Annotated in this window: 60 protein-coding genes, 1 pseudogene, 1 riboswitch and 2 other annotated features (2 of these 64 only partly in view); of the genes and pseudogenes, 56 read left to right on the top strand and 5 right to left on the bottom strand. The window is 43.5% G+C overall.

Annotated elements, in window-relative coordinates; translation table 11 throughout:
* The 9 genes from dnaI to B9L23_RS15920 form a co-directional block, all read left to right on the top strand.
* A protein-coding gene (dnaI, locus tag B9L23_RS15960) for a primosomal protein DnaI (RefSeq protein ID WP_169712579.1) crosses the window boundary here: on the top strand, positions 1-695 show its 3' portion. 241 nt of this gene lie to the left of the window's left edge; only the last 695 of its 936 coding nucleotides appear in the window; the start codon falls outside the window, past its left edge; it ends in the stop codon at positions 693-695.
* A gap of 98 nt (positions 696-793) precedes the next feature.
* Positions 794-1,666, top strand: a complete 873-nt coding sequence (ytxC, locus tag B9L23_RS15955; RefSeq protein ID WP_081188835.1) for a putative sporulation protein YtxC — start codon at positions 794-796, stop codon at positions 1,664-1,666.
* A gap of 349 nt (positions 1,667-2,015) precedes the next feature.
* The gene (gene thrS / locus B9L23_RS15950) at positions 2,016-3,950 is read left to right on the top strand and encodes a threonine--tRNA ligase (RefSeq protein ID WP_062679219.1); all 1,935 of its coding nucleotides are present in this window, start codon (positions 2,016-2,018) and stop codon (positions 3,948-3,950) included.
* A 167-nt stretch (positions 3,951-4,117) separates the two neighbouring features.
* Positions 4,118-4,251: a sequence feature (ribosomal protein L20 leader region), on the top strand.
* A 43-nt stretch (positions 4,252-4,294) separates the two neighbouring features.
* The gene (infC, locus tag B9L23_RS15945) at positions 4,295-4,867 is read left to right on the top strand and encodes a translation initiation factor IF-3 (protein WP_073967889.1); all 573 of its coding nucleotides are present in this window, start codon (positions 4,295-4,297) and stop codon (positions 4,865-4,867) included.
* Between the two features lie 21 nt (positions 4,868-4,888).
* Entirely contained in the window at positions 4,889-5,089 is a 201-nt protein-coding gene (gene rpmI, locus B9L23_RS15940) for a 50S ribosomal protein L35 (protein WP_003248690.1), read from the top strand.
* A 25-nt stretch (positions 5,090-5,114) separates the two neighbouring features.
* Positions 5,115-5,471, top strand: a complete 357-nt coding sequence (gene rplT, locus B9L23_RS15935; RefSeq protein WP_062679218.1) for a 50S ribosomal protein L20 — start codon at positions 5,115-5,117, stop codon at positions 5,469-5,471.
* A 65-nt stretch (positions 5,472-5,536) separates the two neighbouring features.
* Positions 5,537-5,788, top strand: coding sequence for a DUF1294 domain-containing protein (locus tag B9L23_RS15930; protein WP_062753164.1), 252 nt, complete (start codon positions 5,537-5,539; stop codon positions 5,786-5,788).
* A 12-nt stretch (positions 5,789-5,800) separates the two neighbouring features.
* The gene (locus B9L23_RS15925) at positions 5,801-6,286 is read left to right on the top strand and encodes a dUTP diphosphatase (protein ID WP_089098007.1); all 486 of its coding nucleotides are present in this window, start codon (positions 5,801-5,803) and stop codon (positions 6,284-6,286) included.
* Positions 6,287-6,352: 66 nt separating this feature from the next.
* On the top strand, positions 6,353-7,438 hold the full coding sequence (locus B9L23_RS15920; RefSeq protein WP_089098006.1) for a M42 family metallopeptidase: 1,086 nt from the start codon (positions 6,353-6,355) through the stop codon (positions 7,436-7,438).
* A 226-nt stretch (positions 7,439-7,664) separates the two neighbouring features.
* Here B9L23_RS15920 and B9L23_RS20165 read toward each other — a convergent pair.
* Both B9L23_RS20165 and sspI read right to left on the bottom strand, forming a co-directional pair.
* Positions 7,665-7,817 (bottom strand): annotated as a pseudogene (locus B9L23_RS20165) (RNA-guided endonuclease TnpB family protein); the annotation flags it as partial.
* A 340-nt stretch (positions 7,818-8,157) separates the two neighbouring features.
* Positions 8,158-8,373 carry a small acid-soluble spore protein SspI gene (gene sspI / locus B9L23_RS15915; RefSeq protein ID WP_015864757.1) on the bottom strand — a complete coding sequence of 72 codons (216 nt, stop codon included), beginning with the start codon at positions 8,371-8,373 and terminating at the stop codon, positions 8,158-8,160.
* Positions 8,374-8,553: 180 nt separating this feature from the next.
* Here sspI and msrA point away from each other — a divergent pair, with 180 nt between their 5' ends.
* The 14 genes from msrA (at position 8,554) to B9L23_RS15840 (ending at position 22,673) form a co-directional block, all read left to right on the top strand.
* The gene (msrA, locus tag B9L23_RS15910; RefSeq protein WP_015864756.1) at positions 8,554-9,081 is read left to right on the top strand and encodes a peptide-methionine (S)-S-oxide reductase MsrA; all 528 of its coding nucleotides are present in this window, start codon (positions 8,554-8,556) and stop codon (positions 9,079-9,081) included.
* Between the two features lie 3 nt (positions 9,082-9,084).
* Positions 9,085-9,849, top strand: a complete 765-nt coding sequence (locus B9L23_RS15905) for a TrmH family RNA methyltransferase (RefSeq protein WP_089098005.1) — start codon at positions 9,085-9,087, stop codon at positions 9,847-9,849.
* A gap of 119 nt (positions 9,850-9,968) precedes the next feature.
* Positions 9,969-10,205: a binding site (T-box leader), on the top strand.
* Between the two features lie 142 nt (positions 10,206-10,347).
* Positions 10,348-11,382: a phenylalanine--tRNA ligase subunit alpha gene (gene pheS, locus B9L23_RS15895; protein ID WP_089098004.1), complete on the top strand. Its 1,035-nt coding sequence runs from the start codon at positions 10,348-10,350 to the stop codon at positions 11,380-11,382.
* Positions 11,383-11,398: 16 nt separating this feature from the next.
* Positions 11,399-13,813 carry a phenylalanine--tRNA ligase subunit beta gene (pheT, locus tag B9L23_RS15890; protein WP_089098003.1) on the top strand — a complete coding sequence of 805 codons (2,415 nt, stop codon included), beginning with the start codon at positions 11,399-11,401 and terminating at the stop codon, positions 13,811-13,813.
* Positions 13,814-14,047: 234 nt separating this feature from the next.
* Positions 14,048-14,830 (top strand): hypothetical protein, encoded by a 783-nt coding sequence (locus B9L23_RS15885; RefSeq protein WP_089098002.1) that lies wholly within the window; start codon positions 14,048-14,050, stop codon positions 14,828-14,830.
* A 5-nt stretch (positions 14,831-14,835) separates the two neighbouring features.
* A complete protein-coding gene (locus B9L23_RS15880; protein WP_015864750.1) occupies positions 14,836-15,213 on the top strand; it encodes a GntR family transcriptional regulator in 378 nt (125 codons plus the stop codon).
* Positions 15,200-15,898 carry an ABC transporter ATP-binding protein gene (locus tag B9L23_RS15875; protein WP_015864749.1) on the top strand — a complete coding sequence of 233 codons (699 nt, stop codon included), beginning with the start codon at positions 15,200-15,202 and terminating at the stop codon, positions 15,896-15,898. Before B9L23_RS15880 ends, B9L23_RS15875 begins: the two co-directional genes overlap by 14 nt.
* Before the next feature lie 2 nt (positions 15,899-15,900).
* Positions 15,901-16,815 (top strand): ABC transporter ATP-binding protein, encoded by a 915-nt coding sequence (locus tag B9L23_RS15870; protein WP_015864748.1) that lies wholly within the window; start codon positions 15,901-15,903, stop codon positions 16,813-16,815.
* A complete protein-coding gene (locus tag B9L23_RS15865; RefSeq protein WP_015864747.1) occupies positions 16,808-17,185 on the top strand; it encodes a hypothetical protein in 378 nt (125 codons plus the stop codon). Before B9L23_RS15870 ends, B9L23_RS15865 begins: the two co-directional genes overlap by 8 nt.
* A gap of 72 nt (positions 17,186-17,257) precedes the next feature.
* A complete protein-coding gene (locus tag B9L23_RS15860) occupies positions 17,258-17,491 on the top strand; it encodes a hypothetical protein (RefSeq protein ID WP_015864746.1) in 234 nt (77 codons plus the stop codon).
* On the top strand, positions 17,478-18,047 hold the full coding sequence (locus B9L23_RS15855) for a DUF6036 family nucleotidyltransferase (protein ID WP_015864745.1): 570 nt from the start codon (positions 17,478-17,480) through the stop codon (positions 18,045-18,047). Before B9L23_RS15860 ends, B9L23_RS15855 begins: the two co-directional genes overlap by 14 nt.
* A 279-nt stretch (positions 18,048-18,326) precedes the next feature.
* A complete protein-coding gene (locus B9L23_RS15850) occupies positions 18,327-18,779 on the top strand; it encodes a MarR family winged helix-turn-helix transcriptional regulator (protein WP_089098001.1) in 453 nt (150 codons plus the stop codon).
* Complete coding sequence (locus B9L23_RS15845) at positions 18,776-21,898, top strand: MMPL family transporter (RefSeq protein WP_089098000.1); 3,123 nt, start codon at positions 18,776-18,778, stop codon at positions 21,896-21,898. Before B9L23_RS15850 ends, B9L23_RS15845 begins: the two co-directional genes overlap by 4 nt.
* 109 nt (positions 21,899-22,007) lie before the next feature.
* Positions 22,008-22,673, top strand: a complete 666-nt coding sequence (locus tag B9L23_RS15840; RefSeq protein ID WP_015864742.1) for a type 1 glutamine amidotransferase domain-containing protein — start codon at positions 22,008-22,010, stop codon at positions 22,671-22,673.
* 101 nt (positions 22,674-22,774) lie between these two features.
* On the opposite strand, the gene rnhC is transcribed toward B9L23_RS15840, so the two are convergent.
* Entirely contained in the window at positions 22,775-23,680 is a 906-nt protein-coding gene (rnhC, locus tag B9L23_RS15835; protein ID WP_089097999.1) for a ribonuclease HIII, read from the bottom strand.
* A 121-nt stretch (positions 23,681-23,801) separates the two neighbouring features.
* Here rnhC and zapA point away from each other — a divergent pair, with 121 nt between their 5' ends.
* From zapA to B9L23_RS15730, 22 genes are all read left to right on the top strand, one after another.
* Positions 23,802-24,065, top strand: coding sequence for a cell division protein ZapA (gene zapA / locus B9L23_RS15830; protein WP_015864740.1), 264 nt, complete (start codon positions 23,802-23,804; stop codon positions 24,063-24,065).
* A gap of 4 nt (positions 24,066-24,069) precedes the next feature.
* Positions 24,070-24,609, top strand: a complete 540-nt coding sequence (locus B9L23_RS15825; RefSeq protein WP_062677853.1) for a CvpA family protein — start codon at positions 24,070-24,072, stop codon at positions 24,607-24,609.
* A gap of 96 nt (positions 24,610-24,705) precedes the next feature.
* Positions 24,706-26,424: a DNA polymerase/3'-5' exonuclease PolX gene (polX, locus tag B9L23_RS15820; RefSeq protein WP_089097998.1), complete on the top strand. Its 1,719-nt coding sequence runs from the start codon at positions 24,706-24,708 to the stop codon at positions 26,422-26,424.
* A 52-nt stretch (positions 26,425-26,476) separates the two neighbouring features.
* On the top strand, positions 26,477-28,831 hold the full coding sequence (locus B9L23_RS15815) for an endonuclease MutS2 (protein ID WP_015864737.1): 2,355 nt from the start codon (positions 26,477-26,479) through the stop codon (positions 28,829-28,831).
* A gap of 15 nt (positions 28,832-28,846) precedes the next feature.
* Positions 28,847-29,254, top strand: a complete 408-nt coding sequence (locus B9L23_RS15810) for a DUF350 domain-containing protein (RefSeq protein ID WP_089097997.1) — start codon at positions 28,847-28,849, stop codon at positions 29,252-29,254.
* A 13-nt stretch (positions 29,255-29,267) separates the two neighbouring features.
* Positions 29,268-29,432: a hypothetical protein gene (locus B9L23_RS20600; protein WP_167317814.1), complete on the top strand. Its 165-nt coding sequence runs from the start codon at positions 29,268-29,270 to the stop codon at positions 29,430-29,432.
* A 99-nt stretch (positions 29,433-29,531) separates the two neighbouring features.
* The gene (locus B9L23_RS15805) at positions 29,532-31,205 is read left to right on the top strand and encodes a long-chain-fatty-acid--CoA ligase (RefSeq protein WP_089097996.1); all 1,674 of its coding nucleotides are present in this window, start codon (positions 29,532-29,534) and stop codon (positions 31,203-31,205) included.
* Between the two features lie 110 nt (positions 31,206-31,315).
* Positions 31,316-31,900 (top strand): fatty acid metabolism transcriptional regulator FadR, encoded by a 585-nt coding sequence (locus B9L23_RS15800; RefSeq protein ID WP_089098346.1) that lies wholly within the window; start codon positions 31,316-31,318, stop codon positions 31,898-31,900.
* A gap of 34 nt (positions 31,901-31,934) precedes the next feature.
* Positions 31,935-32,708 (top strand): enoyl-CoA hydratase, encoded by a 774-nt coding sequence (locus tag B9L23_RS15795; RefSeq protein WP_081188821.1) that lies wholly within the window; start codon positions 31,935-31,937, stop codon positions 32,706-32,708.
* Between the two features lie 64 nt (positions 32,709-32,772).
* Complete coding sequence (locus tag B9L23_RS15790; protein ID WP_015864731.1) at positions 32,773-33,546, top strand: electron transfer flavoprotein subunit beta/FixA family protein; 774 nt, start codon at positions 32,773-32,775, stop codon at positions 33,544-33,546.
* Between the two features lie 25 nt (positions 33,547-33,571).
* Positions 33,572-34,549 carry an electron transfer flavoprotein subunit alpha/FixB family protein gene (locus B9L23_RS15785; RefSeq protein ID WP_015864730.1) on the top strand — a complete coding sequence of 326 codons (978 nt, stop codon included), beginning with the start codon at positions 33,572-33,574 and terminating at the stop codon, positions 34,547-34,549.
* Positions 34,550-34,720: 171 nt separating this feature from the next.
* Positions 34,721-35,035, top strand: coding sequence for a thioredoxin (gene trxA, locus B9L23_RS15780; protein WP_081188820.1), 315 nt, complete (start codon positions 34,721-34,723; stop codon positions 35,033-35,035).
* Positions 35,036-35,379: 344 nt separating this feature from the next.
* Positions 35,380-36,570 (top strand): hypothetical protein, encoded by a 1,191-nt coding sequence (locus tag B9L23_RS15775; protein ID WP_062753128.1) that lies wholly within the window; start codon positions 35,380-35,382, stop codon positions 36,568-36,570.
* Between the two features lie 107 nt (positions 36,571-36,677).
* Positions 36,678-37,619, top strand: a complete 942-nt coding sequence (locus B9L23_RS15770; protein WP_081188819.1) for an NAD-dependent epimerase/dehydratase family protein — start codon at positions 36,678-36,680, stop codon at positions 37,617-37,619.
* Positions 37,609-38,553 (top strand): lysylphosphatidylglycerol synthase transmembrane domain-containing protein, encoded by a 945-nt coding sequence (locus B9L23_RS15765; protein WP_089097995.1) that lies wholly within the window; start codon positions 37,609-37,611, stop codon positions 38,551-38,553. Before B9L23_RS15770 ends, B9L23_RS15765 begins: the two co-directional genes overlap by 11 nt.
* On the top strand, positions 38,550-40,049 hold the full coding sequence (locus B9L23_RS15760) for an alkaline phosphatase family protein (RefSeq protein WP_089097994.1): 1,500 nt from the start codon (positions 38,550-38,552) through the stop codon (positions 40,047-40,049). The genes B9L23_RS15765 and B9L23_RS15760 overlap by 4 nt, the downstream gene beginning before the upstream one ends.
* Positions 40,009-40,770, top strand: coding sequence for a glycosyltransferase family 2 protein (locus tag B9L23_RS15755; protein ID WP_062753121.1), 762 nt, complete (start codon positions 40,009-40,011; stop codon positions 40,768-40,770). The genes B9L23_RS15760 and B9L23_RS15755 overlap by 41 nt, the downstream gene beginning before the upstream one ends.
* Positions 40,771-40,870: 100 nt before the next feature.
* Positions 40,871-41,629 carry a hypothetical protein gene (locus B9L23_RS15750; protein ID WP_081188815.1) on the top strand — a complete coding sequence of 253 codons (759 nt, stop codon included), beginning with the start codon at positions 40,871-40,873 and terminating at the stop codon, positions 41,627-41,629.
* 28 nt (positions 41,630-41,657) lie between these two features.
* Positions 41,658-42,584, top strand: coding sequence for an FTR1 family iron permease (locus tag B9L23_RS15745; protein ID WP_015864717.1), 927 nt, complete (start codon positions 41,658-41,660; stop codon positions 42,582-42,584).
* 77 nt (positions 42,585-42,661) lie between these two features.
* The gene (locus B9L23_RS15740; protein WP_089098345.1) at positions 42,662-44,101 is read left to right on the top strand and encodes a nucleoporin-interacting protein; all 1,440 of its coding nucleotides are present in this window, start codon (positions 42,662-42,664) and stop codon (positions 44,099-44,101) included.
* An 18-nt stretch (positions 44,102-44,119) separates the two neighbouring features.
* A complete protein-coding gene (gene uvrC / locus B9L23_RS15735) occupies positions 44,120-45,892 on the top strand; it encodes an excinuclease ABC subunit UvrC (protein WP_089097993.1) in 1,773 nt (590 codons plus the stop codon).
* A gap of 69 nt (positions 45,893-45,961) precedes the next feature.
* Positions 45,962-46,142, top strand: a riboswitch (Lysine riboswitch).
* A gap of 113 nt (positions 46,143-46,255) precedes the next feature.
* Entirely contained in the window at positions 46,256-47,479 is a 1,224-nt protein-coding gene (locus B9L23_RS15730) for an aspartate kinase (RefSeq protein WP_089097992.1), read from the top strand.
* A gap of 29 nt (positions 47,480-47,508) precedes the next feature.
* Here the strand turns inward: B9L23_RS15730 and B9L23_RS15725 are convergent, their stop codons facing one another.
* Entirely contained in the window at positions 47,509-47,964 is a 456-nt protein-coding gene (locus tag B9L23_RS15725) for a YslB family protein (RefSeq protein ID WP_089097991.1), read from the bottom strand.
* Positions 47,965-48,238: 274 nt separating this feature from the next.
* Here B9L23_RS15725 and B9L23_RS15720 point away from each other — a divergent pair, with 274 nt between their 5' ends.
* The 4 genes from B9L23_RS15720 (at position 48,239) to B9L23_RS15705 (ending at position 51,877) form a co-directional block, all read left to right on the top strand.
* Positions 48,239-48,847 carry a succinate dehydrogenase cytochrome b558 subunit gene (locus tag B9L23_RS15720; RefSeq protein ID WP_062753111.1) on the top strand — a complete coding sequence of 203 codons (609 nt, stop codon included), beginning with the start codon at positions 48,239-48,241 and terminating at the stop codon, positions 48,845-48,847.
* Positions 48,848-48,882: 35 nt separating this feature from the next.
* Positions 48,883-50,640: a succinate dehydrogenase flavoprotein subunit gene (gene sdhA / locus B9L23_RS15715; RefSeq protein WP_015864711.1), complete on the top strand. Its 1,758-nt coding sequence runs from the start codon at positions 48,883-48,885 to the stop codon at positions 50,638-50,640.
* 3 nt (positions 50,641-50,643) lie between these two features.
* Positions 50,644-51,405, top strand: coding sequence for a succinate dehydrogenase iron-sulfur subunit (gene sdhB, locus B9L23_RS15710; RefSeq protein WP_015864710.1), 762 nt, complete (start codon positions 50,644-50,646; stop codon positions 51,403-51,405).
* A 316-nt stretch (positions 51,406-51,721) separates the two neighbouring features.
* Positions 51,722-51,877 (top strand): helix-turn-helix domain-containing protein, encoded by a 156-nt coding sequence (locus B9L23_RS15705; RefSeq protein ID WP_089097990.1) that lies wholly within the window; start codon positions 51,722-51,724, stop codon positions 51,875-51,877.
* Between the two features lie 424 nt (positions 51,878-52,301).
* On the opposite strand, the gene B9L23_RS15700 is transcribed toward B9L23_RS15705, so the two are convergent.
* Positions 52,302-52,790, bottom strand: coding sequence for a hypothetical protein (locus B9L23_RS15700; protein WP_141103874.1), 489 nt, complete (start codon positions 52,788-52,790; stop codon positions 52,302-52,304).
* 112 nt (positions 52,791-52,902) lie between these two features.
* Here B9L23_RS15700 and B9L23_RS20595 point away from each other — a divergent pair, with 112 nt between their 5' ends.
* From B9L23_RS20595 to B9L23_RS15680, 7 genes are all read left to right on the top strand, one after another.
* Positions 52,903-53,070 (top strand): hypothetical protein, encoded by a 168-nt coding sequence (locus tag B9L23_RS20595; protein WP_169712578.1) that lies wholly within the window; start codon positions 52,903-52,905, stop codon positions 53,068-53,070.
* Between the two features lie 180 nt (positions 53,071-53,250).
* Positions 53,251-53,640 carry a hypothetical protein gene (locus B9L23_RS15695; protein ID WP_089097988.1) on the top strand — a complete coding sequence of 130 codons (390 nt, stop codon included), beginning with the start codon at positions 53,251-53,253 and terminating at the stop codon, positions 53,638-53,640.
* A gap of 617 nt (positions 53,641-54,257) precedes the next feature.
* Complete coding sequence (locus tag B9L23_RS15690) at positions 54,258-54,707, top strand: ribbon-helix-helix domain-containing protein (RefSeq protein WP_089097987.1); 450 nt, start codon at positions 54,258-54,260, stop codon at positions 54,705-54,707.
* A gap of 32 nt (positions 54,708-54,739) precedes the next feature.
* Positions 54,740-56,416 (top strand): hypothetical protein, encoded by a 1,677-nt coding sequence (locus B9L23_RS15685; protein WP_089097986.1) that lies wholly within the window; start codon positions 54,740-54,742, stop codon positions 56,414-56,416.
* A 584-nt stretch (positions 56,417-57,000) separates the two neighbouring features.
* Positions 57,001-57,360 (top strand): SNF2-related protein, encoded by a 360-nt coding sequence (locus tag B9L23_RS21465; protein ID WP_281255496.1) that lies wholly within the window; start codon positions 57,001-57,003, stop codon positions 57,358-57,360.
* A 4-nt stretch (positions 57,361-57,364) separates the two neighbouring features.
* Positions 57,365-57,631, top strand: a complete 267-nt coding sequence (locus tag B9L23_RS21460) for an SNF2-related protein (RefSeq protein WP_342745117.1) — start codon at positions 57,365-57,367, stop codon at positions 57,629-57,631.
* Positions 57,628-57,671: the start of a helicase-related protein gene (locus B9L23_RS15680; RefSeq protein ID WP_245842437.1), read on the top strand. 1,348 nt of this gene lie beyond the right edge of the window; 44 of the gene's 1,392 nt are visible here — the first part of the coding sequence; its start codon is at positions 57,628-57,630; its stop codon lies off the right edge, out of view. The genes B9L23_RS21460 and B9L23_RS15680 overlap by 4 nt, the downstream gene beginning before the upstream one ends.

Here is a 57,671-nt window from a genome sequence, read left to right as displayed (position 1 = left end):
AAGGATATCATCCTCATCTTGTTATAAAAGGAACTGTCATTGATGTCGAGTATGACCGCTGTCCGGCAAAAATAAAATATGATGAACGAAAACGGCAGGAATCACTGATTCAAAGTTTGTTTGTTCCGCGTGAAATTTTGCAAGCTTCGCTGTCTGACATTGATCTTACCGATGAGGGACGAATGAAGGCGATTGAACTTGCCGATCGTTTTGTTTCGGAGTATGAGCCGGGAAAAAAGATGAAAGGACTTTATTTATATGGATCATTCGGCGTCGGAAAAACGTATATTCTTGGCGCGATCGCCAACGCGCTTGCGCAAAAAAACGTTTCGTCCCTTATCGTGTATGTGCCGGAATTTTTCCGTGAGTTAAAAAGCTCGCTGCAAGACCAAACGATTAATGAAAAACTCGATTATGTCAAAAAGGTGCCGATTTTAATGCTTGATGATATCGGCGCGGAATCAATGTCAAGCTGGGTGCGCGATGACTTATTAGGTCCTATTTTGCAATATCGGATGTTTGAAAACTTGCCGACATTTTTTACGTCGAACTTTGATTTACAGCAATTAGCGCATCATTTGACCTATTCGCAGCGCGGGGAAGAAGAGCAGATGAAAGCTGCGCGCATTATGGAGCGGATCCGTTATTTGGCACATCCAGTAGAAATAAAAGGAAGAAATCGCCGGCTTGAATAGGATATTTCCTTAGTGGAAATATCCTTTTTTATTCTAAACGACCGTTTGTCCCCATATATATAGAACAAGCATTTAACTCGTAAAAGGGGGGACAACGTTTGATTGAAATTTATTTTGAACAAGCCAATGATGCTGAAAAGTTGTTTTGTTTGCTGAAAGAAAGGCAGAAAAAAACAATGAATCTGCTCTTTCAAGCAACATACAATGGAGATTCCCTCGTCACGATTTACATATATGACAACACCGATCAGGTTATTTTATCAGATTTAATACCAGCAATGACAAAATTTATTCTTCGTTTTATCGAAGATCGGCTATTATTATCGATTATTTCTGGCACGTTTTATTTTCAAGATAAAGAAGAACAACATCAAATTTTACAGCTTGCCCATTCCTTTCTCGATGGGGAGCGATATGATTATCGAAAGGGAAAGCAATCTTCCATTTCACGGGAAACATTGATTGCGAACGCGCTACAGCACTTTTTAAAAGATGGTCTTTCCTTTTCCTTTTCATCCTTTATTACGTTTCGCCTGAAGCCATATATGGAACGGCTCCAACACTACGTCGAACTTGCTATTGATGAATATAAACTAGAGCAGGAATATCAAAATTTTGTGCAAATGTTGCGTGACTGTGTGTCATCCAAAAAGCCGAAATTATCCGTCATTCATTTAGTCCACAAGCCGCCATCTTTTCTTTTTTTTGATGAAAAGTTATGCGAAATAACAGCGAGTGAATTAAAACAAATGATCGACCGTAATTTGATCATCAGCCAGCCGATGTACATTGATTCTTCCATATTAGCACCGCTTGTGTCCATTGCACCGAACATCATTTATTTGTATACAGACGATATCGATGATGGGATGATTCAAACGATTCAAAATGTATTTCAAGAGCGGATCTTCCTCTGCAGCCAAAGCGATTTTGCAAAATATCGAGCCATCGGCGCAAAACAAGATAGATGAACTTGATTTTTTCCTATACTCATTCTATAATAACGTACATAAAAGAAATCCGGAAAAGTGATGATGAGGACACGGGTGTATTTTTACGGTTCCCAGAGAGGGAAGGCATCGGCTGCAACCTTCCTAACACGAAAAATACACTTACCACCTCGGAGCTGCGGCAGTGAACGACGTAAGTCTAGTAATTGTCGACGGTACGACCGTTATTCTATTCGAGCCATCGCCATAGGCGAAGTATGTCTTTTTTGCCGGCGGTGGGAAGAAGGGTGGAACCACGAAACAAACTCGTCCCTTTGTTGAGGGAGGAGTTTTTTTATTTTCAACACGAAAGAAGGAGGAGGAAAAGTGTATGTCGGAAATGATTCGCATTACATTCCCTGATGGAGCGGTAAAGGAGTTTCCAAAAGGAACAACGACAGAACAAATCGCTGCATCGATTAGCCCGGGATTAAAGAAAAAAGCGATTGCCGGCAAACTAAACGATCGTTTTATTGATTTGCGCACACCGATTCAGGAAGATGGATCGATTTCGATCATTACGCAAGATATGCCAGAAGCGCTGGACATTTTGCGCCATAGTACTGCCCATTTAATGGCCCAAGCGATTAAGCGTCTGTATAAAAATGTAAAACTTGGCGTCGGTCCGGTCATTGAAAATGGTTTCTATTACGATATCGATATGGAAGAATCGTTAACGCCGGAAGACTTGCCGAAAATTGAACAAGAAATGCGGAAAATTGTGAAAGAAAACTTGGAAATTGTCCGGAAAGAAGTGAGCCGCGAAGAAGCGATTCGCCTTTACGAAGAAATTGGCGATGATTTAAAACTGGAATTAATTAACGATATTCCAGAAGGAGAAACGATCTCCATTTACGAACAAGGCGAATTTTTTGACCTTTGCCGCGGTGTCCACGTTCCATCGACAGGAAAAATTAAAGAGTTTAAGTTGTTGAACATCTCAGGAGCGTACTGGCGCGGAGACAGCAATAATAAAATGCTGCAGCGCATTTACGGAACGGCGTTCTTCAAAAAAGAAGATTTAGATGAATATCTTCGCCAGTTGCAAGAAGCAAAAGAACGCGATCATCGCAAATTAGGAAAAGAGCTTGAATTGTTTATGACTTCGCAAAAAGTCGGACAAGGGCTGCCGCTTTGGCTGCCAAAAGGGGCAACGATTCGCCGCATTATCGAGCGGTATATTGTGGACAAAGAAATTGAATTAGGTTATCAACATGTTTATACACCAGTGCTTGGCAGTGTCGAATTATATAAAACTTCCGGCCACTGGGATCATTACAAAGACAACATGTTCCCGCCGATGGAAATGGACAACGAACAGCTTGTGCTGCGCCCAATGAACTGTCCGCATCATATGATGATTTATAAAAACAAGATTCATAGCTATCGGGAGCTTCCAATTCGCATCGCCGAACTTGGAACGATGCATCGCTATGAAATGTCTGGAGCGCTTTCCGGCTTGCAGCGCGTCCGGGGCATGACATTAAACGATGCTCACATTTTTGTGCGTCCAGACCAAATTAAAGATGAGTTCAAACGCGTCGTTAACTTAATTTTAGAAGTATACAAAGACTTTGGCTTGGATGAATATTCGTTCCGGCTTTCTTACCGCGATCCACATGATAAAGAAAAATATTACGATGATGATGAAATGTGGGAAAAAGCGCAAAACATGCTGCGTGAAGCAATGGATGAATTGGGATTAGAGTATTATGAAGCCGAAGGGGAAGCGGCGTTTTATGGTCCGAAATTGGACGTGCAAGTGCGCACAGCGCTTGGAAAAGACGAAACATTGTCAACGGTGCAGCTTGATTTCTTATTGCCGGAACGCTTTGATTTAACATACATCGGCGAAGACGGCAAACCGCATCGCCCGGTTGTCATCCATCGCGGGGTTGTTTCCACGATGGAACGTTTCGTTGCGTTTCTGATTGAAGAATATAAAGGCGCGTTCCCAACTTGGCTTGCCCCAGTGCAAGTCGAAGTGATCCCTGTGTCGCCAGCAGCGCATCTCGACTACGCGTATAAAGTGAAAGAAGCGTTGCAATCGCAAGGATTCCGCGTCGAAGTCGACGAACGCGATGAAAAAATTGGCTACAAAATTCGTGAAGCGCAAATTCAAAAAATCCCTTACATGCTTGTCGTCGGTGACAAAGAAATGGCAGAAAACGCCGTCAACGTCCGTAAATACGGCGAACAAAAAAGCGAAACGATGTCTCTCGACGATTTTATTGCCGCTCTGAAAGCGGAAGTGCGTCGAAACTAGGCAATACGAAAACCGTGAAGTTCTTTCTTCACGGTTTTCGCATTTTCACTTGCCAAACTGCCAATGATTCGCTATAATGAAAGACGTTGTTTGTCAATCAAGAAAAGCGCCTTGACATGCCACTTCCAAGGTGATATATTGTATAGAGTGAATAGAATACTTGTTTGTGACAAAAGCAGAAGCACCCCGCTTCTCACCTGGTTGACGCCGGCATGGCTGTTGACAGGTCGTTACGGTTCGCGATATTGTTTTCGAACGTAAGTAGTGTGGGTGTCGTATGCATCCACACTTTTTTGTTAGCAGGAAAAGGCTGATGATCGGCTGTTTTTCCGGAACCGCTCAAGTTGGGTGTGCGATGCGACAAACAAGTAATTCGGAAAAAACCTTGGAGGTGGCTGGTTATTAGCAAAGATTTTATTATTAACGAAAATATTCGTGCACGCGAAGTCCGTTTAATTGACCCAAAAGGTGAACAATTAGGAATTAAATCTCGACAAGAGGCGCTTGAAATTGCTGCAAGATTAAATCTTGATTTAGTTCTTGTAGCACCAAATGCGAAACCGCCGGTATGCCGCATCATGGATTACGGCAAATTCCGCTTTGAACAGCAAAAGAAAGAAAAAGAAGCGCGTAAAAAACAAAAAGTCATCAACGTCAAAGAGATTCGCTTAAGTCCAACGATTGAGGAGCACGACTTCAATACAAAGCTCCGCAACGCGCGCAAGTTCCTTGAAAAAGGCGACAAAGTAAAAGCGACGATTCGCTTTAAAGGACGGGCGATTACGCATAAAGAAATCGGTCAACGCGTATTAGAGCGATTCTCCGAAGCATGTTCGGATATCGGCGTTGTCGAAACTGCGCCAAAAATGGACGGACGCAGCATGTTTTTAGTACTGGCACCGAAAAATGACAAATAATCGAGTGAGGAGGAACACCCTATGCCAAAAATGAAAACTCATCGTGGCGCTGCAAAGCGTTTTAAAAAGACTGGTACTGGTAAATTAAAACGCGGTCATGCTTATACAAGCCACTTATTTGCAAGCAAAACGCAAAAACAAAAACGTAAACTTCGCAAAGCAACGCTTGTATCTCCTGGCGACTTTAAACGCATTCGTCAATTGCTTGACAACTTGAAATAATGGAGACATATAGGAGGGAATATATATGCCACGTGTTAAAGGTGGAACGGTAACGCGCAGACGTCGCAAAAAAGTGCTGAAATTAGCAAAAGGTTATTTCGGAGCGAAACATGCTTTATATAGAGTCGCAAACCAACAAGTAATGAAATCGTTAATGTACGCGTATCGCGACCGTCGTCAACGGAAACGCGATTTCCGCAAACTTTGGATTACGCGCATCAACGCAGCAGCACGCATGCACGGTCTTTCGTACAGCCGTTTTATGCACGGTTTGAAATTAGCGGGTGTAGAAGTAAACCGCAAAATGTTAGCAGACTTGGCGGTAAACGACCAAGCTGCGTTTGCACAACTTGCAGAACTTGCAAAAAGCAAACTTCAATAATGAATGAAGCAATGGCCATTCTCGCTTATGGGGATGGCCATTTTTTATAGAAAGGAAAAATCAACATGGTACAATATATTGTGTTCATCAATCTCATCGGTTTTTTCACGATGGCAGCTGACAAATATAAAGCGAAGCATCGAAAATGGCGCATTGCCGAAAGTACGATCTGGTTCATTTCTATCATTGGCGGCGCGATCGGCACAACCGTTGGCATGCATTTGTTCCGCCACAAAACGAAACATCGTTCCTTTCGTTACGGATTGCCGCTTATTGCTGCCATCGAAGCAATGACATGTATTATTTTTTACTTATAGGAGGAGAAAAATATGGATTTATCGTCACTTTACTCGCTGCAGCGGCAGTTGGATGAGCGCATTGAAGCGCAACACGGATTACAGGAGGAAGATTTGTTTGATAAAAAAATACTTGCTTTACTTGTCGAAATTGGCGAACTTGCGAATGAAACACGCTGTTTCAAATTTTGGAGTGTGAAGCCGCCGTCTCCGCGAGAAAAGGTGCTCGAAGAATACGTCGATGGCCTTCATTTTATTTTATCGCTCGGCTTGGAGTGTGATTTTCTATATTCCGAGATTCCGCCGCAATTGGCTACTTTGCCACTTGTCGAGCAATTTCTCGTTGTTTTTCGAGCGGCGGATGAGTTTAGAAAAACGAAATCACGGCAAAGCTATAACCGACTGTTTACCGAGTATTTGCTGCTTGGCGGCCAGCTAGGCTTTTCTATGGAAGAAATCGAACAAGCCTATAAACAAAAAAATCAAGTTAATCATGAGCGGCAAAATCAGAATTATTAACCAATTTTGTACATTCCTGTTGTTTCGTGTATAATAATGAGGATGAAAAAAGAAAGGGGTTTCATAATGGCAAAGCTAGATGAAACATTAACGATGCTCAAAGAATTGACGGACGCGAAAGCCGTTCCAGGAAACGAACGGGAAGCGCGCGAAGTGATGAAAAAGTACATAGCTCCTTATGCCGATGAAGTAACGACAGACGGTCTTGGCAGCTTGATTGCGAAAAAGAAAGGCGATAGCGACAGCCCGAAAATTATGGTCGCTGGGCATTTAGACGAAGTTGGTTTCATGGTGACGCAAATCGATGAGAAAGGATTTATCCGCTTTCAAACGTTGGGCGGCTGGTGGGGACAAGTGATGCTGGCTCAACGCGTGACGATTTTAACGAAAAAAGGCGAAATTACAGGTGTGATTGGCTCGAAGCCGCCGCATATTTTGCCTCCGGAAGCGCGAAAAAAACCGGTTGAAATCAAAGATATGTTCATCGACATCGGAGCGACAAGCCGTGAAGAAGCAATGGAATGGGGCGTTCGCCCGGGTGATTCGATCGTTCCGTATTTTGAATTTACCGTGTTGAATAATGAAAAAATGCTGCTTGCGAAAGCATGGGACAACCGCATCGGCTGTGCGGTTGCGATCGACGTGTTAAAACAACTGAAAGATACGGGTCATCCAAACATCGTGTACGGTGTTGGAACGGTGCAAGAAGAAGTCGGTTTGCGCGGAGCGAGAACAGCGGCGCATTCCATTCAGCCGGATATCGCTTTTGCTGTGGACGTCGGCATTGCCGGCGATACGCCAGGGGTTTCAGAAAAAGAAGCGATGGGCAAGCTTGGTGCAGGACCGCACATCGTCTTATACGATGCAACAATGGTATCGCATCGCGGTTTGCGCGAATTTGTCATCGATGTTGCCGAAGAACTCGACATTCCGTATCATTTTGATGCAATGCCAGGAGGCGGCACCGACGCCGGCGCAATCCATTTGACGGCAAGCGGAGTTCCATCGCTGACGATTACGATTCCAACGCGCTACATCCATTCTCATGCTGCGATTTTGCACCGCGATGACTATGAAAATACCGTGAAGCTGCTTGTCGAAGTCATCAAGCGTTTAGACGCGGAAAAAGTTAAACAAATTACATTCGAATGATCAGCGAAGAGAAGCCGGCAAATCAATGTCGGCTTTTCTTTTTAGCGAAGGGATTACAGAAGTCAACTACCCAACGGCTAAAGCCGTGGGCTTGCAACTAGCCTAATTGGCTGCCGCGTTCGGCTGGTTGACAGCAGCCCTGCGGATGTTTTCCGCAGCCACGTTGTCGGCAGGGGCAGCGTACCCACAAGCTCGACAACAAAACTGATCCCTTGACGGTCTGTCAAAGCCGCTGGATTTTCGTTTTGGAAAAGGTTCTGGAGCGAAAAGCAATCTCGCTAATATAGTTGCATGCTTGGTTAAACCGTTTCATTGTTTCCAGCAGCGCATGAAACTGTTCAAGAGTTGGCATTAATTTAATCTTGAGAGTGCAGAGCATTCTTGATTCACCTACCTTTCTAAATCCAGTGTACTTATATTGAACGAAAAATTCAATATATACTGAAAATATAAACCCCGCCTTCCTCCCACAGCTAAAGCAGTGGGCTTCCGGCAGATGTTCTCGTGAAAGATAGAGATGCGGGAATGAAAAAACATATATTAGCATAACAAACTTAGGGGGGAAGAGAAATTGGTTTCTGTGAATGTATGGAATGCGGATACATATGATGAAAAGTTATCGTTTGTGTCTGAGTTAGGGATGGCGTATGGATTGCGGATTATAAACGGATTCGAATGATAGCGGTGAAGGAGGAAAGGGAAGCGAAAAAACTTCCCTTTTATGCATGTTGTTTGACTGCTTGTTCCAGTGTTGTAAGCATTTCCTCTTTTTGTTGCTCGCTCGAATGTTTCCAAATCTCTTCAAAGAGGACGCCGAGCCCCGGCAAATATTTTTCCTCTCCACGCTGAATCGCATCAACAATCGTATCTTCCAATTGCTCCTTCGTGTTATTGGCGATATTTTGTATAACTGCATGGCGCAAGTTTAAATCCATTCCATTCACCCCTCTATATATAGTACAAGCTTATTTTTAACGGGAATTTTTCTGAATATGTATGAGAAATGCAAAAATGAAAACAAATTGTTTGTTGATTTGATTTGTTTTGTTTGGTGTTTGATCGCTGTAATTTTTGCTATAATGAAAAATACGATTTTACATGGAGGAGAGAGAAACATGGAAAAAGCAACATTTGCCGGAGGCTGTTTTTGGTGCATGGTCACTCCATTTGAAGAACTCGATGGAATATACGGCATTGTTTCCGGCTATACGGGCGGACATGTCGAAAACCCGACATATGAACAAGTGAAAACGGGAACGACAGGGCATTACGAAGCGGTGCAGATTACATTTGATCCAAACGTTTTTCCATACGAACGATTGCTTGAACTGTATTGGTGCCAAATTGATCCGACCGATGACGGCGGACAGTTTCATGACCGCGGCCCGCAATATCGGACAGCGATCTTTTACCATAATGAAGAGCAGCGGCAAAAAGCGGAAGCATCAAAACGGGCGCTTGAGGAAAGCGGGAAGTTTTCCAAGCCGATCGTCACGAAGATTTTGCCGGCAACAAAGTTTTATCCGGCCGAGGAATATCACCAAAACTACCATAAGAAAAACCCAAAGCATTATAAAGAAGACCGCGCCGCATCAGGACGCGATGAGTTTATTGCCAAGCATTGGGGCGTAAAGGGGAAGTGAACGTTGAAACGAATCCAGTCCACCAAAAATCCGCAAGTGAAAGAATGGAAAAAACTGCTCACGAAAAAAGGCCGGGAAAAAATGGGGTTATTTCTAATTGAAGGTTTTCATTTAGTCGAAGAAGCGCTAAAGAGCCATGCGCCTCTTGTTGAACTGATTGTTGACGAAAAAAAGGAGATTCCGCCAAGCTGGAATGCGGGCCACCTTCCTGTAACGATCGTGACGGAAGAAGTGATGAAAGCGATCAGTGATACGGAAACGCCGCAAGGAATCGCGGCCGTATGCGAACAGTTTTCCTATGGCGATATAGACTGGACGCAGGCGAATGTGCTTCTGATTGACGCCGTACAAGACCCGGGCAACATCGGCACAATGATCCGCACCGCCGATGCGGCTGGAATCGATGCCGTTATTCTTGGCGAAGGATGCGCTGACTTGTATAATCCGAAAGTCATCCGCGCTACCCAAGGTTCGCTTTTTCATCTGCCGATTATTCGCGGAAATCTCCGTGAATGGATCGAGCGTCTGTGCGAAAAAAATGTCGCGATTTACGGAACAGCGCTGGAAAATGGGGAAGATTATCGTCATATCAAACCGGCGCGTCCGTTTGCCTTGCTTGTCGGCAATGAAGGAAGCGGGGTTCATAAGAAATTGCTGCAAATGACGACGAAAAATTTATACATTCCGATTTATGGACAGGCCGAGTCGTTAAATGTTGCCGTCGCTGCCGGGATTTTGCTTTATCATTTACAAGACGCAAAAGCATAGGCTGTTTTCATATAGATTGTGTGTGTTGCGCGATGTTCGCTGTTTGCTTATAATATAATACAGCATTATTTATCGGAACATACGGGATATAAAGATAATATAAAAATAGGGAAATATAGAAAACAACGATGAAAGAGAAGAGTAGCTTGCCACTCGCCATCCAGGGAGAAAACGCCGTAGACTGGGAGCGTTTTTATGGTAGAAGCAAGTGAATTCACCTCTGGAGTTGACACCGGGACCATTCCGCGCTTGCGGAATGTAAAGGTGTTCCGGCCTATGCCGTTATCACAATGAAGCGAACAGCGCCTTTTTGCGCTGTTAACAAGGGTGGTACCGCGAGTGCACTCGTCCCTTATGGCAAGGGGCGAGTTTTTTTATAGAACATACTAGTGTGGATTTCACGTAAAGATATTCGAAAAGTGTTGCTTCATGAGCATCAAGCATGGGCAGTAGAAGAAGCATTTCGTTTATTTGATTGAAGAAAAGGAGGAATTTTCCATGAAAGAACGGTTGCAGCAGCTTCAACAGGAAGCGCTTGAAAAAATTGAACAAGCCAGTGACTTGAAAGCACTCAATGAGGTGCGTGTCGCTTATCTTGGCAAGAAAGGCCCGATTACCGAAGTGCTCCGCGGCATGGGGGCATTATCGCCAGAAGAGCGTCCGGTAATAGGCGCGCTTGCCAACGAAGTGCGCCAGGCGATTCAAAGCGCGTTAGAAGCAAAGCAAGCAAAGCTCGAACAAGAGGAAGTCGAGAAAAAATTAGCAGCGGAAGCGATTGATGTCACGCTTCCAGGCCGTCCGGTCAGAAGAGGAAATCATCATCCGCTCACGCGCGTCATTGAAGAAATCGAAGACTTATTCATCGGCATGGGCTATACGATTGCCGAAGGACCAGAAGTCGAGAAAGACTACTACAATTTTGAAGCGTTGAACTTGCCAAAAGGCCACCCGGCGCGCGATATGCAAGATTCATTTTACATCACGGAAGAAATTTTGCTTCGTACCCATACGTCACCGGTGCAGGCGCGCACGATGGAAAAACATCAAGGGCGCGGTCCGGTGAAAATCATTTGCCCGGGAAAAGTGTACCGCCGCGACAACGATGATGCGACTCACTCGCATCAATTTACGCAAATCGAAGGGCTTGTTGTCGATGAAAACATTCGCATGAGCGACCTGAAAGGAACGCTGCGCGAGTTTGCCCGCAAAATGTTTGGCAAAGACCGCGAAATCCGCTTCCGTCCAAGCTTTTTCCCATTCACCGAGCCGTCAGTCGAAGTCGATGTATCTTGTTTCCATTGCGGCGGACATGGCTGCAGCGTATGTAAAGGGACAGGATGGATTGAAATTTTAGGCGCCGGCATGGTCCATCCAAACGTATTAGAAATGGCCGGATTTGATTCGAAAAAATATACTGGTTTCGCGTTCGGCATGGGACCAGAGCGCATCGCGATGCTCAAATACGGCATTGATGACATCCGCCATTTCTATCAAAATGACATTCGTTTCTTACAACAATTCCATCGTGTGTAAAAGGGAGGTTTGACCGATGTTTGTTTCTTATAAATGGCTGCAAGAATATGTAGACCTTACGGGAATAACAGCAAAAGAACTAGCCGACCTCATCACCAAAAGCGGCATTGAAGTCGAAAGTGTGGAAGTATTGAATAAAGGGGCAAAAGGCGTTGTCGTTGGACATGTGCTTGAGCGCGAACAACATCCAAACGCCGATAAATTGAGCAAATGTCTCGTTGATATCGGAGAAGGCGAGCCGGTGCAAATTATTTGCGGTGCCCCAAATGTCGCCAAAGGGCAAAAAGTAGCGGTTGCGAAAGTCGGTGCAGTTTTGCCAGGCAATTTGAAAATTAAACGGGCAAAACTGCGCGGAGAAGAATCAAACGGCATGATTTGTTCCTTGCAAGAGCTCGGTGTTGAATCAAAATTAGTTCCGAAAGAGTACGCTGATGGCATTTTCGTCTTTCCAAGCGACGCACCGGTTGGCGCCGATGCATTGGAATTATTAAATTTAGACGATGAAGTGTTAGAACTTGGACTTACGCCAAACCGCGCCGATTGCTTAAGCATGATTGGCGTCGCATATGAAGTGGCGGCGATTTTAGGGAGAGACGTGAAACTTCCAACCATTGAGCTTCAAGAAAATAACGAAAATGTCCATGATTATATTTCTGTGCGCGTCGATGCGCCCCAAGACAATCCATTATATGCAGGACGCATTGTGAAAAACGTGAAAATCGGCCCATCGCCGCTTTGGATGCAAACGCGCCTGATGGCGGCAGGAATCCGTCCGCATAACAACGTGGTCGATATTACGAACTACATTTTGCTGGAGTACGGCCAGCCGCTTCATGCGTTTGACTATGACCGTCTCGGTTCGAAGGAGATTGTTGTCCGCCGCGCGAAAGCAGGTGAAACAATTGTCACATTGGATGATACGAAGCGTACGTTAACGGAAGACCACCTTGTGATTACAAACGGTACGGAGCCAGTGGCGTTGGCTGGCGTCATGGGCGGTGCGAATTCCGAAGTACGAGATGACACTACAACGGTGTTTATCGAATCGGCTTATTTCACGAGCCCTGTCATTCGCAAAGCATCGAAAGATCACGGCTTGCGCAGTGAAGCAAGCACGCGCTTTGAAAAAGGCATTGACCCGGCACGGACAAAAGAAGCACTCGACCGCGCCGCCGCGTTAATGGCAGAGTACGCTGGCGGTGAAGTGGTTGGCGGCGTTGTTGAAGTCAATACGTTAAAAGAGAAAGAAGTGACGGTCACCATTACGTTGGACCGCATTAACCGCGTGCTCGGCACGATGATTACGAAAGACGAAGTCGCAACGATTTTAACGAACTTGCAATTTGCGTTTACCGAAGATAACGGAACATTTACGATTACCGTTCCATCACGCCGTCGGGATATTTCGATTGAAGAAGATATTATTGAAGAAGTAGCGAGATTGTACGGCTATGACCGTCTGCCGGCAACCTTGCCAGTCGCGGAAGCAAAACCGGGCAAATTGACCCCTTATCAAGCAAAACGCCGGCAAGTGCGCCGTTACTTAGAAGACGTTGGCCTGTTCCAAGCGATTACGTACTCTCTGACAAGCGAGGAAAAAGCGATGATGTTCGCGTTAGAAACGGCGGAACCGATCCGCTTGGCGCTGCCGATGAGCGAAGAGCGCAGCGTCCTTCGTCAAAGCTTGCTGCCTCATCTGTTGGAAGTAGCGAGCTACAACCGCGCGCGCCAAGTCGAAAACGTCGCTGTCTATGAAACAGGTGCGGTATATCTCGCCAATGGCGAGAATGAACTGCCAAGTGAAAAAGAACGTCTCGCTGGAGTCTTAACAGGCGTATGGCATGCCCACTTATGGCAGAGCGAGAAAAAAGCGGTTGATTTCTATGTAGCCAAGGGCATTTTAGACGGATTGTTCGAATTGCTAGGCTTAACGAACCGCATTGAATATAAACAAGCGAAACGCGAGCATATGCATCCGGGACGCACCGCTCATATTTTGCTAGATGGCAAGACGATTGGGTTTGTCGGTCAGCTCCATCCGGTCGTGCAAAAAGAATATGATTTAAAAGAAACATATGTCTTTGAACTTGCCTTGACCGACTTATTAAACGCGGAAGTCGAGGATATTCGCTACTCGCCGATTCCGCGCTTCCCGTCGATCACCCGCGATATCGCCCTTGTCGTCGATGAAAACGTTGTCGCCGGCGAGCTGCAAAAAGCGATTATCGAAGCGGGCGGCGAGCTATTAAAAGAAGTATCCATTTTCGACGTCTACCAGGGTGACCGCCTCCCAGACGGCAAAAAATCGATCGCCTTCTCGCTCCGTTATTATGATCCGGAACGCACATTAACAGACGAAGAAGTAACCGCCGTTCATGAAAAAGTGATCCAAGCAGTGGAACAGCAATTCGGCGCGACATTGCGCGGATAAATAGAATCCCTCGTCTTATGCGGAAACATAAGGCGGGGGATTTTTTGCAAAGAGAGGAGTTTCATGTAGCAGCGAAGGTAGCGTTTCTGTTTTATACTTGAACAAACGGGTATGGTATTACGAATGAAGAGGCGAAAATGTGTCTTGTTGCCGTAAAAAATTGGTTGACGTTTTATTTTGAACTAGTGTACTATCTAACTAGAACACTAATTCACTGTTATTGGAGGGATAAGAATGAATCCGTGGATTGGCTTATTAAAAAAAGAATGGCGCATCTCGAAACTGTGGATATGGACTACGGTTGGAATCGTGATCGCCGTTAATATAGTGGCATATTTATTCGCTCTAAAATACGATGAGCCGATAGCGATGTTTGTTCCATCATTGATTGTCACATGCTTGCATGCTTTTTATATGTTGATATTTATGGCTCTCAGCTTGCAAACAGAAACGAAGCGGCTTCATTTATGGCTTCACACCCCGCAGCCGGTATTTCGATTGGTAAGCGCCAAACTGCTGATCGCGTTTGGCAGCCTGCTTGTTTCCCTGTTTGTTTCAGTGCTATTTACCTACATTGCATCGCTTGGAATAAAAGAGAGGTATTTCCATGAGGAAATGTGGAATCATGAGCTTTTTATCCAAAGCGGTGTGCTGGCGGTTCTGTCTATTGTGCTGCTATCTGTCCATATGGCGGTCTTGTGTTTGTTTTATTGGGTGATTTACCTCATCTGTAAACAAATGATTCCAAAACTCTCGGGGCTGATCGTTGCGCTTATTTATTTTCTGTTAGGCTGGCTATTTTCGCAGTTTATGAAAACAAACATATTCGAATGGTTAACGGGATGGGAAAAAATAGCAGTGCCGGGGATTACGTTCGAGCACAATGCGACTGAGGGCTGGATAATGATCCAAAAGATTGAAACTATATCAATAGGAGCAGGCGTTTTTTACGGTATTATGGCTGTTCTCGTATTTTGCGCTTCTATTTGGTTAATTGACAGAAAAGTTGAGGTGTAAGCATCGTGGTAGAAGAGTTTGATACAACGAAACCTATTTATATACAAATAATGGAAAAAATAAATAAAAAGATTGTACGAAATGAATGGAAGGCGGGAGATAAGCTGCCGTCTGTCCGCGAGATGGCAGTGGAAACAGGAGTGAATCCGAATACGATACAGCGCACATATAGTGAACTGGAGAGGATGGGGATTGTGGAAACGCGGCGCGGTCAAGGAACGTTTGTCACGGAAAATGTGGAAGTCATCGAACGGTTGCGTGAACAGCTAAAGCGGGATATTGTGGCTGATTTTATACGGAACATGACAGAGCTGGGATTTACGCTGGACGATATGATTACCTCATTGAAAAACTACAGGGGGGAGAGCAATGATTCAATTTGAGCATGTGACAAAAAAGTTTGGCAGCGTTACGGCGCTCGATGATGTTTCTCTAAGCTTGGAGAAAGGAAAAATCATCGGCGTCCTTGGCGCCAATGGCAGCGGCAAATCGACTTTTTTGAAATTGATTGCCGGACTCGTTTTTCCTACGAAAGGAAAAGTGCTGGTAGATGGGATGGAAGCAACGAGAAAAATCAGCAGCAAAGTCGCGTATTTATCGGAATTGGACGTCTATTATGACAGCTTTACGGTTCAGGATATGCTGGAGTTTTACGCTTCGCAATTTAGTGATTTCCGCACAGAAAAAGCGTATGACATTTTAGAGTTTATGGAAATCCAGCCTGACAAAAAGCTAAGACAGCTGTCCAAAGGTGGACGCGGCCGCGCGAAAATCGCTTTTACGTTAGCGCGGGAAGCGCCGATTTTATTGATGGATGAACCGCTGTCCGGCCTTGATCCGATGGTGCGCGAATCCATTGTCAAAGGACTGATTTCATTTGTCGATCTAGAACGGCAGACGATGGTGATGACGATGCATGAAATCGATGAAGTCGAACCATTGCTGGATGAGGCGATTTTCCTCCGCGATGGAAAAGTGGCGGAGCGCGTCCGCGTCGATGAATTAAGAGAAACAAGCCGCGATAGTGTAGTAAACCGGCTGAAAAAAATTTATAAGGGAGAGGAATAACCATGAATCCGCTTTTGCAATTGAAAAATGTCAGAAAAGATATTGGCAAGAAAACAATTATCCATGATTTGTCGCTCGAGGTATTTCCAGGGGAAGTGTTTGGATTTCTTGGGCCGAACGGAGCCGGAAAAACAACAACGATTCGCATGATTGTCGGACTGATGGGAATTACCAGCGGCGAAGTGCTGATCAATGGAATCAGTATTCAAAAAGACTTTGAAAAAGCGATTCAGCATGTCGGCGCTATTGTCGAAAATCCGGAGATGTATAAATTTTTAACCGGATACCAAAATCTGCTACATTATGCGCGCATGACAAAAGGGGTCACCAAAGAGCGCATCAATGAAGTTGTCAAGCTAGTCGGCTTGGAAAAACGAATTCATGACAAAGTAAAAACGTACTCGCTTGGAATGAGACAGCGATTAGGATTAGCGCAGGCATTGCTTCACCGGCCATCTTTGCTTATTTTGGATGAACCGACAAACGGGCTCGATCCCGCCGGCATCCGCGAAATCCGCGACTACTTGCGCAAGCTGGCGAAAGAAGAAGGGCTGGGGATCATCGTTTCAAGCCATCTTCTATCGGAAATGGAAATGATGTGCGACCGCTTTGCGATTATTCAACATGGAAGATTAGTAGGAATTGAATCGGTTCAAGAACTGTCCAAACAAGCTCAAAAAGTGCTGCTTACCGTAGAGCCGGTGGAACAAGCGCTAACCGTGATCAAAAACATCTATCCTCATATGAACATCACACCGGCAAAGCAAGGAATTGAAGTTTCCATCGATTATAAGGAAATACCAAGCTTGAATGCCGCCTTAGTGTCAGAAAATATCAAAGTATATGGCATTCAAGTTCTTACGAAATCGTTGGAAGAAAGATTTTTAGAAATGACGGGAGGGAATGAAATTGTCTAGCATTCTTTCATTAATTCAAAACGAAAATATGAAAATTTACCGCCGTATTGGCACATGGTTCATGATCGGGCTTCTTGCCTTGTCGGCATTAGCGGGAGCGCTGATTACAAAAGCAACATATAAAGAACCGGCAAACTGGAAGGCAGAAGTTGTTTCGGAGATAAAGGAAATGGAAGCCCAGCTTTCTGAGGAAAAGGTGCCAAAAATGTATAAAAATCATCTCGAACAGCAGTTGAAAATCAATGAGTATCGTCTAGAGCATAATATAAAACCTGTGGCGTCCAATACGTTCTGGGGATATTTGGTGAATTCTGCAGACATTATTGCGCTGATCACACTGTTTACATCCTTCATTATATTTTTTGGATAGCGATTGTCGTGGGCAGAATATGGGATAAAAAGGTATAATAAAACTATATAAGCGATTCGGAGTGATGACATAATGAAAAAAATGGATTTTTCTGAATTGAGTGAGTGGATTTTGGAGAAAAAAAGTGATGTGGAACGGGACATATTGCAGACAAAAGGAAAAGAGCGCAATATCCGTACACGGGCTCGTGATGAAAACGAAGCTAAAATATTAGATGACCTATGTAAAAAAAAATGGAAAAAGGCAGAAATAGAAGGAAAAGTAAAATACTTGAGCAAGCGGGTGTGGTATTATGAATTCGATTGAGGAAGCAAAACAAAGACTTCGTACGCTTCGTTCCAAAACCTCGTTTGAAAAAATGGTGCAAGTGACGGCCATTTTGACCAAACTCCTAGAACCTTACCGCATTCGTCCAATTATTGTGGGAGGATTAGCGGTAGAAATATACACAAGAAGCGATTACACGACCGTTGATATCGATCTTATTGTTAGCGATCGAAAACGTGCTGGTGATTTGCTTGTACAGTTAGGCTTCACACCAGCGGGACGGCATTGGTATCACGAAGAATTGATGATAAGCATTGAAATTCCAAATGATATGCTAGAAGACGCTGATTACGATAAAGTGATAGAGTTGCGAATGAAAGACGGATTAAAAGTATATGTGATTGGCATTGAAGATATTATTTTAGATCGCTTGCGAGCTTGTGTTCATTGGAAATCTACTTCGGATTGCGAATGGGGAAAAAGAATGCTTTTTCTTCACGCTGAACGATTAGACTTGGAATATATGAGAAAAATGGCAAAGACGGATGGAACGGCAGTACACTTAGAAGAATGGATTCAACAATATAACAAGTGAAAACGGGAAATGAGCAAAGAGTACGGATGCCTGTGGTGATAAGATAAATAATGAGAATAAAGATAGGACAATTGTGAGATCACGACGTCTAAAATGGCGATATATTGTTTTTTAAATTTCGCTTTATTTGTTGCGAAATGAAATCTTGTATGGAACTTCTCCTTATATCATTTTTTTTTTGGAAAAAGAAAATCTCTCAGTTGACTTTTTTTCTAGGAGATTGTTACATTATTAAATAGTTAAATAATTGAACTATTTTTTACAAAGAGGAGTGATAGCTTGCGGTATAGAAACATTCATGATTTAGTAGAACGATATTTATCTGTTTCCTTTATCGTGATGAAAAAAGCGGCAGCGCTCGTGAAGTGCGAGCTTGATGAGGATATGACAAACGACCAATATTACCTGCTTCGCTACATAAAAAAGAAAGCAAAATGCACATCAACCGAGCTTGCGTCCTTGTTTGGCGTAAACAAAAGCGCGATTACGGCGATGACGAACCGCCTTGTCAAAAAAGGCTTGATTCAACGCACGCGCGATCAAAACGACCGCAGGGTTGTTTATTTGACGCTGACGGAGCGAGGGGACGAATGGATTACGGAAACGGAAGAAAAAATTCATAAATTAGTCGAATCGTTCATAACCAAATTTTCGGAGAGAGAAATTGAAACGTTTATTCAAACGTATGAAAAGCTTGCCTGCATTTTGCAAGAGATGGAGGGGGCATCGTGAGAGGAATCGTCAAAGGAAAATGGTTTGTGCTGTTGGCGTGGATTGTCGTTGCTGTCATCCTTATTGTGACGGCGCCGAACATGGCCGATCTTGTCCGCGAGAAAGGGCAGCTTAGCGTGCCAAAAGGCTACTCGTCTTCGCTTGCGATGGATATTTTAAACGAAGTGCAAAAGAAGGAGAACAAAGGAAGCGAACTGTCAACAGCACTTGTGTTTTACCGCAAAGGCGGGCTGACGGACAACGATTGGAAGGAAGCGGAGCGCGCCGTTAAACAGTTGGAAGCGCAAAAAGAGAAACTCGGAATTACCGAGATTATCTCCCCGTTTAAAGAAAAGGAATTGAAAGATCAACTTGTTTCTAAAGATGGCACGACGATTTTAACGTCCGTGAAGCTGGAGCGGAACGGAAGAAGCGCGAAAGAAATAAGCAAGGCGCTTTACAAAGCGATTGATGACATTTCTGTCGAACATTATTACACGGGTGGCTGGATGATTGACGAAGACGTTGTCGTCAGCTCGCAGAAAGGGTTGAAAAAGACGGAAGGCATTACGGTTGTGTTTATTTTAGTGGTGTTGCTTGTCGTGTTCCGTTCGTTTGTCGCGCCACTCATTCCGCTTATCACCGTTGGGATGACGTATTTAGTGTCACAGTCGATTGTCGCTTTTCTCGTGGATCAAGTGAATTTTCCGCTCTCTACGTTTACGCAAATCTTTTTAGTTGCCGTGCTGTTTGGAATCGGAACGGACTATTGTATTTTGCTGTTAAGCCGGTTTAAGGAAGAACTTTCGCAGCACGAAAACCGCACGGATGCGATTGTCGCCACGTACCGCACCGCTGGAAAAACGGTATTGTTCAGCGGAATTGCGGTGATGATCGGGTTTGCCGCAATTGGATTATCAACGTTTAAGTTATATCAATCGGCTGCCGCGGTGGCGGTTGGGGTAGCGGTGCTCCTTGTTGCGCTGATGACGTTGGTGCCGTTTTTTATGGCGGTGCTTGGTCCAAATCTGTTTTGGCCGGCGAAAGGAAATTTAGAGCATAAACAAAGCCGCTTATGGGATGCCGCGGGACGGTTTGCGTTTGCCAGACCGCTCATTGCGTTAGGCATCGTTGCGGTTATTACCGTTCCGGTGTTGGCAACGTATGATGGGGATTTGTCATTTGATTCCCTTGAAGAAATTGGTGACGACTATGCGTCTGTTAAAGCGTTCAATATTATCGCTAAAAATTTTAATCCTGGTGAAGCGATGCCAACGCAAATCGTCATGAAAAACGATGAAGCGATGAACTCGCAAGAATATTTTGCCCTTATTGAAAAAATCAGCCGTGAAGTCGAAAAAATCGATGGTATCGACAAAGTGCGTTCTGTTACACGCCCGACTGGGGAGCCAATTGAACAATTGTTTGTCACCGAGCAAGCGAAAAGCTTAAAAGATGGTCTTGGACAAGGAAAAGAAGGGATTGAGAAAATCAGCTCTGGACTAAGTCAAGCGGGCAAACAGCTTTCCGCATCCGCGCCAAAATTAAAACAAGCGACAAACGGTATGGAAGAGCTTGCATCAGGAACGAAGCGGCTCAAAATGGGTGTTAGCGACCTCCAAAAAGGACTTGCGCAAATTGAACAAGGCATTCGCAGCGGTTCGATGGGAGCTGGCGAAATCAAAAAAGGATTGGCAACAATCAAGGATAATGCGAAAAAGTTAAAGCGAGGCGCTGAGCAGTTGCTGCAAGGATATGAAAAGGCGGGTGCCGGGCTCTCTTCGCTTATCAGCCAGTATGAACAACTGCAAGACGGCATGAACACCCTATCGGAGCAATTATCCTCGGTGAGCGCATCGTTGAATCATATAGAGCAAACACATCCAGAGCTGCAACAGGATCCGGAATATCAGCGAACAAAAATGATTGCAGCGGGATTAGCGCAACGATCCCAGCAAATGACTGCAGGTTTTACGCAATTAAATACCGCACTCAAACAGGCAAGCGCTGGAGTCCGTCAAGCGAACGGCTCGTTTGTGCAGCTTATCAGCGGCCAAAAAGCGTTGATTGATGGGATGACCAAACTGATCGCCGGGCTTGACGAGCTGCAAAAAGGGATGGATAAAGCAGCAAATGGACAGCGTCAAGTAATCGGGCGTCTTCCGCAGCTGTCGAATGGATTAAGCGAAGTGAACGCTGGGCAAGAACAGCTGCTGCGAGGATTTTCCCAATTAGACGGGCAAATGAGTCAATTAATTACAGGGCTTGATCAAAGTGCCGACGGTCTTCGGAAAGTATCGAAAGGCCTAGGTTCCGCAGAAAGCTATTTATCCGAGCTTGCGTCTTCGCCAAACAAAGAAATGACAGGCTGGTATTTGCCGAAACAAGTGCTTGAGAGCAAAGAATTTGCCAAAGCGCAAGATGCGTATATGTCCAAAGACAAAAAAGTCGTGACGTTTGATGTGATTTTCGATGAAAACCCGTATTCCACATCGGCGTTGAACAAAATCGATGATATTAAACAAGCAGTTGAGCGTGCGGTGAAAGATACGAAACTCGAAAATGCAAAAGTTGCCGTTGGCGGAGTGACGAGCATTTATTCCGATTTGCACACGATTTCGTCGAATGACTACTCCCGCACCGTTGTGTTGATGCTTGCCGGCATTGCGCTTATTTTAATCGTTTTGCTTCGTTCGTTGATTATGCCGATGTATTTAATTTTATCGCTTATTTTGACGTACTACACATCGATGGCAGTAACCGAGCTTATTTTCGTCAATGGGCTTGGCTACGCCGGTTTGAACTGGGCGGTATCGTTTTTCGCGTTTGTCATCTTAATCGCGCTTGGCATCGACTACAGCATTTTCTTGATGGACCGCTTCAACGAATATCGTGACAAACCGGTGCAGGAAGCGATGCTGTTGGCGATGCGCAATATGGGAACGGTTATTATTTCGGCCGCTGTTATTTTAGGCGGGACGTTTGCGGCAATGTATCCGTCCGGCGTCTTGTCGCTCTTGCAAATCGCGACGATTGTGCTGACTGGATTAATTTTATACGCGCTTGTTGTACTGCCGCTGTTCGTGCCGGTGATGGTCAAAACATTCGGCAAGGCAAACTGGTGGCCGTTTATGAAGTAAAGGAGGGGCTCTGGCAAGGAGCCCGCTTTTTTTTGAGCATATTTATTGGTGCTTTTGTGAAAGGTAATCTATGATAAAATTACGAATTCGATACAAGGAGGAATAACCAATGAGCAAGCGTGTGCTGATGGTGGTTACCAACCATACAACGATAACCGACGATCATAAAACGGGGCTTTGGCTTGAGGAGTTCGCCGTTCCATATCTTGTCTTTAAAGAAAAAGGATATGACGTGAAAGTGGCAAGCATCCAAGGCGGGGAAGTGCCGCTTGATCCGCGCAGCATTGAAGAAAAAGATCCAGCTTGGGCAGAAGCTGAAAAAGAGTTGAAAAATACGGCCCGCTTAAGCGAAGACGATGCAACTGGATTTGATGCGATTTTCCTTCCTGGCGGTCATGGGACGATGTTCGATTTTCCAGATAATGAAACATTGCAATACGTCCTGCAGCAATTTGCCGAAGATGGAAGAATCATTGGCGCTGTGTGTCACGGTCCGTCCGGGCTTGTCAATGTAACATATAAAGACGGAACACCGCTTGTCAAAGGAAAAACGGTAACCGCATTTACAGATGAAGAAGAAAGAGAAGTGCAATTAGACCAATATATGCCGTTTTTGCTTGAATCAACGTTGCGCTTAAGAGGCGCCAATTTTGTCCACGGTGAAAAATGGACGGACTTCTCCGTACGTGATGGCAATTTAATTACAGGGCAAAACCCGCAATCAAGCAGAAGCACGGCGGAAAAGGTTGTTGAGGCGCTGGAGGAGAGAAGCTAACCGGCAGCGGGAGCTAAACTTACTCGTCTATGTATGAACAAAGAGAGGCTGACTCAAAAGGTCGTTAATAACGATCTTTTCGAGCCATCCTCTTTTTATGTTTATTTTTTAGCAATCCGCGCTGCTTTTTCGGTATTAGCAAAATGAAGCTTCGCGCACATTTCGAGAATGGCAGGCCCATGCGTTTGGATAAGATTGGCGGCGGCCTGATCGACTTGCGCTCCCGCTCCTTTTGGCAATGTCATGCCCACTTCTTTGCTTAATCGCTCCATTTCCTGCAAAAATACGTAGCGGGCGATTATCGAAGCAGCGGCCACTGCAACATGAACCGTTTCTGCCTTCGGGTAGCAATACACATGATCGCGGACGACATTTGTTTCGTTTTCGAGGTAGCGAAAATATAAGTCCCGTTCAATAAATTGGTCAATAATAATCGCTTCCGGTTCTATAGGGGAAAGCTGTTTGACAAGCTTTCCAATCGCTTCATTATGCAGCAACGCTTTTATTTTCGTTTGCGGCATTCCGCTTCGTTGCCAATCATTATACATTGGATTGGACAGTATAACCGTTTGGTTCGGGATCATGTTCATAAGCGACGGGGCGAGCCGTCGGATGGCTTCATCCGTTAATAGTTTTGAATCTTTTATTCCCATTGCTGTGATCGCATCCATTTGGTCTTTGGCAACATATGCGGCGGCAACGACAACTGGTCCGAAATAATCTCCGGTTCCGACTTCATCGGAGCCGATTGCCGATGCGGCAGCCAAGGGGGGCTGGGGGACTGGCGCTTCCTTTTGATCCGATTCTTTCATCCATTTTGCCGCTTCTTGTTCTGCCTCTTTTCCTTGAAACAGCACTTTTCCCGTGCGGTAAGCGGTGATCGTGCAGCCGGACCGTTTGGCAACGAACAAAGCACCTGCAGGAAGGTGTCCGGTTATATCGGAAGCGTAATGATTCCGCATTTCTTCAAGCATCGTCGCTGTTGCCGTGATGACGTGATTTGCCATGGCCATTCACTCCTAATCACTATCGTTTTTTCTTTTGCATATCATAGTAGTCGTATCTTTTCATTATATCAGCATTCATGTTATGATAAACAATAGGATTTTGAGGAATGGGGGAAATCATTTGGCGGAGCAACAAAAAACGCGGGTGACAGTCGATATATACGGACAGCAATATACGATCGTTGGCACAGAAAGCTCAAGCCATATTCGTTTAGTGGCATCCATTGTCGATGATAAAATGCGGGAGATTAGCGAGAAAAATCCGACATTGGATATTAGTAAACTAGCGGTACTGACAGCCATTAACATCGTTCATGATTATATAAAATTAAAAGAAGAATATGATCGGCTTTTACAAAAACTACATAAAGAAAAGGATGAGTAACGGAATGGTCGATCTTCTTTTGCTCTTTATCCTTTTAATGGGGTTTATGATTGGTCTAAAACGGGGATTTATTTTGCAATTTATTCATATGGCCGGCTTTATCATCGCTTTTGTCGTCGCTTATCTTTATTATGAAAAATTAGTGCCGCCGCTGCGTCTGTGGATTCCGTATCCGACGTTCGGCGCCCCGGAGACGGCCAAACTGCTGTTTGAAAGCACGCATTTGGATGAAGCATACTATCGAGCGATCGCATTTGCGATTTTATTCTTCGCAACGAAAATTGTGCTGCAAATCATCGGTTCGATGCTTGATTTTGTGGCGCAATTGCCGATTCTTCGCAGCATTAACCGCTGGACTGGCGGAGCGTTGGGATTTATCGAAGTGTACTTAATCGTATTTTTACTTTTATACGTTGGTGCGCTTATCCCAATTGAAAGCATACAAACGAAGCTTCAACATTCTTTTATGGCAATGGTGATTGTGAAGCACACTCCGTTTTTGTCTGATATGTTGAAGCAAATGTGGATTCATTATATGGCATAGTAACTTCTCTATATTCATAGGGAAGTTTTTTTGTACTTTTTCATAAAAAACTTGTATTATGTTTCGTAGTGGGTTGTACGGATAGGTGGGGATAAAATGAAAGGAAATAAAAAAGATGTCATTCGTCTGCTGGAGACGATTGCGTTATATATGGAAATCAAAGGAGAAAATCCGTTTAAAATTGCGGCGTTTCGCAAAGCGGCAAGCGCATTGGAAACTGATGAACGAAGCATTGCGGAAATAGACGATTTCACCGCGATTCCCGGCATCGGAAAGGGGACGGCAAGCGTCATTCATGAATTTTTGGAAACAGGAACGTCCAGCGTTCTTGAACAATTGAAACAGGAAATTCCAGAGAGCTTGCTTACCCTGCTTCGGCTTCCCGGACTTGGCGGCAAGAAAATCGCAAAGCTATATCAAGAACTGGGCATTGTGGATATTGCTTCATTGAAAGAAGCTTGCCTCGAGCAGAAAGTACAGCAGCTTCCAGGCTTCGGAAAGAAAACGGAAGAAAAGCTTTTAGCCGCCATTGAAGAAATCGGCTCTCGCCCGGAACGGCTTCCGTTAGCCTTTGTGCTGCCGATTGCCGAGGAAATAGAAAATCAGCTTAAAAATATGGAAGGAATCGTTCGTTTTTCTCGTGCCGGCAGTTTGCGGCGAATGAAGGAAACAGTGAAAGATTTAGATTTCATTATCGCAACGAACGATCCGCATCTTGTGCGGGAACAGTTATTGAAGCTAGCGAATGCCTCAGATGTGATTGCAAACGGTGATACGAAAGTGTCCCTAGAGCTTCGCTATGAGTATGAAATTGCTGTTGATTTTCGTTTAGTGACACCGGAGCAGTTCGCCACGACGCTCCATCATTTTACGGGATCGAAAGAACATAATGTCCGCATGCGGAAGCTGGCAAAAGAGCGCGGTGAAAAAATTAGTGAGTATGGAGTAGAAAATGTGAAAACGGGAGAAGTGAAAACATTTTCTGATGAACAAGCGTTTTTTGCCCATTTCCAGTTGCCGTTTATTCCGCCGGAACTAAGGGAAGATGGGACCGAAGTCGACCGCTATCGCGACGACTATTCGCTTCTTTGCCTTTCCCACATTCAAGGAGATTTGCATATGCACTCTACTTGGAGCGACGGAGCGTGCTCGATCGAGGAAATGGCGGAAGCATGCCGGAAAAAAGGCTACCGCTATATGGCGATTACCGATCATTCTCAATATTTAAAGGTCGCCAACGGGCTGACGGTCGAACGGTTAAAGCGGCAGCGCGAAGAAATTGAACGGTTAAACGCGAAATATGATGATTTTACAATTTTGGCTGGAATAGAAATGGATATTTTGCCAGATGGGACGCTTGATTACGATGATGGCGTTCTCGAAGAACTTGACTTTGTCATCGCTGCGATTCATTCAAGTTTTTCCCAGCCGCGTGACGTGATTATGAAGCGTCTTGCTGCTGCGCTTCGCAATCGTCATGTTGATTTGATCGCTCATCCGACAGGGCGGTTAATCGGAAAGCGAGACGGATATGACGTAGATATAGACATGCTTATCGAATTGGCGCGGGAAACGAATACGGCGCTTGAGTTAAATGCGAATCCGAACCGTCTCGATTTGTCGTATTCCTATTTGAAAAAAGCGCAAGATGCTGGAGTAAAAATCGCGATTAATACAGATGCCCACCATTTGGACATGCTTGACCATATGGAAATAGGGGTCATAACCGCACGAAAAGGATGGATTCGCAAGGAAACGGTGATCAATACATGGTCTCTTGAAGAGTTGCGCAGCTTTTTGCAGCGCAATCGGTAAACGTATTCGGAATCGAATTGGTTGACAATTTTCAGATGGAGGTTTTTCATCCGTGCATACAAGAGTGCTTCACGTATTAGAATTTGATAAAGTAAAAGAGCAGTTATTAGAACATGTATCTTCGTCATTAGGAAAAGAAAAGGTAGAAAAACTATTTCCTTCTTCGCATTTTGCCGAGGTCACAAACTGGCAAGAAGAAACAGACGAGGCGGTAGCCGCGCTTCGTCTGCGCGGGCACGTTCCGCTCGGCGGCATTTTTGACATCCGCGCAAGCCTCAAGCGTGCGAAAATCGGCGGAACGCTTAGTCCGCATGAGCTTTTAGATATTGCGAGCACCATTTCTGCAAGCCGGCAATTGAAGCAGTTTATTGAATCGCTGCATGAAGAGAAAGAAGAGTTTCCTCATTTGGCAGGCTATGCGGAAAAACTTGCTGCGCTTCCGGAAGTGCAACAGGCCATTGAACGCTGTATTGATGATCATGGTGAAGTGATGGATCATGCGAGCGAACGGTTGCGTTCTATCCGCCAGCAGCTTCGAACAACTGAAGCGCGGGTGCGCGAAAAATTGGAGAATATCATTCGTTCGCAGTCGGCGCAAAAAATGTTATCTGATGCGATTATTACGATTCGCAACGACCGCTACGTCATTCCAGTAAAACAGGAGTATCGCGGTGTTTACGGCGGCATCGTCCATGATCAATCGGCTTCGGGAGCAACATTGTTTATTGAACCGCAAGCAGTGGTAGAATTAAATAACCAGCTCCAAGAAGCGCGTGTCAAAGAGAAACGAGAAATTGAGCGGATTTTAACGGAGTTGACAAGCATTGTAGCCGAACACGCGGAAGCATTGCTCGAAAATGTCGACATATTGGCACAGCTCGATTTTATTTTCGCCAAAGCAAAATATGCCAATAAATTGAAAGCGACAAAGCCTGTGATGAATGATCGCGGCTATATCCGGTTATTACAGGCGCGCCATCCGCTCATTGACCAGGACGTTGTTGTTCCGAATGACATTGAGCTTGGCAAAGACTATACAACGATCGTTATTACCGGTCCAAACACCGGCGGGAAAACAGTCACATTAAAAACGATCGGATTATTGACATTGATGGCGCAAGCAGGCTTATTTATTCCTGCGCTCGATGGTTCTGAATTAGCAGTATTCCGTTCCGTCTATGCGGATATCGGGGATGAGCAATCGATTGAACAAAGTTTAAGCACATTTTCTTCTCATATGGTCAATATCGTTGATATTTTACGCAACGTTGATCATGAAAGTCTCGTTTTATTCGATGAATTAGGTGCGGGAACCGATCCGCAAGAAGGCGCGGCGTTGGCGATCGCCATTTTAGATGAAGTGCACGGGCGCGGAGCACGTACGGTGGCGACCACCCATTATCCGGAGTTAAAAGCATACGGATACAATCGTGACGGCGTGATCAATGCAAGTGTCGAATTTGACACCGAAACGCTTCGTCCGACGTATAAGTTATTGATTGGCATCCCAGGGCGAAGCAATGCCTTTGAAATATCGAAGCGGCTTGGACTCGATGAGCGCATTATCGAACGGGCAAAATCGCATATTAGCGCAGAAAGCAACAAAGTGGAAAATATGATCGCTTCGCTAGAACAAAGCAAGAAGCGGGCGGAAGAGGAAGAGAAAAAAGCAAAAGAAGCGCGCATGGAAGCGGAAAAACTCCGCAGCGATTGGGAGCAAAAATGGGAAGAACTTCATGAAAAACGCGATGAAATAATAGAAGAAGCGAAACGGAAAGCAGCCGACATCGTCCGCGCTTCCCAGCAAGAGGCTGAGCGAATTATTCGCGAACTTCGCCGAATGCAAAAAGAAAAACAAGCGGAAATTAAAGAGCATGAACTGATTGAGGCGAAAAAACGCCTAGAAGAAGCGATTCCAACATTAGAGAAGAAGAAAAAAGAAAGAAAAAAACAGACGCAGCACGCCTTTCAGCCTGGCGATGAAGTAAAAGTGACAAGTTTAAATCAAAAAGGATATCTTGTGGAAAAGGTTTCTGATGATGAGTGGCAAGTACAGCTCGGCATTTTAAAGATGAAAATCAACGAACGGGATTTAGAATATATCGGCAGTGCGCCGAAAACGGAGACAAAACCGCTTGCTACCGTAAAAGGAAAAGACTATCATGTCGGATTGGAGCTTGACTTGCGCGGGGAACGGTACGAAGATGCGATAGTCCGTTTAGAAAAATATATTGATGATGCGCTTTTAGCGGGATATCCTCGCGTTTCGATCATTCACGGAAAAGGGACAGGAGCGCTTCGCAAAGGGGTGCAAGAATTTTTGAAAAAGCATCGCTCTGTGAAAAACTTCCATTTTGGTGAAGCAAATGAAGGAGGAACAGGGGTAACGATTGTCGAACTGAAATGACGAGGAGAGAACGTGATGAGTTCGTTTTGGGAAAACGAAATCGTAAAGATTGCCGCCAATTTTAGCGTGGCTGTTTTATGCATGGTCGTGTTTTTAACTATATTTGAGCTAGTGACAAAATATAAAAATTGGGAAGAGATTCAAAAAGGAAATGTCGCGGTGGCGATGGCAACAGCCGGGAAAATTTTTGGTATTGCCAATATTTTTCGCTATGCTCTTCGCCATCATGAATCACTGCTGGCGATGATCGGCTGGGGAGTGTATGGCTTTATTTTGCTACTCGTTGCGTATTTTATTTATGAGTTTCTTACTCCAAAGTTTAATATCGACGAAGAGATTGCGAAAGACAATCGGGCGGTTGGGCTGATTTCCATGGTTATTTCCATCGGCTTATCGTTTGTTATTGGAGAAGGAATTCGGTAAAGGGAGTTAAAAGATGGAGACATTAGTAAGAATGTTGCTTGTTTTATGTGGAATTTTTTTGATCATTGGCATCGTCTATTTAGCGTGGAAAAACAAAACGATGGAAACATTGGCAAAATTATTGTTTATACTATGTGTGTTTTTTGTTCTTATCGGCGTCATCTATTTGTTTTTTTAACGCCCTATGAGATAGGGCGTTTTTTTTGATGTAAAATTCAAAAAAGTGTAATAAAATAAAAATAAACCATCTGAAATTTTTTTGATAAGGGGGAGTACGATGGAAAAACCATGGCTTACTCATTATCCGCCGGAAATTCCGCATCACCTTGACTATCCTAATAAAACATTGCCTGATTACTTGCGGGAAACGGCGGCGGAATTTGGCGAGCATGATGCGATTTATTTCTTTGGGAAAACGCTTACATTTCGTGAAGTTTATGAACAGGCGCTCACATTGGCAAATTATTTGAAACAAATCGGACTGCAAAAAGGGGATCGTGTGTCGATTATGCTGCCAAACTGTCCACAAGCGGTTATCAGCTATTATGGTGTGCTGTTCGCGGGCGGCATTGTCGTGCAGACCAATCCGCTTTATACGGAGCACGAATTGGAATATCAGCTAAACGACAGCGGAGCAACGGTGCTCATCACATTAGATATGCTTTATCCAAAAGCAGCGAAAGTAAAAGCAAATACAAAAGTGAAACATCTTATTATTACGAGCATTAAAGACTATTTGCCAACGATAAAAAAATGGCTATATCCATTCATGCAGCGGAAGCAGCAGCCAGTGATTGTCAAAGTGGAAGAACGGAGCGACCAGCATCTATTTTCCAAAATAATAGCCCGTCCGAACGCAATGGAGCCAAACGTGGAGATCGACCCTGTTGAAGATGTCGCGTTATTGCAGTATACCGGAGGAACAACCGGCGTTCCAAAAGCGGCCATGCTTACGCACCGAAATTTAATCGCCAATACGTTGATGTGCGCTCATTGGATGTATCGATGCGGAAAAGGAACGGAGTCGATTTTGGGAGTTTTGCCGTTTTTCCATGTATATGGCATGACAACGATCATGAATTTAGCGATTGTGCAAGCGTATAAAATGATTCTTTTGCCGAAATTTGATGCGGAAACAACATTAAAAACGATTGAAAAACTAAGACCAACGTTGTTTCCTGGAGCGCCAACGATGTATATTGCGCTTTTAAATCACCCGAATTTATCGCGCTATGATTTGTCATCGATCAAAGTATGCATTAGCGGATCAGCACCATTGCCGGTGGAAGTTCAGGAAAAATTTGAAAAATTGACTGGCGGAAAACTGATTGAAGGATATGGGTTGACGGAAGCATCGCCTGTTACTCACAGCAATTTTGTATGGGACGGGGAACGGGTAAAAGGAAGCATCGGAGTGCCATGGCCAGATACGGAAGCGAAAATTATATCATTGGAAACAGGGGAAGAAGCAAAAGTGAACGAAATTGGTGAACTCGTTGTTCGCGGGCCGCAAGTGATGAAAGGATACTGGAATCAGCCGCATGAAACGGAGAATGTTTTACGTGACGGATGGTTATATACGGGAGATGTTGGTTATATGGATGAGCGCGGTTATTTCTATATCGTCGACCGGAAAAAAGATATGATTATTGCAAGCGGATACAACATTTATCCGCGTGAAGTGGAAGAAGTATTATATGAACATCCGAAAGTGCAGGAAGCAGTAGTTATTGGCGTTCCAGATGAATATCGTGGAGAAACGGTAAAAGCGTTTGTCGTTCTTAAACAAGGAGAGCAATGCACGGAAGAAGAGTTGGATCAATTTATGAGAAGTCGATTGGCGGCATATAAAGTACCGCGAATTTATGAGTTCCGCAAAGAACTTCCAAAAACGGCGGTTGGGAAAATTTTGCGAAGAGCATTGCTGGAGGAAGAAATGAAGAAAGGATGAAGATTGTTGAAGCTTTTGCAAAAGATCATCTTGACAAAATAAATAAGGAGTCCTTAAAATGAAAACATGAATGAACGATCATTCATGTTTTTTGTAAAGGAGAATGAATGTTGAGGAGAGATAAGCCAAAATTTAAACAAATTATCGATGCAGCGGTGGTAGTGATTGCTGAAAATGGATACCACCAGGCGCAAGTATCAAAAATCGCGAAACGAGCCGGGGTCGCAGACGGCACGATTTATCTTTATTTTAAAAATAAAGAAGACATTCTTATATCGGTGTTTGAGGAAAAAATGGGCTCCTTTATTGAGAAAATTGAACAAGAGATAGCAGGAATTTCGAGTCCTTTAGAGAAATTGTACGTATTAGTAAAGAAACATTTTGAATCACTGGCCGCAGATCATCATTTAGCCATCGTTACTCAACTGGAATTGCGTCAATCGAACAAAGAATTGCGACATCGCATTAACGATGTGTTAAAAAGATATTTGCGCATTATTGACGAAATTGTAAAAGAAGGAATCGAAAAAGGCGAGTTTCGCCGTGATTTAGATATTCGGCTTGCAAGGCAAATGATTTTTGGAGCGATTGACGAAACAGTGACGACATGGGTAATGAACGAGCAAAAGTATGATCTAGTCGCATTAGTAAATCCAGTGTATGAATTGTTAACAAAGGGTTGTGCATCTTCGTAAGACAGCATATTTGTTTAAAGGGGGAGAAGAGGAGATGGAATTTTTTCGTATCCATAAAGAAGAGTTTGTCGCGGACGTAACGTTTTCTCGTCCGCCGGCAAACGCTCTTTCATCCGCTGTGTTGAAAGAGCTTTCAGCCTTGCTCGATGAGCTGGAGGCGGATGATAACGTCCGTGTTGTGCTTCTTCACGGCGAAGGAAGATTTTTCTCCGCAGGAGCGGATATTAAAGAGTTTACTTCTATAGCGTCCAGCGATGAAGCGACAGCGCTGTCGCAAAATGGACAGCAAGTGTTGGAACGAATCGAGCGCTTTCCAAAGCCAGTGATTGCGGCCATCCATGGCGCAGCGCTAGGCGGTGGACTGGAGCTGGCGATGAGCTGCCATATCCGCATTGTTTCCGAAAACGCCAAACTCGGCCTGCCAGAGCTGCAGCTTGGCATCATACCTGGCTTTGCCGGCACGCAGCGGCTTCCTCGCTACGTCGGCTTCGGCAAAGCGGCTGAGATGATGTTGACGAGCGAGCCGATTACCGGAGCAGAAGCGGTGCAGTGGGGATTAGCAAACAAAGCGGTGCCAGAAGAACAATTGCTCGAGGAAGCAAAAAAACTGGCGAAAAAAATCGCGCAAAAAGGCCCGATTTCGGTTCGCGCTACATTGCAGCTTTTAAATTCTTTTAAAGAAAAACCATTCCAAGAAGCAATGCGTGAGGAAGCGGAGCTGTTTGGAAGCATGTTCACAACAGAAGACGCGAAAGAAGGAGTGCAAGCGTTCATTGAAAAGCGTCCGCCGGTCTTTCATGGTAAATAATGTTTTTAATTGACGGAATCTTTAAAACTGAAGTAATGTTTAATCAAAACAAGGAGGGACTCACATGAACATTTTCGTCTTAATGAAGCGCACATTCGATACAGAAGAAAAAATTACGATTGCAGATGGCAGAGTAAACGAAGAAGGAGCAGAATTTATTATCAACCCGTACGATGAATACGCAATTGAGGAAGCGATTCAAGTACGCGACAAACATGGCGGTGAAGTAACAGTTGTGACGGTGGGCAATGAGGATGCGGAAAAAGAATTGCGTACGGCGCTAGCGATGGGATGCGATAAGGCGGTGCTCATTAATATTGAAGAAGATGTTGAAGAACAAGATCAATACACAACGGCGAAAGTTCTTGCCGAATATTTAAAAGACAAAAACCCTGATTTGATTTTGGCAGGAAATGTCGCCATTGACGGCGGTTCGGGACAAGTTGGTCCGCGCGTAGCGGAATTGCTGGGAATCCCGTATGTGACGACAATTACGAAACTAGATATTGACGGCGATAAAGTAACGATCGTCCGCGATGTGGAAGGAGACGAAGAAGTGATCGAAACGTCGCTTCCACTGCTTGTGACAGCGCAACAAGGACTTAACGAGCCGCGCTATCCTTCGCTTCCAGGCATTATGAAGGCGAAAAAGAAACCGCTAGATGAATTGGAATTAGATGACTTGGATTTGGATGAAGACGATGTTGCGGCGAAAACGAAAACGATCGAAATATTCTTGCCGCCAAAAAGAGAAGCGGGAAAAATTCTTCAAGGTGAAATCGCTGATCAAGTAAAAGAGCTTGTTCAACTTTTACGTTCAGAAGCAAAAGTGGTGTAATTTTTCATAATAGGGGGACTGAAAGATGGCACGCAAAGTACTGACGTTAGCAGAAGTTCGTGATGGATCATTAAGAAACGTTTCGTTTGAGGCGATCGCAGCGGCAAAAACGATTGCCCAAGGCGGGGAAGTCGTATCCGTCCTTGTCGGCGAAAGCGTCCAATCGTATGCCAATGAGTTATTTTTCCACGGCGCCGACCGCGTCGTTGTGGTAGAGCATCCAAATTTAAAAAATTATACATCTGACGGCTATTCTCAAGCACTGAAAGCAGTGATTGACGCGGAAAACCCAGAAGGGATCGTATTGGGCCATACCTCATTAGGAAAAGACTTATCGCCGAAATTAGCGGTCAAATTAAACTCTGGCCTTGTTTCCGACGTGGTGTCTGTGGAAGAAGCTGGGGGCAACCTTATCTTTACACGTCCGATTTACTCTGGAAAAGCGTTTGAAAAGAAAATCGTTACAGACGGCATCATTTTTGTCACTGTTCGTCCGAACAACATTCAACCGTTAGAACGTGATGAATCGCGTTCCGGAGAAGTATCGAACGTTTCTGTCGACATTAAAGATTTGCGTACAATTGTAAAAGAAGTCGTTCGTAAAACAGCGGAAGGAGTCGACCTATCTGAGGCGAAAGTCATTGTTGCCGGCGGACGCGGTGTGAAAAGCGCGGAAGGCTTTAAGCCGCTGCAAGAGCTTGCCGAAGTATTAGGCGGTGCTGTCGGTGCATCACGCGGTGCGTGCGACGCGGGATATTGCGATTATTCGCTTCAAATCGGCCAAACTGGGAAAGTCGTTACGCCAGACCTTTATATCGCCTGCGGGATTTCCGGAGCGATTCAACATTTAGCTGGTATGTCGAACTCGAAAGTCATCGTAGCGATTAACAAAGACCCAGAGGCAAACATTTTCAAAGTCGCTGATTACGGTATTGTCGGAGATTTGTTCGAAGTTGTTCCGTTGTTAACGGAAGAATTTAAAAAATTAAAAGTGCATTCGTAAATTTTTTACGAAACGGGCAAAGCGAATTGCTTTGCTCGTTTTCTGCTGTCTGCTCGAAGGCATAATTCCTGCCAGAAAGCGAATATTAGAAACGAAGCAAAATATTCGCACTAAACTCCATTACGTGATATACTTTGCTTACAGTATCATAGCGAATAGGAGGAATTTAAAATGGCGATTGTAAATGCGACAGATCAAACATTTGCGGCAGAAACGAAAGAAGGCCTAATATTAGTCGATTTCTGGGCGCCATGGTGTGGACCTTGCCGCATGGTTGCGCCGGTTCTTGAAGAAGTAGATCAAGTAATGGGAGACAAAGTAAAAATCGTAAAAGTAAACGTCGACGAAAACCCAGAAACAGCGTCTAAGTTCGGCGTGATGAGCATTCCAACATTGCTTGTTTTCAAAAATGGCGAACTTGTTGACAAAACGATCGGCTATCAGCCGAAAGAAGCGCTTGTTCAACTATTGGAAAAACACGTATAATTCATTTTTCTTCAAAAAGATTCAGGCAATATATTGTCTGAATCTCTTTTTTATTTCCAATACTTTATTTTATCCGGTTGCCCGCATTTAGAAGAAGCATACCGGGCAGCTGAACTTACTGTTAAATCATGGAAAACAAGCCGCATCGTCTATCCAAGGAGAAATTGTCGGGAATGAGTTTTTCCCTTCATTTATCAAAGTATAATACAATAGCAGAGCTTGCCAAAACAACGGCAAGCTCTTTTCTTTTATGGAAAACATGATTGACTCTGATAATCATTATCTATTATAATCAATTTGTGTTAATGAAAATCATTATCAAAGAAGCGTCGGGGGGATACATAATGTCAGTTAAATGGAAGCTGCTTGCTGTTTTTACAGCGTTTGCGGTAATGATGGGAGCTTGCTCAAACAGCGAGGAAACGGCAACAACCAAAACAAAGGAAAAAGAACAAACAGCCGCTGAACAAAAAGAAGAAAAGCCAGCGGAAACAGAGAAAAAAGAAGAGATAAACTATGCCGATGTGTTTAAACAGGCGATTGCCGAGCTGGAAAAAGCAAAGCAAGGGCAAAAAGTTGATTTTGATAAAGTAACAAAACTATATGAAGAAAATTTACAGACGCTTGTGCAAAAACGTGACGCCGAATTTCAAGATACGATTGACCAGCATATTACTACTGCGCTGGCGGCAGGGAAAGATGGCTCGCTCGATCCAGTAGTCGTCAAACAAATCTTTGATAAGCTTATGCAAAAAGTATTTTATACGACAATCAAGCATGAGTTTACTGAAGTAGAGGAAAATTGGGCAAATAAAGAAGCGGTGAAAGAAGAAATCGAAGAAGCGAAGCAGTTTTACGCGATTTTACAGCCAACGGTAGAAAAGCGTGACGCCGCTTATGGAACAAAGTTAGCGGACGCGATTAATGGAGCGTTTGCACAAATTGAAGATGCGGCTGCAAAAGACGATTTGCTCGCATTCTCCTTAGGAAAGCAAGTCGTGGATAAAACGTTGATGAAAACCTTTTATTTAGCGACAGGAGCGCTTCCGCACGGCTATGCTTCAAAGGCGGCAAATGCGGCGAAGCAGGATGAAAAAGAAGCGAAAGTCGAACAAGCAGAAGGATGGGCATTTTATCAATCTGTATATCCATATATGAAAAAGCATGCGCCAGAAGAAGCGGACTACATTTTAAAACAATTTGATTTGCAAACAGATGTGAAAACCCTAGATCCGGCAGCGATCAATAAAGCGTTTGTCCGCGGCTGGGCAAAGGTGGCGCTTCATGAATATGAAGAAAGCAAAGAAAGCTGGGGGCAAGATAAATCGGTGATTACTGCGTTAGAAGGCGCTTTATTTATTAATATGATGGAAAGTGACTTAAAAACGCTGTTAGGCGATCAAGCTTATGCGTCATTGAATGATCAGGCGCAGCGCTACCTTGAGGCGGCAAAAACAAAAAATAAAGCAGAGGGAGAAAAACTTCTTTCTCAATTAGAAGCAACGTTAAACACTGTTATTGAAAAGGCAAAATAACGATAAGGCAAAAAACCTTGTTCTTTAGCAAGGTTTTTTGCCTTCTTATGAAGCAAAACTGTATGGTAATATGCTAGTAGGAATTAATCGATTTTGAGGTGAATCCATTGAAAATTCTCGTTACAGGGGGAGCCGGGTTTATCGGCAGCCATCTTGTTGCCAAATTGCTCTCGTTTGGGCACAATGTGGCGGTCATTGATAATTTTCATCCTTATTACTCTGTGGAACGAAAAAATCGGCAATTTCGTGAGTTGACGGGAGGAAGTCTTCCCGTTTATCGCATTGACTTATTAGATGGTGAAAAAACGGAAAAATTGTTTCGCCGCTATCAGCCGGACTGTGTATATCATTTAGCGGCGCTGCCGGGCGTTCCAAATTCGCTTCTTAAGCCGCTTGATTATGTCGATTATGATATTAAAGCGACGATTAACGTGTTAAAGGCATCGGGGGAAGCCGGAGTCGGGCATGTGTTATTCGCCTCTTCTTCGTCCGTCTACGGCAATCAAGGAAACGTACCGCTGAAAGAAGAGATGGCAACGGGAGAAGTCGTTTCGCCATATGCCGCCGCAAAATACGGAGCGGAGTCGTTTTGCCATGCGTATGCCCATCTATTCGGCTATCAGATGACGATTTTTCGCTATTTTACCGTATACGGTCCGTGGGGCCGACCGGATATGGCAATCAGCAAGTTTATCCGCCATCTGTTGCATGACGAAGAGATTGTCGTGTACGGAACGCAGACAGCAAGAGACTATACGTTTGTGGACGATGTCGTCAGCGGAATGATAGCGGCGCTCGACCGTCGAGGCGGAAATGATGTATTTAATTTAGGATCGGGGCGCCCGATCACGATGGAGCGATTGCTGCAAGAACTTAAAACGCATTTTCCAACGATGAAGGTGAGATACGCTCCGGAGCGAAAGGGAGATGTGAAAGCGACATGGGCAGACATTACGAAAGCCGAGCGGGCGTTCGGATACAAACCAAGCGTAACGTTCGAGGACGGGCTTGCGCGGACGGTCGCGTGGGCAAGGATGTATGAAACGTAAGCACGCAACGATAGCGGTGAGGCTGGCCGGAGCCGGGCTTGTTCTTGTTTTTCTATGGCTGACATATCGCTATTTCGATGGAGAAGAGCTTCTTAGGCAGCTCTACCTGCTTTTTCAAAGACCGGACACGCTGGCATGGATGTTGATCATATACGGCGCTTCTTTTTGGCTAAGGGCGCTGGCATGGAAGTCATACGTAGGAAAACCAATTTCTTTGATTGTATACGCCAAAGGCATCTTTTTCAGTTTGCTTATTAATCATATCGCTCCGTTCAAAGTAGGCGATATTGCCCGTGTGGCTGTTTTAGCAAAACAAAAGGACGTTTCTGTCGATGAAGCCATTCATTCGGTGGCGGTGATGCGGCTTTTGGACATGCTTGTTTTATGCCTTTTGTCCGCATGGGGAATGTATGCATACGTCCATCGTTTTCCTGCAATAAACGCAACGGTTATTGGTGTTGTCGGAATAATCGGTGTTTGTGCAATTGCTGTTTTGTTGTTACGCAAATCGGATGTGGAATGGATTCGCAAACACCATCACATGATAAAAAGCGCGTTAAGAGGAAGACGAGGCGTCTATATGGTGAGTATGATTGCGCTTAGCTGGCTGTGTGAGGCGGTTGTCATTTATGAGATGACCAACACGCTTGGAATGTCGTTAACATTTTTAGAATCCGCGTGGGTCAACAGCATTACTGTTTCTGGCCAAGTGTTTCAAATCGCTCCAGGCGGGCTGGGGACGTATGAAGCGGTAATGGCGTTTGCAATTACGAGAATCGTACCGGACTGGAGCGGCGCGTATATGGCTGCGATGATGACCCATGCGTTTAAATTTGCGTTTTCTTATTTGGCTGGCATTGCCGTACTGTTTATGTCTCCAAGAGATATTTCGTTCGTCTGGGCGGCTTGGAAAAAAGGAAGGGAGAAACGATGAAAGAAGCTTCAAGATTGGAAAAAGTAGCGGCGCGATGTTGGAATTTGCTGAACGAGGGAAAACCGTTTACACCGATTTTCGTTATCGGGACGATGGCGATCTACCATCTTGCCGATTTCGGCACCATCGAGCATATGAAGCACTGGCTCTTAGGTTTTCTCGCGGTGCTTCCACTTTTTATCATCTATTATATGTACGACTATCCGTTATTTTTGCGAAATTATTTATGGATTCCATACGTTGTGTTTTTAATCGTTTGGCAGTTTGCCGACCTTAAGCTGTTAGGCCTGGCGCTGGGTCTATATTTTTTCTTTACCGTCTTTTTTTGGGGAACGCTTTACTATCATTTGCGCATTGGGACATCATGGTGGAATTTTACCCGTTTTTGGAAGTTAGTGTTGAAAAATAGTGATTCGACAAGCGGAAACGCGCAAGAACAGCTGCCGAAATTTTTGCTGCTTTTGTCGATTTGGCAATATGTGTACGTACAGCTGGAAGGGGAGGCAGGCGATCTTTCTCTTGCCGGCTTTGCGTTCTATTATGCGGGTGTTTTTTTGTTTTCTTTCCTCTTGCACAGCCAATTATTTGACTGGAAGCCAAAAATCATTCCGACATACACCAATAATGCCAGCGTTCCAAAAGAGCCAATCAATGAGAAAGTCATTGTGATTGTCATCGACGGTATGCGGAAAGATCGGTTTGAGCAAGCCAATGCGCCATTTTTAAAATGGCTGCGGCAACATGGGACGGAGTTTGCGCAAATGGAGACGGTCTATCCGGCGCGGACGGTCGTTTGTTTTACGTCGATGTTTACCGGAACCTATCCGTTTGAACACGGCATCCGCTCTAACATGGTATGGAAGCTTGGCATCAAAGTAGAAAGCATTTTTGATTCACTAAGGAAAGTAGGGAAAACGGGACGGCTGCTTGGCATTGCCCATCTCGTCGATTCGTTTGGAGATGATGTCGAAACGGTAACAGCGGTCATGCATAATGACGTAGCTGACCGTAACATCATTGAACGCGCCAAACGGATTATGGAAGAACAAGATCCTGATTTGCTCATCGTTCAATTAATTGCCACAGACCAAACAGGGCACAGCCGCGGTGTATTATACGAGGAATATCTTCAAAAAATAGAAGAAGCGGACGCGCTTATCAAGGAGTACGTTGAGTGGCTCGAACAGAAAGGAAAATTAAAAAACGCAACGTTAATCATTTGCGCCGATCACGGACAAGCGGACGGCATCGGAGGACACGGGCATTTGGATGAAGGAGAACGATTTGTGCCATTCTTCTTATATGGCCCGGCCATTGAGCAAGGAAAGCGGATCGATGAAAAGAAAAGTTTGGTGTCCGTGGCGCCGACGATTGCTTATTTGCTGGGCGCTCCGTATCCTAGCCATAGCCGCGGGCCCGTACTAACGGAAGCGATTCGAAAGAGGGAAGCAGAGGATGAAGAAGCAAAAAGTGATCGTCTTTTTACCAGCGTATAATGAGGAACAATCGATTGGCGAGGTCATTCGCAAGATTCCCCGCCATTTTCATCCTTGTGTGGATGTGAAAGTATTAGTGATTGATGATGGTTCGACCGATAACACAGCAGCAGCCGCGAGAGAAGCGGGTGCTGATTACATTTATCAAATGCAGGAAAACCGCGGGCTTGGTGCCGCTGTACGTCAAGGATTGCGGGAATGTCTCCGTCTCGGTGCGGATATCGGCGTGATGATTGATGCGGACAACGAATATCCGGCAGAACAAATCCCGGATTTGCTTGCTCCGATTTTTGCTGGAGAAGCGGACTATACGATGGGTTCGCGCTTTCTTGGCACGATTCGCGGGATGAAATGGCATCGCCGTCTTGGCAATTACTTCTTTACATTTCTGCAATCGCTTCTTCTTCGAACATGGATTTATGACGGTCAATCGGGAATGCGCGCCTTTTCCCGGCAAGCGATGGAGCACGCCGAGATCATCCATGATTATAACTACGCGCAAGTGATTACGTTAAATTTAGTCCGCAAAGGGTTTCGTGTAAAAGAAGTGCCGATTCGCTATCAAGTGCGGACAACGGGACAGTCATTTATTAAATTTCGAGCGTATGTCACGGCTGTTATTCCAGCGATTTGGAAGGAGATGCGGCGGCCGGTAAAAAAAGTGGTAATTGATGAAGACGCCCACCGTCTTCCAAGCATAACTGAAAAACAATGTTCGTAGTCCCTTTCCTTTTTCCGAACAGGAAAGGGAGTTTTTTCATGAGTATATTGACATAGAAGATGATAATCATTATCATTGATGATGTAGGAGGAGATTGATAATGAGGCGATTTTGTTTGTTTTTTTCTCTAGCGATGATATTCATTCTCAATAGTGTTCCGATTTCTGCTTTTGCGTACTCCTATGGCGACCCGAATGAAGAAAAAGTAGCAGAAGTTTATAAACAAATGTCGGAAAAGTTAAACGAACAGCCGCCAAACTTTGCGGAGGCGCTCAAAATTTTCGAAACGGTCAAAGAGGAAATTGATATGCATATGGGAACGGAGCCTTCGCAAGCAGTATTATCGGCGCTTGATAAAAAGGATAAAAAAGCTGTTTTAAAAAATATGGAAAAAATTCTTGTTTTAAATGTTGCACGCCGGTTGGAAAATATCGAGAAAAATTTTGAGCAATATGATACGAGCAAACGGTTATTAGCGAAGGCATTTGCTACATACGAAGCGCTTTCTCCAATCGTGCAGGCGAAAGACGCGGCCCTTGACAAGCAGTTGAGGGATGAATTTGATAAGGCGCTGCAGTCGTTAGGAAACCCTGGATTGTTTGGCGTCGGCGAAAAGAAAGCGAACAAGGAACAATTTAAGAAAAGCAAGGACATGATTTTAACGTCATTGCAAAAGCAATTTGGGTTGAAAAGTTTGAAGGTGGGACATTTTTCGGAAAGTGAAACGGAAAAGCCGCAAGAAGTAGAGAAAAAAGAATGGACGGACTTATCTGAATTAAAAAACTGGATTCCGATTGCAATTCTTATTGTGGTGATTGCTGGGGTTGTTGTGTATTCATGGCGCCGCAAGCGGGCGTGACGGATGGAAACAAAGGGGGAGACATACGATGGAAGTTCAAGCGCTGTTGATTACATTTCGCGAGGCGCTCGAGGCGCTGTTGATTGTCGGAATTATTACGTCTTATTTAAAGCGCGTCAACCATCAAGAATATACGAAGTACGTTTGGCTTGGAGCAGGATTAGCGGTTTTAGCAAGCTTTGGGGTTGCGATTCTTTTCCAAGTCGTGCTCACTGGATTTGCCGCGATGGGAAGCGAAATGTACTTAAAGATCGGCATTATGTTTGTTTCGGCGATTTTGCTGACACAAATGGTCTTTTGGATGGCCGAGCATAGCCGCAATATGAAAAAAAGCATCGAAGGAAAGATGGATCAATTTATTACGACCGGCAATGTCGTTGGAATGGTTATTCATTCGTTTTTAGTTGTGCTCCGTGAAGGTGTCGAAACGGTCTTTTTCTTTGCCGCGATTACCCATGGAAACATCGGTGCGGCGATGAAAGGATGGGGAGCAGTGACAGGAATTGCGATTGCGGCGATCGTCAGCTACCTTTTCTTCAAAGGAACGATGCGCATTCCGCTGAAGACGTTCTTTAAAGTAACCGGAGCGTTCATCGTATTGATTGCCGCGGGACTATTAGTCCAAGGCATTTCCATGCTCCAGGATTTAAATATCATCGGCAGCGTGATGCCGCATGTATATGATTTAACATGGCTGCTTCCAGAACATCCGATTGATTATGAACATTATCTCCGCGATCATGGCGTCGCACCTGTCTTTTCAGGAGAAGTTGGCGTGTTTTTAAAAGCGCTCTTCGGCTATTCGTCCATGCCATCCATTGAAGAAATCATCGCCTATATTGGATATTTTGTCGTGATTTATTTATTAGTTACAAGCCGCAACACAAATAAGAAAAATGTGGAGCAATCAACAACCGTCCAAGCGCTTGAACCAAAAACGAAAAAGGTAATGTAAAAAGTACAAGGCTTAGCCTTGTGCTTTTTCGTCTTTTTTGCCAAATATGTGCCATGTAGAAAAAGGGGAGAAAGATGCTGAAGCATTTTCTAGGAAATAATCGACTTTTGTCATATTTCAGTTTAGTCATTTTATTATGTTTGTTTTTCGTAGAAATCTATTATGCAAGCCCTTATGCGGCAACATGGGATCAAGTCGATTTTGCATTGGCGTTAGACCGTTATGATTTATTGGCCATGCAGCCGCATTTTCCGGGCTATCCATATTTCGTGTTGGGCGGCATGTTTATTCGTACATTTGTTGACAATCCGGCGAAAGCGCTATCCGTCTTTAATATCGTTACATTGTTTTCGGCAACGATTCCGATCGTTCTCCTGTTAAAAAAGCATTTCTCGACTTCCATGTCATTGTTCATTAGCACGCTCCTCCAGTCGGCAAGCTATATCATGGTGATTGCGGGGCAGCCGATGTCGGACGGCGCGGCGCTGGCGGTGCTGTGGTGGTATTTTTGGTCCATCGAATTGGCAAGAAAGCGAGATGCATGGTGGATACAGCTACTTCCGCTTGCCTTGTTTAGCTTGTTAATGGGAATCCGTTTGTCGTATGCTCCATTTGCGGTGGCGATTTTGTTTTTATGGTACGAAGATTGGAAAAAACATCGCAGTGCCTTTCGAATCGGCTGTTTTTTGACGTCCGCTGCCTTTTTTCAATTTATTTGGATTGCTGCGGTCGCGGCGACGGAAGGAAGTTTCCAATCCTTTTTCAAACTGGCTCTTTCATTTACGAGCGGCCATTTCAAGGAATGGGGGGGAACGGCGGTAAGCGACGGGCAGCCGTTATGGGAGCGAATGATTTACTTTTTCTTTTATAATATTTTATGGACAGGGATAGCAAGCCAAAACGTGATCTTGCTTTTTTTGTATATGGTTGTATGGACAGCGATATGGAAGTCAAGGAAGTCCACGTTCCCGCGCTGGCTTCTTATTTCTGGATTCGTTTATTTTCTTTGGGGGTTATTTGCGCAAAATATCGAAAAACCGCGCCATATTCTCCCGCTTGTTCATCTTGTTTTGTTGTACGGATGGATTTGCTTTCTCCGCAATCATATGTCTATGTACCGATGGAGCATAGCGCTGGCAGTGTTAGCCGCACAACTCGCAACGGGAACATGGCATATGCGCGAACAAGCATTACAGTTGCCAGCAACCTATCAATTAGCGTATGATTTACAAAATAGTAAAGAGAAATTTGTTCTGTATACATGGGAAGAAACACGCGTGCTGCAATACCTCGATGTGGACTTTCCGCATAAAGACGTGCTGCATTTTTCATTTTTTTTACAAGACAAGAAGAACTATCGACATGTTAAAATTTATATGACAGATCATGTGGTCAAAGGCTTTCAAGCGCAAGGGATTTCCCTTTCACGCCATGTGCGGAAAGTGAAAACATATCGTTCCAGCACACTCGCAGATCCAGTGTACGGAAACATTACGCTGTATGAATGGATGAATTAATTTGATGGAGTGATTATGATGCATGATCACTTAAAAGAAAAATTAGCTGTGCTCCCGGAGCAGCCGGGATGTTATTTGATGAAAGATAAAAACGGTACGGTCATATACGTCGGCAAAGCAAAAGTGCTGAAAAACCGCGTGCGTTCGTATTTCACCGGAACGCATGACGGAAAAACGCTGCGGCTTGTCAACGAAATTGCCGATTTTGAATATATTGTCACTTCTTCGAACATCGAAGCGCTCATTTTGGAAATGAACTTAATTAAAAAGTACGATCCAAAATATAACGTGATGCTTAAGGATGACAAAAGCTATCCGTTTATAAAAATTACCGCGGAGAAGCATCCTCGCCTAATCATTACGCGAAAAGTGAAAAAAGACGGCGGAAAATATTTCGGGCCGTATCCGCATGTACAGGCGGCAAACGAAACGAAGAAACTGTTAGACCGCATTTATCCGTTGCGCAAATGCTCGACCATGCCGAACCGTGTTTGTTTATATTATCATATGGGACAATGTCTTGCACCGTGCGTGCATCCGGTGTCCGAACAACAAAATAAAGAAATCGTTGAACAAATCGTCCGCTTTTTAAACGGCGGGTATAAAGAAGTAAAAGAAGAGCTTGCAGAAAAGATGATGAAAGCAGCCGAAGCGCTCGAATTCGAACGGGCAAAAGAATACCGTGATCAAATTGCCCATATTGAAGCAACGATGGAAAAGCAGAAGATGACCATGAACGATTTCGTTGATCGCGATGTGTTCGGTTATGCCTATGACAAAGGATGGATGTGCGTACAAGTATTTTTCATTCGTCAAGGAAAGTTGATCGAGCGCGATGTATCGATGTTTCCGATGTATCAAGACCCAGATGAGGAATTGCTGACGTTTTTAGGACAGTTTTATACCAAAGCGAACCACTTTAAGCCGAAAGAGGTCATTTTGCCTGCTGACATTGACGGCGAACTTGCCGAGCAGCTGCTGGAAGTAAAGGTTGTTCAGCCGAAAAAAGGAAAGAAAAAAGAACTGGTTGATTTAGCAAGCAAAAATGCGGCAATTGCTTTGAGAGAAAAATTTTACTTAATTGAGCGGGATGAAGAACGAACGATCAAAGCTGTGGAAAACTTAGGAAAAATATTAGGAATTCCGACCCCGCATCGCATTGAGGCGTTTGACAATTCCAATATTCATGGCGCGGATCCTGTTTCAGCCATGGTAGTTTTTATCGATGGAAAACCGGAGAAAAAAGAGTACCGCAAATATAAAGTCAAAACCGTAGAGGGACCGGATGACTATGAATCGATGCGCGAGGTGGTAAGAAGACGTTATACTCGCGTGCTCAAAGAAGGCCTCCCACTTCCCGATTTGATTATTATTGACGGAGGAAAAGGGCATTTAGCTGCGGTAAGGGATGTGCTTGAAAACGAATTAGGACTTGATATTCCGCTCGCTGGGCTTGCCAAAGACGACAAGCATCGCACATCCGAGTTAATCATGGGGGATCCGCCGCAAGTTGTTCCATTAGAAAGAAACAGCCAAGAGTTTTATTTATTGCAGCGCATCCAAGACGAAGTGCATCGGTTTGCGGTTGCCTTTCATCGGCAAACGCGTGGAAAAACGATGTTTCGTTCTGTGTTAGATGACATCCCCGGCGTTGGGGAAAAGCGAAAAAAAGCGTTATTAAAGCATTTTGGATCCATTAAAAACATGAAAGAAGCAACGGTAGAAGAATTGCAAAAAGCAAACATTCCGCGCTCTGTTGCTGAAAAAATTTATAAGAAATTGCGAGAATAATATTGTCAACAATACGAAAGTTTGATATGATTGCAATAAATTTCATATTTATACACTTCCAAACGCCGAAGTGAAGATAGAGGTGCGAACTTCAAGAGTACACATTCGGAGGAAAATGAGTTCCGATGATGAGTGTGGAAAGGGGAGCGTCGCCGAAGTGGAAAAAGTCTCATTGCTTTTTCCGCTGGTCCTGCGTTTAAGAAATGTAGGGCTGTCAAGATGTGATTCATCTTGGAGAGCTATCTCACTGTGCGGGGCGAATTCGCTTTTTTCGCTTTCGTGATGCACAGCAATGAGATTTCTCTCATTGCTGTTTTTATTTGCAAACAAATAAACGATATTCATGGTAAAGGGTGAGACGAATTGGGAATCATTGTACAAAAGTTTGGCGGAACGTCTGTTGGTTCCATCGAAAGAATTCAACATGTGGCGAATCGGGTCATTGAGGAAGCCCAAAAAGGAAATGAAGTTGTCGTTGTTGTTTCGGCAATGGGAAAAACGACTGATGAGCTTGTCAACTTAGCGAATCAAATTTCCAATCATCCTAGCAAACGGGAAATGGATATGCTTCTTTCGACAGGGGAACAAGTGAGCATCGCGCTTTTGGCAATGGCGCTTCACGAAAAAGGATATAAAGCTGTTTCATTGACAGGATGGCAAGCGGGAATTATGACGGAAGAAATGCACGGCAATGCCCGAATTATGAACATGGATACGACGAGAATCCACCGCCACCTTGATGAAGGGGCAATTGTGATCGTGGCGGGATTTCAAGGAGTGACGGAAACTGGGGAAATTACTACGCTCGGCCGCGGCGGTTCCGATACAACAGCGGTGGCGCTAGCGGCAGCATTAAAAGCGGATAAATGCGATATTTATACAGACGTAACCGGCGTGTTTACAACAGACCCGCGTTATGTGAAAACAGCAAGAAAAATAAAAGAGATCTCCTATGATGAAATGCTTGAGTTGGCCAATTTAGGGGCAGGGGTATTGCATCCGCGCGCCGTGGAATTTGCGAAAAACTACGAAGTGCCGCTGGAAGTGCGTTCAAGCATGGAAAACGAAAGAGGAACGATGGTAAAGGAGGAAGTTTCGATGGAGCAGCATTTAATCGTACGAGGAATCGCGTTTGAAGATCAAGTAACGAGAGTAACGGTGGATGGAATCGAAAATAGTTTATATACATTGCCGACCATTTTTACGGCTCTTGCGAACCGTGGCATCAATGTAGATATTATTATTCAAAGCGCGGCAAATTCCGAAACAACGTCTGTTTCTTTTTCGATTCGCACGGAAGATCTGCAAGAAACGCTCCAAGTATTACAATCGTTAAAAGGAGCAAATGTGCAATATGAAACTGGTTTAGCAAAAGTATCGATTGTCGGCTCCGGTATGATTTCTAATCCGGGAGTAGCTGCGCAAATGTTTGAAGCGCTAGCGAATCAAGGCATTGAAATAAAAATGGTCAGCACGTCAGAAATTAAAATTTCCACGGTCATTGACGAAAAATATATGGTTTCGGCCGTCGAGGCGCTTCACGAAGCATTCGAGCTTGCCGAAGAAACCGTAGCGCTGCGCTCATAAAAATGGCAAAAGCCTGCATTCGCAGGCTCTTAGCTATTTATTTCATCTTTGCGATCCCATTTAATGGTGATTAACACTTTATTAGCACGTTTCTTTTGTTGTTCGAACGCTTCGGCAACGCGGCGTTTTTGATGCTCAATTTGTTGGGCTAGAAATCCTGCTTCCAACTGAAATGTACAATTTTCGTGAAGAGCAAATCGCGCGGCGATGATCGGACCTGTCAACTCAACGTGAAGCTCGTCCTTTCCTTCTTCCAAAACGGAAAGGGTTCCCCATCCAGCTTTTTCAAAAAACGTGATGATATCGGATATCGTTTCTAGCGGATAATGGCGCGCCAAGCTTTTACCAGCCCAGTATAAAATGCTTGCTGTTTCTTTTCCGAGCAATTCAGGAAGAAGAATTTGCCGAATCAGTTCAGAGCCAAATGCGGAAATATGAATGTCTTCTAATGCTTTATATTGTTCTTCTAGCGATGGTAGTTTCACATGCTTCCCCTCTTTCTATCTACTCTAACATTATAGCGAAATGGAGGGGAGCATGCATTATCTTTCTTATGATTGGATGTTGTTTAAATATTCAAATGTTTGAACATTTTATGACTTTGTTTTCTTGACGCTTGTACAATGTGAGAGTACAATGAATGTGACAAAATGATTATGGTAATGGAAGCAATTACATTCTATGAATCATTACCTTTTCATTTTTGTGGATGGGGAGCGCATTAATTTTTCATCGTTATTATTCAAAGGGGGTTTACATATGGCAGGAAATCGCGAATTTTATTACCGTCGGCTCCATTCGCTGTTAGGAGTCATTCCAGTAGGGATCTTTTTAGTACAACATTTAGTCGTAAACCATTTTGCGACAAAAGGTCCGGAAGCGTTTAACCGTGCTGCTTCCTTTATGGAGAATTTACCATTTCGCTATTTTTTAGAAATATTCGTCATTTTCCTTCCACTGTTGTTTCATGCCATTTATGGACTTTATATTGCTTTTACGGCGAAAAATAATGTCGGCCGTTACGGATATTTCCGCAATTGGATGTTTATGCTGCAGCGATTAACGGGAATTTTTACGTTAATTTTTGTGACATGGCATGTGTGGGAAACACGTGTTCAAGCCGCTCTTGGTGCGGAAGTAAACTATGAAATGATGGCGAATATCGTCGATAATCCGGCTATGCTTGCATTTTATATTGTCGGAATTTTATCAACAGTATTCCATTTTGCGAATGGTTTATGGTCATTCTGTGTAAGTTGGGGTATAACGGTATCTCCTCGTTCACAACAAGTTTTCACCTATGTGACAATGCTTATTTTTGTCGCGCTTTCCATCGTCGGCATTCGTGCTATTTTGGCATTCGCTTAATCTACAACTAGCAATCTTTTAGGGAGTGAGTAGCAATGAAAAAAGGAAAAATCATAGTAGTTGGTGGCGGTCTAGCTGGTCTAATGGCAACGATTAAAATCGCGGAAGCAGGCGTACCTGTAGAATTGTTCTCGCTCGTACCTGTTAAGCGGTCTCACTCTGTCTGTGCACAAGGTGGGATTAACGGTGCGGTAAATACGAAAGGGGAAGGCGATTCTCCTTGGGAACATTTCGACGATACCGTATATGGCGGTGACTTTTTAGCGAACCAGCCTCCGGTAAAAGCGATGTGTGAGGCAGCGCCAAGCATCATTTATATGCTTGACCGCATGGGAGTCATGTTCAACCGTACTCCTGAAGGGTTGCTTGATTTCCGCCGCTTCGGTGGAACGCAGCATCACCGTACTGCATACGCAGGGGCAACGACAGGCCAGCAGATATTATATGCGCTTGATGAACAAGTGCGCCGCCATGAAGTGGCTGGACTTGTCACAAAATATGAAGGATGGGAGTTTTTAGGCGTTGTTTTAGATGATGAACAAATTTGCCGAGGAATCGTTGCGCAAGATTTAAAAACAATGGAAATTAAAGCGTTTCCTGCGGACGCGGTCATTATGGCGACAGGCGGACCAGGAGTCATTTTTGGAAAATCGACGAACTCGATCATCAACACAGGTTCAGCAGCGTCTATCGTCTATCAACAAGGCGCGTACTATGCAAACGGGGAATTTATCCAAATTCACCCGACGGCGATTCCGGGAGACGATAAACTGCGTCTCATGAGTGAGTCAGCCCGAGGGGAAGGCGGAAGAGTCTGGACATATAAAGACGGAAAACCTTGGTATTTCCTTGAAGAAAAATATCCGGCTTACGGAAACCTTGTTCCTCGTGATATCGCGGCTCGTGAAATTTTCCACGTTTGCGTTGATTTGAAGCTCGGCATCAACGGCGAAAACATGGTATACCTTGATCTTTCTCATAAAGATCCGAAAGAACTAGATATCAAACTTGGCGGTATTATTGAAATTTACGAGAAATTTATGGGCGAAGACCCTCGCAAAGTGCCGATGAAAGTATTCCCAGCTGTTCACTATTCGATGGGCGGCTTATGGGTTGATTATGATCAAATGACAAACATTAAAGGATTGTTTGCCGCTGGCGAATGTGATTACTCGATCCATGGCGCAAACCGTCTAGGAGCTAACTCCTTATTATCAGCGATTTACGGCGGCATGGTTGCTGGACCAAATGCGGTTAGATACATTCGCGGTTTGGAAAAATCGGCAGACGCAATGCCATCATCGTTGTACGACCGCTATGTGAAACAAGAAGAAGAGCGTTGGAACAACATCTTGTCCATGGATGGAACAGAAAACGCGTATGTGCTTCATAAAGAGTTGGGCGAATGGATGACAGCGAACGTTACAATCGTTCGTTACAACGATAAGTTGTTGAAAACAGATGAGAAAATCCAGGAATTGTTGGAACGCTATAAAAACATCAGTGTTACAGACACGTCGAAATGGAGCAACCAAGGCGCAACATTTATTCGTCAGTTATATAATATGCTTCAACTAGCGCGGGTAATTACGCTAGGCGCTTACAACCGCAACGAAAGCCGTGGTGCACACTATAAACCGGAGTTTCCAGAGCGCAATGACGAAGAGTGGCTCAAAACAACGATGGCACGCTATACCCCAGATGGACCGGCATTCCACTACGAAGATGTCGATGTATCGTTGATTAAGCCACGCAAACGCGACTACACGAAAAAGAAAGAGGAAGTGAAATAAACGATGAGCGAGAAAAAAACGGTTCGATTCATTATAACACGTCAAGATCGTCCTGATTCTGCGCCATACGAAGAAGAATTTGAAATTCCATATCGTCCGAATATGAACGTCATTTCTGCGCTGATGGAAATTCGCCGTAATCCGGTTAACGCGAAAGGGCAAAAAACAACCCCAGTTGTATGGGAAATGAACTGTTTGGAAGAAGTATGCGGCGCTTGCTCGATGGTTATTAACGGCAAACCGCGTCAAGCATGCACAGCATTAATTGATAAATTAGAACAGCCAATTCGTTTGGAACCAATGCGTACGTTCCCGGTAGTTCGCGACTTGCAAGTAGACCGCAGCCGTATGTTTGACTCGTTGAAAAAAGTAAAAGCATGGATCCCAATCGACGGAACGTATGACTTAGGTCCTGGTCCGCGTATGCCAGAACGAAAACGCCAATGGGCATACGAGCTTTCAAAATGTATGACATGCGGTGTATGTTTAGAAGCATGTCCAAACGTCAACAGCAAATCGAATTTCATCGGTCCAGCACCGCTTTCCCAAGTACGTCTATTTAATGCGCATCCAACAGGCGCGATGCATAAAGCGGAGCGGATGAAAGCGATTATGGGTGATGGCGGTTTAGCGAACTGTGGTAACTCGCAAAACTGTGTGCAATCTTGTCCAAAAGGAATTCCGTTAACCACTTCGATCGCTGCGCTAAACCGTGAAGCGACGATTCAAATGTTCCGCAACTTCTTCGGAAGTGACGAAGTATAATGATGAAAATCCTCTTCATGGCTTTCATGAAGAGGATTTTTATTAGGGGGATATGTAATGAAGCAGATTGATTACATTGATCAATGGGAACAATGGGAAAAGTCGTTTACCTTCTTTCAAAAAGCGTTCCTTGGAGCGATGAGATGAGACAAATGCTCCAACAGTCCCAAGCAACGGCAATTGTTTAGAAAAAATACCTATTTTTCTATTAGATAAGCGAAATTCCGTCACCGTAACCCCTTCTTTCACATACTATATGGTGAATAATACCCATCCGGTAGTTCAGGTCTAGTGAAAGCAAGGAGGGTTACAATACTTGAAGGATAAATCATTTCAACCAAAGCCGTTGCTAACGAAAAGAGAGAGAGAGGTATTTGAATTATTAGTTCAAGATAAGACGACGAAAGAAATTGCCAGAGAACTGTTTATTAGTGAAAAAACGGTTCGCAACCACATTTCGAATGAAATGTAGTTTGAATGCATATAAAGAAAAAGCCTGATATAAAAGAAATTTTAGACATGACATGAAATAAAAAATATGGAACAATAAAAAAAATATGAGGAGACGGGACAGTATTAAGGGTGAGAGGAAAAATGGACTTTTATGCCAAACAAGAATTGGACAAGCTGTGTCGCTCCATGAAACGGAAACATTATCGTGAGAAACGTGGGAAAAGTTTTTAAGTAATGATGCCGCACGTACCTCCAAGAAACAAAAACGGATTCGTAAACATGAAATAACTTATGGGGGGATATGGACAACCTCTAATACTTTTTCAAAAGGCATCCTCACGTAAGGAGAAGGAACCCCTTCTCCTTTTTTATTTGGAGGTTCTGTTGCATTGTAATGTGGATTTAATGTAGACTCTCAATCAATAGGAAAGGTAAGGAAAACATCACGTTATCAACCTTTCTACAATACCATCCACTATTAATTTTAAAAACTCCTCATCCTCTACTTGTCCGTTAAAAATTTCCTCAACAATCCAACCGCAGGACTCTAAAAACTCTCTTTTTTTCCGAATCTTTTCTATTGTTTTATTGTCATTATATTTTCCTTCCGTATGTACTTCGATTGCATATTTCTTTTTATTACACCAAATTGCAATATCAATAAAATAAGCTACCGTGTCTTTTTTTCTTACGCACACTTCTACTGCCATATCAAATGGGATATTTTTTTTCGTTAATTCTTTATTTAACTTTCCAAACAAGTACATAGCATGAATGGTTGGTCTAGGTGGATATATCCACTCTCTGTTCTTAGAGTTGCAGAAATATGGATGCATTGCTTCTATCATTGTTTCGGGAGCTACACTATCCCAAATCTCATAGTTCTCACGAATTTTCCTTTCAAATTCGCTTTCAAACATGTTTTCAAACACGATAACCAATCCTCCAATGTATTTTTTAATCATTATTTCCATGAAATGTATGTTTTAGCCTGATATCAACATTCACCTTTCACAGAACTATTTGAAAAAAGGAGGTAAGAGGATGAACCATTGTATCAAAGACTATTGTGAAATATATTTCATTGAACCGCTTGATGCGTTTGCTTGTTTGTATTGCAATCAATGGATGAGCGAAATGTGTAAAGGTGAAGGTTGCGATATCTGTCCGACTCGTCCAAAAATTCCTTATGAGTGGTTCAAGAACCGATGAAGAAGCCTTTTCAACCATGTAAGAAGATAGGTTGTCCAAACCTTACGAGGGATGGGTACTGTGAGAATATACTTACATCCAAGATGAAAAGAAAAAATACAATAGTATTAAATTAGGTATAGAGGAATCTGTAGCTTGCTTCTTGAATTTGCATCTTAAAGTCTTTAGGGAGGGATTTTGATGTCCAACGAATACTCGGACGAGCAAAATCAAGTGTTTATCGACTACATGGACGAATATCGGAATTTAATCGATGGAGAATCACCAAAAGAAACCGAACGGATAACCAAAGCATTCGCAAGACAGCTAATGAAGACAGTTCCCCTTCTTTCTGACCGAAACATCAAAGGAAACGGTGTAGCTGAACGGCTTGTGTATTTTGATAATCTTCTTGCTGGTGTTCCGTTTCCCTTCGATTATTATTTGGATGGCACCTACGAAAAGTATTTTGGAAAGTTGCCGAGAAAGAACGGTAGCAAGGAGCCAAATAAATGGAAAACACAACATGAAATGAGAAGAGAGAAGGAGTACAAGCAAAAAAGACTAAGGGAAAGAGGCGAACATCCATAACACTAATATTGAGATATACAAAGGTAAATGGTTCAGTTTATGATGAAATGAGCGTAACGAAAGGAGTTGGCTATTCATGGTTTATGAACTTAAAACACTTGAACAGTTCAGAGAAGTAAAAAGCAATAAAACTGGATTTATCGTAATCGTGGATAATTACAACTAAGAAGATGACAAGATACATATGCCGAACTGTAACGGAGGAGGGATTCGGGAAAAAGGTATTGAATAATAAAAATAAAACAGGTAATGATTTTTATTCCGATACAATTGAGGAAGCCAAAACAAAGTTCGGAGTAAGAGAATGTAAGGTGTGTAAGCCTCAACATTAAGAGTTACAAGCGTAAATGGTTCAGTTATTATTGAGTATAGTTAAATATTCCATTTTTAAGCGGGAGCACCGCCAGTGTGTGTTTATTTTAACACGTCTGGTTGGTGTTTTTTATTTTTAAAATCATTGAAATTTAAAGACGATAACAAATATCAAAAATAACCAAAATTATATTTTGGATAAATTGACCATGATAACGATGTGTGTTAAAATAACACTATATGTTAAAATGATACTATATGGCAGGATAACACAAAGTGCAAAATGAACTATGGGAGGGAACGTAATGGAAGAGAAGACTAGGTTCAACATGTATCTTGCTCAAGATTTAGATGATGCCTTAAACGACTTGTCTGAGAAAACAAAAATTAGTAAGAATTCTTTGATTGGTTTAGCAGTTTCAAAGCTTCTTGTTGAATTTGGCGTTATCGACTTAAACAAGGAAACGCAGGAAAAAAGTGAAGTTCTAAAAAGCACAGCGTATTGTGACCTTTTGAAGCAAGGACGACTTGAACTTGGTGAGTTCATTTGTACCATCGAAAGAATCCATGTAAAAGCAAGTGGTGAAGATGAAATTCGCTTTGCATATTACAAGCGGAACAAAAACGATAAAGAACGCTTAATACTTAGACCTCTTGATATTAACGAAAACGAATTACTAATGCTTTTTGCTGATGCAGTAAGTAAGAATGTCTTTACTGCTGAGTTTCTAAGAAAGCTAAAGGCGATACTTTAGAGAATAAATGCTCTATGGAAGGCGGGAGCAGTATGTATAAAAAGAATGATGAACCGGGTGATATTCTCCTTAGGGATTGGATTGCTTATATCCATGATAAACTAGGTCAAGAACAGTGGATTACTGTGTATTCAAGTCACAGAGGTGATTGGGGAGCTACCTATTTCTTTAGTGCACTAATCCCTAATTCCAAGATTGAAGAATCTCTTAACAACGAATCTTGGGACTTACACATCGGGGATGGTATGCCGGGATTCTCTGTATCCTATACAAATGGTGTTAAACAGGTTAAATATCATAGGTTTGGGGATGATGACGGGATTGAACCACTAATATTATACCGTCAGTTCCACGGAATCAAAAATGATTATGTTGAGGTTTCCGAGGAGTTCCGTCTATTCCACAATCTTTACCACGATACAGTTAATAACAAGTTCATTAAGATTGATGATAGTGGAAACGAGGAAGATGTTATCCTTTTTGAGGAAGACCGTGTACAGATAAAGTTGAAGTACCTCAAACAGTTTTTAGCTATTAAGGAAATGCATTTAGCAATTTATTTCTCTATTGACAGATATTCAAATAAAAGTCTCAAAGATTATGGGCTAATGGAAGAAGTTCGCAAGACAGTAAAAGAGGGGAATATTCGCTACCACATTTTTATTGAGGAATCTAAGTATCCCATTTATGATAACAAACCATTGCTCTCAAGGATAGAGGGTAAAAAGTTGATTCCTGGAGTACCAAAGGAGAAAAGTGGAATTTGGCCTTATAATGAACAGGAAAAGGAAGAATACGAAGAATTCATAATCGATACTGACGAGAATGGAGAGCCAGTTTTTTATACTTGTAACCCAAATGAGCTGGCCGATTACTTCGGTAAGAATCCGGGAGCTCCTCATTATTTAACCCCTGTGTTCTTTCGGCGTGATGTACTGACTAAATATTACTCCAAGCCAGAGCTTTATTCCGTGGAGGATGGCTATTTGAGGTGTGGTGGGTTATGGGGGCTTCGTATAGATAACAACCATGAAAAGTATGTTGTGGTGTATTTAGGCGACCTCGGTAGAGACTTACCACCTGGGGAAAGGGCATACTGGAAAAGCTTTAACGTAACACCGGACGGTACAATTAGTGATGTAAATTGGAAACGGAACTTCCTAGGCGAGTTTGCAGACCCTGAAAAAGCTGATTTGGTTTTCAAATTACAATTCAATGTTTTCCAAAAAAAATGGCAGAAGAAATTTGGCTGGCCGCTTTTCAAACCGCTATCAGAGGACGACGAACATAACTTCAAAGCTCTCAGAGTTCCGATTACGAACGAACAGCACGAATTTGACCAACAGGTTCTCTCGTTAGCAAAAGTTCTTATTGACTCTCTTAACGAAAAGCAGATAGAACAACATATCCCTGAGGAATTGCCAAATAATACAAAGGGAATCGCTAAGCTAGCTAAGTTTCTAGAAGCACAAGGCTTAATGGACTTCGAATCATATATTAAGTTCCTAAGGTCTTTATGGGATTTACGAATAGGTGCGGGTCACCGAAAGGGAGACACATACCAGAGAGGAGCTGCGTATTTCAAATTGGAGGAGAGACCTTTAGCGCAAGCGTTCGCTGAGATTCTTGAACAAGCAACGACCTTTTTGAAATATCTGGACGAAAAATTTCTCTCAACTGAAAAATTTCCTGAATCATACGACGATTAACCATAGTTATTATGTTTATCCCTATTTCTCTGATTAATATATATAGGAATCTATACACCAGTTTTCTAATTTATCATCCCCTCGTCACCAGTGATGGGGGTCTTTCAATAGTAATGATTGTGCCTTGCCCTACTTCTGTAACATTTTTTTGGAGTTTCAGACAGTCTGACTGCTTTTATGAAGTACCAAAAAGGTACAAAGCTACAGTGACAATTAAACTCCACATGGAAGAACGGGATTACCTCCATAATCTGTGTGCTGCATCAGCAGCGTGGTTGACTAACGAGAAACGATAGTTTAATTAACCACTCTTCCATGGAAGAACGAATTAACTTTCATCATCTGTCGTGTCGCGAGGCGATGCATGGGTAGCTTACGGGCAAGATAGTTGAACAAAGGATGAGAAAATAGATATAGAATTTAACTATGGTCAAAAACCAAGCAAGTGATTTACTAATTGAAGGATTTCATTATATAGTTATATAATAAATAGTTTAATATATGTAGTATGCAAGCGATTAGGGGGCAATTTGTAAAAAGTAAGCATTTCACAATGCTTTCTATGGGAGGGGCAAATAACGAATATGAGTACACCATATCATTCGAAATATTATGCATATGAAATAACGAGACGTTCAGTCGTGGATGATGTCGAGAAGTTATCCCGGTCCCTGTTTGATGCTACCGTTGATTTAAATCCTCATCAAATAGAAGCAGCGTTATTTGCATTACGTTCCCCATTATCCAAGGGAGTCTTACTGGCTGATGAAGTAGGATTAGGGAAAACAATTGAAGCTGGTTTAATTCTTTGCCAATTTTGGGCCGAGAGAAAACGAAAACTCTTAATTATTTGTCCTGCTTCACTCCGTAAACAATGGAGTATGGAGTTGCAAGAGAAGTTCAATTTACCAAGCCTTATTTTAGAAACAAAAAACATATCGTGAAGCTATAAGACAGGGGCACTCAAATCCTTTCCTACAGAACTCGATAATCATCACGTCGTACCAGTTTGCAAATAAAATGAGAAATGAGATTCGTTTAGTACCATGGGACTTGGTTGTCATAGATGAAGCGCATAAACTACGCAATGTTTATCGAAGTAGCAACAAAATGGGCCAAGGAATTAAATGGGCGCTTGAAAACAGAAAGAAAATCCTCTTAACGGCTACGCCGTTACAGAATTCTTTGTTAGATTGTACGGGTTGTCACTTTTGATTGATGAACATTTGTTTGGAGATATTACCGCTTTTCGGGC

Source organism: Parageobacillus galactosidasius (assembly GCF_002217735.1).
Classification (GTDB): domain Bacteria; phylum Bacillota; class Bacilli; order Bacillales; family Anoxybacillaceae; genus Parageobacillus_B; species Parageobacillus_B toebii.
The sequence above is the reverse complement of the archived record's forward strand: the minus strand, read 5'-3'. Positions and strand labels throughout refer to the sequence as shown.

Bases quoted from the DNA above. Each gene is read 5' to 3' on its own strand.
- B9L23_RS15690 (WP_089097987.1), top strand. From the start codon at position 54,258: ATGGAAGAGAAGACTAGGTTCAACATGTATCTTGCTCAAGATTTAGAT.
- B9L23_RS15870 (WP_015864748.1), top strand. From the start codon at position 15,901: ATGAATCCGCTTTTGCAATTGAAAAATGTCAGAAAAGATATTGGCAAG.
- rnhC (WP_089097999.1), bottom strand. From the start codon at position 23,680: ATGGCAAATCACGTCATCACGGCAACAGCGACGATGCTTGAAGAAATG.
- B9L23_RS20595 (WP_169712578.1), top strand. From the start codon at position 52,903: ATGAACCATTGTATCAAAGACTATTGTGAAATATATTTCATTGAACCG.
- B9L23_RS21465 (WP_281255496.1), top strand. From the start codon at position 57,001: ATGAGTACACCATATCATTCGAAATATTATGCATATGAAATAACGAGA.
- B9L23_RS15925 (WP_089098007.1), top strand. From the start codon at position 5,801: ATGGATTTATCGTCACTTTACTCGCTGCAGCGGCAGTTGGATGAGCGC.
- B9L23_RS15810 (WP_089097997.1), top strand. From the start codon at position 28,847: ATGAGTTCGTTTTGGGAAAACGAAATCGTAAAGATTGCCGCCAATTTT.
- rpmI (WP_003248690.1), top strand. From the start codon at position 4,889: ATGCCAAAAATGAAAACTCATCGTGGCGCTGCAAAGCGTTTTAAAAAG.
- uvrC (WP_089097993.1), top strand. From the start codon at position 44,120: ATGCATGATCACTTAAAAGAAAAATTAGCTGTGCTCCCGGAGCAGCCG.
- pheT (WP_089098003.1), top strand. From the start codon at position 11,399: ATGTTTGTTTCTTATAAATGGCTGCAAGAATATGTAGACCTTACGGGA.
- sdhB (WP_015864710.1), top strand. From the start codon at position 50,644: ATGAGCGAGAAAAAAACGGTTCGATTCATTATAACACGTCAAGATCGT.
- B9L23_RS15765 (WP_089097995.1), top strand. From the start codon at position 37,609: ATGAAACGTAAGCACGCAACGATAGCGGTGAGGCTGGCCGGAGCCGGG.
- B9L23_RS15855 (WP_015864745.1), top strand. From the start codon at position 17,478: ATGAATTCGATTGAGGAAGCAAAACAAAGACTTCGTACGCTTCGTTCC.
- msrA (WP_015864756.1), top strand. From the start codon at position 8,554: ATGGAAAAAGCAACATTTGCCGGAGGCTGTTTTTGGTGCATGGTCACT.
- rplT (WP_062679218.1), top strand. From the start codon at position 5,115: ATGCCACGTGTTAAAGGTGGAACGGTAACGCGCAGACGTCGCAAAAAA.
- sspI (WP_015864757.1), bottom strand. From the start codon at position 8,373: ATGGATTTAAACTTGCGCCATGCAGTTATACAAAATATCGCCAATAAC.
- B9L23_RS15825 (WP_062677853.1), top strand. From the start codon at position 24,070: ATGGTCGATCTTCTTTTGCTCTTTATCCTTTTAATGGGGTTTATGATT.
- B9L23_RS15875 (WP_015864749.1), top strand. From the start codon at position 15,200: ATGATTCAATTTGAGCATGTGACAAAAAAGTTTGGCAGCGTTACGGCG.
- B9L23_RS15920 (WP_089098006.1), top strand. From the start codon at position 6,353: ATGGCAAAGCTAGATGAAACATTAACGATGCTCAAAGAATTGACGGAC.
- B9L23_RS15840 (WP_015864742.1), top strand. From the start codon at position 22,008: ATGAGCAAGCGTGTGCTGATGGTGGTTACCAACCATACAACGATAACC.
- B9L23_RS20600 (WP_167317814.1), top strand. From the start codon at position 29,268: ATGGAGACATTAGTAAGAATGTTGCTTGTTTTATGTGGAATTTTTTTG.
- B9L23_RS15885 (WP_089098002.1), top strand. From the start codon at position 14,048: ATGAATCCGTGGATTGGCTTATTAAAAAAAGAATGGCGCATCTCGAAA.
- polX (WP_089097998.1), top strand. From the start codon at position 24,706: ATGAAAGGAAATAAAAAAGATGTCATTCGTCTGCTGGAGACGATTGCG.
- B9L23_RS15785 (WP_015864730.1), top strand. From the start codon at position 33,572: ATGGCACGCAAAGTACTGACGTTAGCAGAAGTTCGTGATGGATCATTA.
- thrS (WP_062679219.1), top strand. From the start codon at position 2,016: ATGTCGGAAATGATTCGCATTACATTCCCTGATGGAGCGGTAAAGGAG.
- B9L23_RS15760 (WP_089097994.1), top strand. From the start codon at position 38,550: ATGAAAGAAGCTTCAAGATTGGAAAAAGTAGCGGCGCGATGTTGGAAT.
- B9L23_RS15805 (WP_089097996.1), top strand. From the start codon at position 29,532: ATGGAAAAACCATGGCTTACTCATTATCCGCCGGAAATTCCGCATCAC.
- sdhA (WP_015864711.1), top strand. From the start codon at position 48,883: ATGAAAAAAGGAAAAATCATAGTAGTTGGTGGCGGTCTAGCTGGTCTA.
- B9L23_RS15860 (WP_015864746.1), top strand. From the start codon at position 17,258: ATGAAAAAAATGGATTTTTCTGAATTGAGTGAGTGGATTTTGGAGAAA.
- B9L23_RS15755 (WP_062753121.1), top strand. From the start codon at position 40,009: ATGAAGAAGCAAAAAGTGATCGTCTTTTTACCAGCGTATAATGAGGAA.
- trxA (WP_081188820.1), top strand. From the start codon at position 34,721: ATGGCGATTGTAAATGCGACAGATCAAACATTTGCGGCAGAAACGAAA.
- B9L23_RS15930 (WP_062753164.1), top strand. From the start codon at position 5,537: ATGGTACAATATATTGTGTTCATCAATCTCATCGGTTTTTTCACGATG.
- B9L23_RS15695 (WP_089097988.1), top strand. From the start codon at position 53,251: ATGTCCAACGAATACTCGGACGAGCAAAATCAAGTGTTTATCGACTAC.
- B9L23_RS15750 (WP_081188815.1), top strand. From the start codon at position 40,871: ATGAGGCGATTTTGTTTGTTTTTTTCTCTAGCGATGATATTCATTCTC.
- B9L23_RS15745 (WP_015864717.1), top strand. From the start codon at position 41,658: ATGGAAGTTCAAGCGCTGTTGATTACATTTCGCGAGGCGCTCGAGGCG.
- B9L23_RS15795 (WP_081188821.1), top strand. From the start codon at position 31,935: ATGGAATTTTTTCGTATCCATAAAGAAGAGTTTGTCGCGGACGTAACG.
- pheS (WP_089098004.1), top strand. From the start codon at position 10,348: ATGAAAGAACGGTTGCAGCAGCTTCAACAGGAAGCGCTTGAAAAAATT.
- B9L23_RS15720 (WP_062753111.1), top strand. From the start codon at position 48,239: ATGGCAGGAAATCGCGAATTTTATTACCGTCGGCTCCATTCGCTGTTA.
- B9L23_RS15790 (WP_015864731.1), top strand. From the start codon at position 32,773: ATGAACATTTTCGTCTTAATGAAGCGCACATTCGATACAGAAGAAAAA.
- B9L23_RS15685 (WP_089097986.1), top strand. From the start codon at position 54,740: ATGTATAAAAAGAATGATGAACCGGGTGATATTCTCCTTAGGGATTGG.
- B9L23_RS15775 (WP_062753128.1), top strand. From the start codon at position 35,380: ATGTCAGTTAAATGGAAGCTGCTTGCTGTTTTTACAGCGTTTGCGGTA.